We start from the raw sequence: 55,722 nt of genomic DNA on the forward strand, positions 1-55,722 counted from the left end.
AGGACGGCAACGACCGGATCACGGGCGGTGACGGTATCGACTACATAGCCGGCGGCCTCGGCAACGACGTGATCAGAGGAAATGCCGGTAGCGACCAGATCATAGGAGAAGACGGCAACGATATCCTCTATGGCATCTTCGGCGACGATTACATCGCCGGCAATGCGGGTGACGACTACATAAGCGGCGGCTCCGGCAATGATTTCCTCGTGGGAGAACTGGGGCGAGACACCGTTCTCGGAGGCAGCGGCAACGATTTCGTCACCGGCGGCGCTGACGTCGACCGTCTCGACGGGGGCGAGGGCGATGATCTGGTCGACGGTGACGCTGGCAACGACATTCTGTACGGTCGCGACGGCTCCGACGTCCTGTTCGGCGATGCCGGCAACGACAAGCTGTTCGGCGGCACCGGCAGGGACGAGCTCCTCGGCGGCGCCGGCCTCGATCAGCTCGAAGGCGGTGCGGGCCGTGACGTGCTCGCGGGCGGTCAGGTCAGGGATATCCTGACGGGTGGCGGCGGCGACGACACATTCGTCTTCGATACGGGACTGGGCTCGACGAATGTCGATCGGATCACCGATTTCACCCACGACCTCGATACGATCAGCCTGTCGCAGGAGATCTTCGAGGCGCTGGCCCCCGGCGAACTCACCGAGTCTGCGTTCAAGGACATCGGTACGGCGGGTTCGACCGTCGATGGGGACGACCGGGTGCTCTACGACAGCAACACCGGCGCCCTTTACTACGATTCCGATGGCAGCGGCAGCCAGGCCCAACAGCAATTCGCCACGCTGGAGAACCTCGCCACGCTCACCCACACGGATGTGCATGTCGTGTGATCGGCATACGAGCGTCCGTCCACGGCCGGCCGCTTTCGTGATGTGAGACGTGTGACGTGAGACTTGTGACATGACGCTTGGCCTCGGTGAGCCCGCCTCATCGAGGCCTGTCTGCGCGAGACGGGAGGATTTTCGAGAGGCGCGTGCCCGAATCCCGACCTTCGCATCCGGTGCGGCGACGCAAAAGCATCGGACTGGAGGAAGCTATGTCTTCTTTCATACAGCAACTTGGGCTAGAGCCTGCCGTTGACTGGTATGCCTCGTTTTTACCTCAACATTCGCGACGGCGACGATCTCATCGAAGATCAGGAGGGGAGCGTTCTCGTCGATGTCGATGCGGCTCGCCTGGAAGCGCTGGCATCCGCGCGGGACATCCTCGCCGAACTCGTCCGGGCCGGGCGGCTCGTGGACGGGCAGTGCTTCGAGATCATGGACGATTCGGGTGAACTGCGCGCCGTCGTGCCGTTCAAGGAGGCCCTGAAGCTGGATTAGCGGCTCTCCCCCGGTGTCCGGTCATCGAGATTGCTTCGGTCGCCCTAGGGGATCGGGGACATCTCCCTCCCGGCGACGGAAATGCGGTCACTCGGTCGGCAGGAACTGCTCGATGAAGCGCAGACCATCCCAGAGCTCGAGGGCGTGCCCGTCCACCAGCCTTTGCGTGTGCTGGATGGCGTCGTCGTCGCTATCGACGGAGATCCGCCTCACGTCGAGGATCGTTCCCTCCTTGGACAGGACGAGCACCCGGTAGGCCGGTCGTGGCTGTGTTCCCACGATCGTGGCTGGAGGCTGGGGCGGATCGGACATCAGGGGTCATCACGGCACAGGGGACCTGATGCCTTTCGAAAGCACACGAGGCCTGTCCGGCAATAACTTAAGTTTTTTTCCGACCTTTCGTCCGGTCTCGTACCATCCGGCGGAACGAGGCTGCGCGACGGGCGCCGCGTCGAGAAACGATGAGGTCGTGGTCCGACGACGCAGGGCGTCTCGCACGCGAACCCGTGCCGACAGTGGATTATGTTAACCATCCATCGGCAAGAAAAGGCAGCGCGGATCGGAAGTGCTCTTTCCCGTTCGGCCCATCAGAGACGGAAGCGAAACCGATGCGGATGCGTGTTGCGGTGGGTGTGCTCGCGGCGTTGAGCGTTGGGACGGCCGCCCACGCGCAGGGCCTCACCCGAGGGGCGCAGGATGGCGCGGAGCGCGGCGGAAACATCGCAGGACCCTTGGGCGCGGCCGTCGGCAGCGTCATCGGAGGGGCTGTCGGCACGGCGAACGACATTCTGGGGATCGACCGCCGGGAGCGGTTCCGCATCTATACGCGCGGCGAAAGGCGCCCCTCCTTCGCGTATCGCGGCAAGGTCCATGTCGGCACCGTGCTGCCCGAGAACGGCGTCGTCTATTACGACGTGCCCCCGGAATTCGCCCTCAAAGGGTACAATTACACGATCGTCAACGATCTCCCCGTCCTGGTCGAGCCGGGCACCCGCCGCATCGTCGAAGTGATCGACTGAGCGCCGATCCTCCCCTGCCGGGGCCGATGTGACGGCCGTCATGCCATGAGCTGCGTCCGTAATGCGACGCAGCCGACATCGCGTTCGGTATCCCGTATGGTGGGTCCATGCCCGATGATTCAATCCATCACTTTGCAATGCCCGAGCAAGTGCTGAAGGCCTCGCAAGCAAGCAATGCATCGATTGTAGGTGACGACCGGTATCGTCTACTGGTTGAGAGCATCGTCGACTACGCCATCTACATGCTCGACATCGAGGGGCGGGTCTCGAGCTGGAATCGCGGCGCCCAGCGCTTCAAGGGCTATACCGACGCGGAGATCATCGGCGAGCATTTCTCGCGGTTCTACACCGATGACGACCGGGCCACCGATCTTCCCGGCCGCGCGCTGAAGATCGCCGCGACCGAGGGGCGATTCGAGCAGGAGGGATGGCGCGTCCGCAAGGACGGAAGCCTGATGTGGGCCCATGTGCTGATCGACCCGATCCGCGATGAGGACGGCGCCCTCCTCGGCTATGCCAAGGTCACCCGCGACCTTACCGAGCGGCATGCCGCCCAGGCCGCGCTCAGGCAGAGCGAGCAGCATTTCCGCCTGCTCGTCCAGGGCGTGCACGATTACGCCATCTACATGCTCGATCCGCAGGGAAAGGTGACGAGCTGGAACCGTGGCGCGCAGCGGTTCAAGGGCTATGCGGATGACGAGATCATCGGCGAGCATTTCTCGCGGTTCTATACCGACGAGGATCGCGCCTCGGACCTGCCCGGCCACGCCCTGCGGACGGCGGCGAAGGAAGGCCGTTTCGAAGCGGAAGGCTGGCGCGTCCGGAAGGACGGCACGCGCTTCTGGGCGCATGTCGTCATCGATCCGATCCGGGGCGAGCACGACCAGTTGATCGGTTTCGCCAAGATCACCCGGGACGTCACGGAGCGGCGAAACGCCGAACAGACCCTCGAAGAGACCCGCGCGCGCTTCGTCCAGTCACAGAAGATGGAGGCGATCGGCCAGCTCACCGGCGGCGTCGCCCATGATTTCAACAACCTGCTGGCGGTCGTCCTGGGCAATCTGCACCTCGCCCGCAAGCGTCTGCCGCCGGATGGCAAGCTCCTGCGACTGGTGGACAATTCCATTCAGGCGGCCGAGCGCGGGGCGACGCTGACCCGGCGCATGCTCGCCTTCGCGCGCCAGCAGACCCTGGAGACCGGCCCCGTCGACGTTCCGGCTCTCGTGCGCGGCATGGCCGAGCTGCTGCAGAGCTCCATCGGCTCCGTCGTCCGGGTCGACACGCAGTTTCCCCTGCAGCTGCCCCTCGCCTGCGCCGATGCCAACCAGCTGGAACTGGCCCTGCTCAATCTGAGCGTCAACGCCCGCGATGCCATGCCGGAGGGGGGCCGGATCACCATTTCGGCCCGCGAGGCACAGCTCGGCCCCCACGAGATTCCGGGACTCGCGCCCGGCCGCTATGTCTGTCTTTCGGTCGCCGATACCGGCGAAGGCATGGATGAACGGACCCTGGCGCGCGCCGCCGAGCCGTTCTTCACCACCAAGGGCGTCGGCAAGGGCACCGGGCTCGGCCTCTCCATGATCCATGGGTTCGCCGAGCAATCCGGCGGACGGCTGATCCTCACGAGCGTTCCGGGCCAGGGCACCGTCGCGGAGCTGTGGCTGCCCGTGGCCCAGGCCGGCGGCCCGGACAAGAGAGCGCCCGAACACGGGCTTCCCCTGCCGAAGACGAGGCCGTTGCGGGTGCTGGTCGTCGACGACGACCCGCTCGTCCTCATGAACACGGCGGCCATGCTGGAAGATCTCGGTCATGGGGTGCAGGAGGCGATGTCGGGCGCACAGGCCCTGCACGTCCTCGGCAGCGCCGAACCGTTCGATCTCGTGGTGACCGACCAGTTGATGCCCGGCATGAACGGCCTGCAGCTCATCGCGGCGATCGAGGCGGCGTATCCGGGATTGCCGGTCATCCTCGCCAGCGGCTACGCCGAACCGACGGAGCACGCGCAGACCGATCTCGTGCGCCTGACCAAACCGTTCGACCAGGCGGATCTCGCCCGCGCCATCCTGACGCGATTGCAGGCCGATCCTCAGGTGCCGGCGTTCCAGCCGGTCAGTGCCAGGACGGGCGACGATTCCGGCTCACCCGCCCATTGAGCGGGGACTCTATCGTCGCCCCCTCGGACGCCGATCAGCAGCGGTTTCCGCCGGAGGTCTGGCCGTATTGCTGGACCGGGAAGTTCTGCTGGTTGGCATTGCCTTCGGCGGCGGAGCTCATCGGGCAGGTGGCCGGGTTGCGCGAAAAAATATCGTCGCGAGACTGGATCGAACCTGTCGTCTCGACATCGTAAGGCGAGACCGTCGTGTAGCGGGAAGGACTATCGTAGGCCATCACCGACGAGATCGGGGCCACACCAAGAACAAGGGCGGTGGCGATGGCGGCAATACGGGACTTCATGAGGATTGCTTGGCTCCTATAAGCTGCAGACCTGAAAGGGTGTCTGCTTGTTGCTGTTGGAAACCAATATGGGGCGTCATCGCGATCTATGACGTGCCGACCCGCACGCGCGATCGCGGATTAGAATATGCGCCGCCGGATCTCGCATTCCCGCGCGTCTCCCGGACCGAGGCGCGACTGGAGCGCTCTCCGCCGAAGTGAATGCCGGTTCGGCGAAAAAGAGCGCGGCAAAACAAAGGCCTGGACGATGTGACCCGACCCAATGGGGTTGGGCGCAGCTCTAGGCGACGAGCCGCGCCTCGATCAGGTCGATCTCCCGGACGAGCCGCCGCAGCAGAACGTCGTCGATGGCTTGCGAACGGCGCAGGCGGTAGAGCGCCTGGCGCTCGGCGTCGATGCCCGCGAGGCGCAGGCGCTTCTCGGTGAGCGCCAGTTGCTTCACACGGCTGACATCCTTGCGGGGCGTCTCCGTCGGCGATTCCAGACCTTCATAGCGATCCATGGCGCGGGCGCCGGCTTCCACCGCGATGGAGGCATCCTCCTGCTCCTCCACGAGGCGATGCTGCAGGGCCTCGATCGCCTTCACGGCGTCGTCGCGCGCGGCGGCGCGGGCCGCATCCTCCTCGGAATCGTGGCTGGGCTCGGGTGGGAGGCGAAGCCCGCGCAGGAGGGGCGGCAGGATCGTGCTCGCGATGAGGAGGGAGGTGAGGATCACCCCCATCGCCAGCAGGATGGAGAGGTCGCGCGCGGGGAACGGCGTGCCGTCCGCCAGGGTGAGCGGCAGGGTCAGGATACCCGCCAGCGTGATCGCGCCCTTCACGCCCGCCAGGGTGGTCGCGGCCACGAGGCGCAGGGTTGGCGCCTCTCGTCGGTCGCCGTTCCGGCGCGCCTTCATCAGCACGAACTGGAGCGAGACCCAGACCCAGACGAAGCGGATGGCCATCAGGCCGCCGGTGATGGCCAGGATCCAGGCAACGAGCCAGCCCGCGCCCTCGACGTCGGACTGTTTGGCGGCCTCCCGCAGGACCGCCGGCAGCTGCTCGCCGAGGAGGACGAAGATCGAGCCGTTGGCCGCGAGGGCGACCGTGTCCCAGACGGCGGTGCGCCGGACGCGCGTGGCCCCCAGGCTGCGGCCCTGGATCTCCACATAGGTCATGGCGATGCCGGCCGCGACGGCGGCGAGGATGCCGGAGGCGTGGACATGCTCGGCGGCCAGATAGGCGCCGAAGGGCGTGAGCAGGCTGAACAGGATCTGCAGGCCGGGGTCCTCCCCCGTGCGCCGGCGCAGGAGGTCCTGCGCGCCCATGAGGAGGAAGGTGGTCGCGGCGCCGATGCCGATGCCGCCCAGCGCGAGCCAGACGAAGGTCGTCGCGGCCTGGGGCAGCGAGAAGGTTCCGGTCAAGGCGGCGGCGATGGCGAAGCGCAGGCAGACGAGGCCGGTGGCGTCGTTGAGAAGGGCCTCGCCTTCGAGGATGTGCATGAGACGGCGCGGCACCGGGGCCTGCGCCGCCACGGACGAGACCGCGATGGGATCGGTCGGTGACAGGACGGCCGCGAGGGCGAAGGCCACCGCGAGGGGGATGCCCGGGATCATGACGTGGATCAGCGTTCCGATGCCGAGCACGGTCAGGACCACGAGGCCGAGCGCGAGGGCCAGAACGGTCTTGCCGTCCCGGAACAGGTCGCGCTTGGGAATGCGCCAGCCATCCAGGAACAGGAGCGGCGGCAGGAAGACCAGGAAGAAGATCTCGGGGTCGAGGGACGTGCTCGGCAGCGGACCCAGGGCCAGGGCCACGCCGATGGCGATCTGGATCAGCGGCAACGGCAGCGGAAGCAGGCGGCCGAGGGCGCCGCTGACGAGGACGGACAGCAGCAGGGCCAGGACGACGGTAACGCTTTCCATGCGCCTCTTTCATGGTGGAGCCGGTGGCGGTGTCGATGCCCCGGCGGTGTGGCGTCATAGGGGCGCGATGGCGCGTCGTGGCCATCGTCACCTGCGGGGCACCGTAGGGCGCAGCGGCGCCAACCTCCTCGGATTACCTGCATCGGCGATGGCATGACAGTGATCGATGTGACGGTCTTCGGCGTCCGTAGGGAGGAGAAAGGCCAAAATCTCGAGCGATTATGTAAATTGCAAACCTGGCACGGTTGAGGTATAATCTTGGCAGGAGTTCAGCGATGTCCGTTCTCAGCCAGCCCCAGTTCCATTGCGAAGAAGCCGCCTTCTCTTGGCTTGAAGCGACGCTGTGGCCGCAGGGTCCGGTTTGCGCTCATTGCGGCGGCATGGGTCGGATCGGAAAGATCAAGGCGAACCCCGAGAAGCGCATCCGCATCGGCCTTCACAAGTGCGGCGACTGCAAGAAGCAGTTCACGGTGAAGGTCGGCACGGTGTTCGAGCATGCTCGGCTCCCGCTCCACAAAATGCTGCAGGCCGTGCATCTGATATGCTCTTCCAAGAAGGGCATCAGCTCCCACCAGCTCCACCGCATCCTTGAGGTTCAGTACAAGACGGCGTGGTTCCTCTCCCACCGCATCCGTGAGGCCACGCGTGATGGCTCCCTGGCTCCCATGGGCGGCATCGATGGAATGCCCGGCGCTGGTGGCGTCGTTGAGGCTGACGAGACCTTCATCGGACACGAGCCCGGCGTGCCGGAGGCACGCGCCTATCACCACAAGATGAAGGTGCTGTCCCTGCTCGACCGCGATGCCGGCAAGGTCCGCTCCGTGGTCGTGGACGACATCAAGCCTGAGACCCTTCGCCCGATCATCGAGGCGAACATCCTCAAGGAAGCAAGTTACATCACCGACGAGGCCAGCATCTACATGAAGGTCGGCGCCACCTTCGCTGGCCACCAGATGACGACGCATTCCGCCAAGGAGTATGTTCGCGGCATCGTCCACACGAACACCGTCGAGGGCTACTTCTCCGTCTTCAAGCGCGGCATGAAGGGCGTCTACCAGCACTGCGGTAAGCAGCACCTGCACCGCTACCTCGCCGAATTCGATTTCCGGTACAACAACCGGGTGAAGCTGGGTTGTGGCGCTGCGGAGCGGACAAGCCGTGCGGTCTCTGGTATCGTCGGCAAGCGGTTGACATACCGGTCAGCTCACGAAACGCGGGCGCTACGATATGCCCTCTGAAGACGAAACGACCCTCACCATCCACGGCCTCGAAGCGCATAACGAGGCCGTGGATGGAGAAGTCTTTGCTGAGAAGCTGAAAGCTTTTCTGGCTGCGCTAGCTGCTGCCGACATAGCAGCTAATGGTATACGTCGACATCGCTATTTTGTGAGCGCGCTAGAAAAGAACACAGCAACCGCACGCTTTGAGGAGCATCTGTTTAACAACGGGCCACCTCCTGCATCTAGCGTCGCATATTACAAGCGTGGATTGTATCAAATCCAGAGCGGTGATCCGAACGCGAAGAACTTGCCTATCAGCTTTGTACGGCAAGTGGCCCAGCTAAATAAAAATGTTGGAAAGACTTTCGCCTTTGGTGAGGCAAAATTTGGTACGTCTGAGATATTTCGGCTTGATGACTTGATGCGGTCTCAGGCAACTCAGCTACTTGCGGAGATGACGCGTATCGAGAAGGGTACGCAAAAATTCTTCAAGGGGTACGCTGCAACATCCTTTGATGGAGTGCTCAAATCCGTCGACTTGCGAGGCGAAATTAAGAGGGCATACTTAGTTTTAAGCGTTGGAGGCCATGAGATTGACTGTGATATTACACAGGTTGGTCTTGATATGGTGCGAGGCGCGCTCGATAATCGCGCAACCGTGACGGGATTAGCATTCTATCGCGGAGATAGTGGGTTGCCAACCAATATCGAAATTCGCGCAATCAAACTAATCAGCAAGGTCAAGCCAGACATTGCTCGCTGGCGAGGCGCTTTCATGCCGATGGGAAGCGAAGCCGAGATCGAGTGGAGCCGCGATTAATCATGAAGGCGGACTCTATGTATTGGGATACTTGTGTTTTTACGGCATACCTCAATAACGAGGTGGATGCTTATGGAAATTACATCTCTCACATTGGCCAATATCTTGACGAGGCAGTAGATGGAAAATGTAAGATATATTGCTCTTCCATAACATTGGCCGAGATAACACGCGGCAACCTGAATACAAGCAAGTACCAGAAATTCGAAGATTTTCTGGATGAATACAGCGCAGCCGTTGTGCAGGTAACTCCGGACCCTGTGATAATGAGCCTAGCGGGCGATTTGAGAAGCTTGCAATACGAGAAGACTGGCGGAAAGAGAAAGCTTCTGACGCCAGATGCAATACATATAGCATCCGCGCTCGTAATACAGGACGTCTATAAAGTTCCGATCAAAGCCTTACATACGTTTGATGCCGGCAATTCGAAAGGACCAGAAGGTAGATCCCTTCCAATCCTCCTTGCAGAAACATGGTGTGATGCAATAGCAGATGACCCGATTGCCCAGAGGCTCATAAACTTACCTAGATGCAAGCCAGAGCATCCAATGCCGAAGTTTCCATTATGAGTAAATCATCTGATAACCCGAGGAAGGCGGTAGCAAAGAAGCCGACGCCGGACGACGGCCTCACCCAGTCCGAGCGCTTCATCAAAGCCGCTCAAGAACTCGGGACGGATGATGATCCCGAGCGATTTAAGGAAACCATTCGAAAAGTGGCTAGAACGATTGCTGCTCCTGTAAAAAATCGATAATTTGAAGCTTAATTCCTAGAACTGAACGCTTGATCTGGATAAAATCGACGCATTGCAGTTCGACGCGGACCATTCGGTAAGTATTTTAACATATGAAACTCGGTCAGAAGTTCGCTCAATCTGCCTGAAACTTTAGATAGCCCGTTTGCTCCCGTTAGTGCGATTTCAAAACTCGTCATCTGGGAGCGAACTAACCTAGAATAGTTATCCTTTTCATCCTTAGAAAGGATAGAATCATCGCGTAAATTTCTTAGCATTGTATATAGCACTCTAAAAAATGGAGAAAATGCATATTCATATCTATTATGGACTACAGTTTCGTAGATTTTTGCCGCCGCAGGTGCGTCGGCTGATGGTTTGTGCTTGTTCAAAGTGTGTACAAATTCTCGCCATGCCGCTTCGAAGGCGCCGCTTCCAATAAACTCCTCGTCCTCCAGCTCCATTAATGCGTCATATTCATCTGTGTGGTGAAAAACAGCTTCCCGTCTTATTTCTCTGAGTAAATCTAACAATTGAAAAAAAGAACTTTCGAACCTTTGTTTGTGTCGCTCCTCGCGATCTTCCTTTGTGAGCCTCTCTTGTTCCTGCCGGGCATCTTGAATCTGACGCTGCTGAAAGCGCAGGGTTATTAACACAGCTATAAAGCCCACTGCCGCGAACAACGCGTTAAGCGCGCCGAAGGTATCGCCCCATTGGCCTCGCTCTACGACGGCCGGAAGTCCTAACTTGTCTACGAAAATGGATTGAAACACCCAACTGAGCCACAGTGCGAGCACAACGCCACTGATACCCCAGACTTGCCATCCCCTCACGTGATTCACCTCCATTAGCAGATCATGCAATACGACTGGTCGGGTCGAGTTTGCAAGCTACATAATCTCTAAATCATTCGGCCATCGCAAGAGATTGCAGTCGCCATCACCTTGGTGCGTTTGCTTCATAAAGCCGAGAAGGCGGCCGCCTCCTGGATAACCCACATCGGCGATCACATGACAGTGATCGATGCGTTGGTCCTCGGCGTCTGCACGGAGGAGAGAGGCCGAAATCGTGAGCCCCTTAGGGCGAAAGCGGGCCGCGCTCCGCATCGGGCCCCCGATCTGCCTCACTAGAAGGCAGAATGCCTATCGAGATTGCAAATCTCGATGCCTCCTGTAAAACTCCGCCTGGTATACCAGAGCCGTGAGCCTGCGATGGCGGCGGTGATCGGCGGGGCGGGTGGTCGAACAGGGGGAGAACGAGAGGATGTCCAACATCGCCGGTCCTGGACGTCGTCTCGGCGAGCTGCTCGGATCTCGCCTGTTTCGGCCGATCCTGGCGGGTGCGACGCTGCGCGAGCGTCTCATCGCCTGCCTCGGTGCTCTCCTGGGCATCGCGCTGACCGGCCTCGTCAGCGGCTGGATCGTCGGAGAGGGGCCGCACATTCCCCTGATCGTCGCCCCGATGGGAGCGACCGCGGTGCTCCTCTTCGCCGTGCCGGCGAGCCCGCTCGCCCAGCCCTGGCCGATCATCGGCGGCAACACGATCTCGGCCCTGATCGGGGTCACGGCGGCCTATTTCATTCCCAACCCCGTCCTGGCCATCGGCGTCGGCGTCTCGCTCGCCATCGCGGCGATGTCGTTCACGCGCTGCCTGCATCCGCCGGGCGGTGCCGCCGCCCTGACGGCGCTCATCGGCGGGCCGGCCATCGCGTCCTCCGGCTTCCTGTTTCCCTTCGTCCCCGTCTGCCTGAACTCCCTCATCCTGGTCGGCCTCGGCATCGCCTTCCATCGGCTGTCGGGGCGGCAATATCCGCATGTTCCGCAGGCGGCGCCCGTCAACGTCCATGGAACGGCCGATCTGCCCGCTCCGCTCCGCGTCGGCTTCAATGCCTGCGACGTCGACGCGGCGCTCGAGTCCTTGAACGAAACCCTCGACATCGACCGGACCGACCTGGATCGGTTGCTCCGCGAGGTCGAGAGCCAGGCCATGTCCCGCGCCCATGGGGAGCTCGACTGCGGCACGGTCATGTCGCGGGACGTGGTCACGATCGGCGTGAACGATACCGTCGCGAAGGCGCGCGAGTTGCTGCTCAAGCACAACATCCGGACCCTGCCCGTGGTCGACGGCGCGGGCCGGCTCGCAGGCACGCTGGGCCTGCGCGAACTGGCCTTGCGGGGCGACGGGGCCATCGCGCAGGTCATGTCCGAGGCCAGGACCGCCATGGCGGACGAGCCGGTGCTCTCGCTGGTGGAGCCGCTGAGCAACGGACGCACGCATGCGGTGGTGGTCACGGCCGAGGACCGCAGCATCCTCGGCATCGTCACCCAGACCGACCTCGTCGCGGTCCTCACGCGCCTGGTCTCGAACAAGGCCTTCGCAGTGCCCACGCCGCACGCGGCGTGATCCGTGGGTCGGCGAGCATGGCCCGGTTGTTGCGTGGAGAGGGTGTTTCCCTCCCACCGTACCAGCACGGGTTCGGGCCGATGCACGACACGCCGCTTCTTCTCCACCTCCTCTACGTGATCCTGATGGCGTCGAGCATGATGATCACGTGGCAGGTCCACCGGCTTCTCGGCCGCGCCTGAGCGCGTTACCCTCCGGCCCGAAGCGCCGCCGCTTCGTCGGCCAGGTTGGCACGGGCCGCACTCTCCAGGCGGTCGTGGAAATGCCCGGTCTGGTAGAGACGGGGCCGGTCGAGAAACCGATCGAGCACGCCCGCGCGCCCGATCCTCCAGGCCGCGTCGGGGACCATCGCGTATTCCCGCCGGACCGCCGCCGCATAGGCCTCGTAGATCGCCCGTGGAGCGCCGAGCACCGCGAGGTCGAGATCGAGCATCAACCGCGTTTCCGGGTCCTCGCTGGGTCCATGCGCGGCGGTCGCCCGGATCATCGCGACGGCCGAGCGAATGCACTCCCGCCCGAGGCCGGACCCTGAGCAGGTGACGAGCAGGTCGGCGCTCCGCGCCTCGTTGTCGGAGCGGGCCGGATCGTAGACGGCGTCGTGGAAATAGATGGCGAGATCGATGGCGTCGCCGTCGAGCCCCGAAACGTCGGGCAGCCCCCGCACGGCATCGTGCCCCGCGAGCAGAGCCCTGACATGGGGCCAGCCGTGGTAATGCCGCGCCGCCTCGCCGTAGCCGGCATCGAGCGCCCGCCATGCGGCCTCCGCGCCGGACCCTCCCACCGCCCGTGTCCAGACTCCGTCGAAACGTTGGCGCAGGCTTTGGTCCATGCGGAACCTCGGTTCGGATAGCGGGGGTGATGGGGGCGTAAAGTCCGCGGTTCACCTGTGTGACCGGAACGCGGCGCGGTTTGCCATGATCGGCGCAACGCCGCGCCGATCCGCCATGGTCGCGCCACGCTCAGGGTGGCTCAAGAGCTTGCCGGATCACGCGTTTTCCCGCACTCGGGTGGCTGCCGCCCCCTCGCGCGTGGCGCCATCCGTCGCGACGACGAAACACGCCGAAGGCCCGCCGCGTGGCGGTGGGAAACGGGGTCGCGTCCGACCGAAATCCCGGCTCGCGCGACCGGTCCCCGCCGTCAAAGGCCCCCCGAGGCCGCCCGCCGGTTGCGGACCATTCCGGCGATCGCCAGCACGATGATCGCCGCGATGGCACCGGTGATCGCCAGGAAAGTCAGGGTGCGATTCCACAACCGGTCGAGGCCGAGATCGGTGGTGACGAGGTCGGGCCGGGCCGGATCGGCCATCACCCGGATGCTGTAATCGCCCACATGAAAGCCACTGAACACGTAGTTCACCCGTCGCGCGACGGCTCCGGTGGAGGTGCGCAGGTTCAGCGTCGCGTCGCAGATATGGAGCACGATCTTGGCGCTGCACTTGCCGTCCGTCACCCGCGCGTCGGCGACGGGATGGGCCGTCTCGCGGACCTGCCAATCCGAGAGCAGCGGCGGCGCCGTGTAGACGAGGCAGGCGGCCAAAAGACCCGCCAACGCCACGAGGCCGAACAGCGTCCAGAGGATATTGCCCCAGCCCTGACTCGGAGGGGGAAGGCGCAAGGAGGCCGGGCTTTTCGCAGGGGCAGTCATCAAAGCGAGCCTCGTCTGGTGTCGTGTATGGGAGGGGCCGGGGGCGAGCCGGCCTCCGCGAGGATGCGGCGCGCCTCGGCCGCGTGCCGGTAGCGGCCGATCAGGTCGGCGAAGTCCTGCAGCGTCATCTTTCGCGGAAGGCTGGCCCTGATCGTGACGATGCGGCGTTTGGGGTCGAGGCGGATCTTCCGGCCCCCCGGCACCCTCTGCGGAAAGAGCGCCTCCGGCGGCAGGAGCAGGCGCGTGACGATTCCCGTCTGCTGTAGCGTCATGTCGAGGTCGGCCATGTCGTCCCAGGGGATGGGCCGGTCCAGGCCGGGGATCACCAGCGCTTCGGGCCGCAGGATCATCGTGGTCCGCTCGCCCCGCCACAGCCTGAACAGGCCAAAGCCCCCAAGCATAGCCCCGCAGGCAAGGGAGACCGCCGCTACGAGGCGCGCCTCCCAGGCCGACAATCCCGGGAAGCCGAGGGTCACCAGGGCGAGAGCGAAAGTGGCGAAGAGCAGGCCGGTGACCGCGAGGACGATGGCGCCGGGCCGGCTGTTCTCCCGCAGGATCCGCTCTTCGGTGTCGATCGCCGCCGCCGCCGCTTCGAGATGCGCCCGCACGGCCGCGTCATGCTCTTCCACCGCCCCGCGAAAATCCGCCGTGGCCGCCAGGCACAGACCGGCGGGGTCGGCGAAATAGGCGGCGAGCTGGCCCAGCGCGTGCGGCGGCGGCACGATGGCAGACGCGGCCAAGAGTTCGGCATCCAGCGTCCTGCCGAGGGCGGCGATGCGCTCGCGGGTCGGCGGATGGGTGTCGGTGGGGTGGGGCTGCTCGGCCTCCAGATGCGCGGCCGGGTCGTCGAGCCCGCGCGCGATCACGTGATCGAGGATGGCGGCCACGAGATCGGCGGGGGCCGATCCGGGCGTCTCGGCGGCGGCATCGAGCATTTCCGCGATGCGCGGCTGAACCGCGCCGGTGCGGAGCAGCGCCCGCGCGGCGGCATCCGCCGAGGTCGGCCCGGCGCCGGCGGCGTCGGCGGCGAATTCCCGCGCCCGGCTCCAGTGCCGCACGGCGAGATGGAAGCGCTCCATCACGAAGGCGCCGAGGCGTAAGGACGGGGTCAGCAGCCCGAAGGATCCGGCATGCCCCTCAGCCACCGCGTCGAGGGAGCGCCCGACCCCGGCATAGATTGGCAGGAAGCGCTGGCTGTAGGCGGTGTCGCCCCCGGCGTAATGGGCGAGTTCGTGGCCGATGATCGCCGCCACCTCGTCGCCGCGCATCAGGGCGAGATAGGGCAGCGGGAGATAGAGGATGCGGCCCGTCAGCCGCTCACCGCCCGGCTCCACCACGGCCGGCCCGGCGCTGACGAAGAAGCCCCCGGTGAGGCCCACCACCACGGCCTCGGGCTTGAGCGCTCCGAGCCGTTCGGCGAGCCCCTCGGTGAGACGCCACAGGCCTGGCGCCTCCGCTGGCGAGACGGTCCGGCCGAGGATCGGCAGCGGGTCGGGCTCGAACGCGGCGAGGGCCCGGCGCAGACCGAGAACGGTCGCACCGGCCGTGATGAGCACGGCGCCGATAGCTACGGCGGCGACCAGCAGCAGCTTGATCTCTCCGCTGCCGAGGCCGGGTCGGGCGAGCATACCGGCCTCGACGATCACGGCGACAACGACCCCTCCGGCGGTGAGGAGGACCTGGACCGCGAGGATGGGAGGCAAGAGTCGTCGCACCAGGGAGAAGCCGACGACCAGCACGTCCCGCGAGCCCCGGCCCATCCATCCCAGGACGGCGCCGGCGAGCAGGACGAGGATCGACAGAGCGGCCGCGATGGCACCGGCCGCGACGACGAACGGCGGCAGGCTTCTGCGCCAATCCATCAGCATGGTCAGGGTGGTGGCCTCGTCCCGCGCCACGCGAGCCTGAACGAGGGCAAGGGGGCCGCCATAGACTTGGCCGTTGCGGCGGAACTGCATGCGGAAATCGATGCGGCCGTCCCGAGGCTGGCGCGCCTCAAGGTCTTCGACGACCCGTATCAGCTGCAGGCGTTCGGCATCGAGTTCGGCCCAATCGGCGGCGGCGCGCTCCTGTTCCCAGAGGCCGAGGAGCATGATGGCCAGGGGCAGCAGGACGGTGGCGGCCACGAGGCCAGCGAGAGAGCGTAGCCGCGACGGGGGGCGCGTGATCGTTGCGTCGGCGATGCCTGCCTCCCAGGATGCGTTCTAGCGCAAACGGGCATGCAGATAGGCCACTTCCTAGGAAAAATCACCCGTCAGGCTGCGGACACGATCCGGGCGACCCTGGCAGGTCGATGTGGAGGGCGGCGTGGATCGTGTCCGGGGCGGGTTGCTCCATCAGCATTCGCCAGGGATTCCAGCGCAGGAACGCTGCGGAAGCGCCAGGGTGGCCCCTGGGATGAAGTATGAAACTTCATTATGTGCCGCTCCGTATGGGGGCGGATGAATCTCGACGTCTTCCCAGGTTTCTCTACCCCGGCCCTCGCCTCCACCGAGGCCGATCTCATCGCCGCGGATGCTGAGTGGATCGCCGAATTGGCAAGCGTGTTCGGCTCCGACAGGATCGACGAGATGGCGGCTCAGCGCGCGGGCCGGGGCGAGGAGGGAAGTCGCCTCCGGCATCTCTACGACGCCCGTGAGAGCGCCTTGGCGGCATGGCGCGCCGCGCGTGGTATGGATTAGCCGCGCCGGCTCAGCCGGGTCAGAAACGGGGACTGGCCGTCATTCCCAATGCTGCACCCGACCCCGCAAGGCTGACGCCCTTCTTCGACACACGGTGTCCATCGCCGTAGGTGGGAGGCGTGTAGCCCTGTCGGGATTGCCGGTGGATTGCGTCGCCGAGGTCGCCGGCGACCTGTCGCAGGGTGGTTGCTTGGCAGGATGCGGCGACCTGCGTCGCGAGTTCACGGGTATGGCTCCGGCCATAGAGGAAGGCGGCGAGGCGCGCCCGGGTCCTCTCGGGAATGCCCGCCACCAAATCGGGGATGGCGTCCGCGTGAGCGCGGTATATCTTCCCAAGCTGATCGCCTGAAACAGGGCAATCGTCGTTGAAATCTTCGATGCCGATCGAACGGGCCTGGAACACTCGGGTACCTGCAAGTTGGGTTGCCCCGACACTGCGATGCCGTGGTTAATGAATGGTGCTCACGCCCTCCGATCGGTGAGAAGTCATTAACAGACAGTGGGGCGGCAAATCTTCACAGGCCGCGTCTCAATCGATCCCGTCGTCTCGGGCTCGCCCCTGAGCGTGGCGTGATTGCCCGGCTGAGGCGCGGTCTTAGGGATCTTCATGAGTTGGAAGGCGCAGACGCAACAGAGGGCCAGCGAAGCCAGCCAGAGTGCGCATCGTGCGGTTTTGACGGTTTGTTTCGACATGGCAGCCAGGGTGGGCCCGATTGGTTAGCCAATGTTGAACACCGGTCGGCGGTCGATCGAGGCGTCATCCCTGCCGTAATTCGGTGGCCAGACGCTCCGCGTCACTGCGCATCAGAGCCAAGAAATTCCGGGCCATCGGTCCCGACCGCAGATGATAGAGGGCGTGGACATCCGCCGACAGGATCGGCGAGACGACGGGCCGGTAGGTGACGTTCGCATGGGCGAGCTTCGCCACGAATTCCGGGATCAGGGCGACGCCGAATCCCGCCGCCACGAGGCTGGTGAGCGAGGCGGCTTCCACCGCCTGCTGCGAGATCGTCGGATAGAATCCGCTGCCGATGCAGCATTGCAGAATGTGCCTGGCAAAGAGCGAATCCCGCAGACGCAGGAAGACGAACTTCTCGTCCTTCAGACAGCTCAACGTCACCGATTCGGTGGTGATGCTGTGGCCTTTAGGCAGGACGACGTTGATTCCCTCGCTCCAGGCCAATTCGCTCGTCAGGTCCGGGTCCTGCGGCGGAGTTCGCAGGAAGTTGATGTCCGTCTGCCCCGATTTCAGCGCAGCGATCTGCTTGTCAGGCGACATCTCATGGATCTGGATGTCGACTCCGACGAAGGTCTCCTGAAACTTATAGATCAGTCCGCCGAGCGGTCCGGCGAGCATGGAGCCCGTCAGGCCGACATTGAGCACGCCGACGCTGCCGCAGCCGATGGCATGCGCCCGCTCGGTGGCGTCCTGCGCGCTGTGGAGAATGGCCTTGGCCCGGACCAGGAAATCCTGGCCCGCCTGCGTGAGCGACACGCGGCGCGTCGTCCGCTCGAGCAGTCGGGTTCCGATCTCGGTTTCGAGATCGCGGATCTGCTGGCTCAGCGGCGGCTGCGCCACGCCGAGAGCATCCGCCGCCGCTGTAAAGCTGAGCTTTTCTGCGACGGCCACGAAGTAGCGGAGGTGGCGAAGTTCCATGACCGCCATTCATACGCTGAGCTTCTTAATGGCGATGAAAGATATATTTGACGGCTGCCTCGGGTCGAACAATGCTGCGCTCGGCGATTGTCGAGGACATGTAATTCCTGCATGACCCCGCGGGACGTCCCACCTCCTGTCAGTGAATCTTCCGATGCACCGGGGCCGGGCACGCGGAGCGACGAACGGCCTGAAGCAACGGTTGGAGGTTCGCATGCGGCGCTTCTTTGCGTCCCTGTTCGGTCAGGTGGTCGCGGCCCTCGTCCTCGGCATCGTCCTCGGCATCGCATGGCCGGATTTCGCCGTCGCCCTGAAGCCCCTCGGCGACGGGTTCATCAAGCTGATCAAGATGGCGATCGCGCCCCTGGTCTTCGGTGTCGTCGTGCACGGCATCGTCGGGGCGGGGGACCTGCGCAAGGTCGGCCGGGTCGGTCTCAAGGCGCTGATCTATTTCGAGGCGGTCACGACCCTGGCCCTCGTGCTCGGCATCGTCCTCGCCTACGTGTTCGCGCCGGGGGCCGGCATGAACATCGATCCCTCCACTCTCGATGCCAAGGCCATCGCCAGCTACACCGACCGGGTCGGGCAGGTGACAGGCACCGTCGACTTCCTGATGAAGATCATCCCGACCACGATCGTCGATGCCTTCGCCAAGGGCGACATCCTCCAGGTCCTCATCATCGCGATCCTGTTCGGTTCGGGATTGGCGCTGCTGGGCGAGCACGGGCAGCCCCTGGCGCAGAGCATCGAGCGGATCACCGCCGTCCTGTTCAAGATCATCGGCTTCATCGTGCGGCTGGCCCCCCTCGGTGTCCTCGGCGCCGTCGCCTTCACCGTCGGCAAGTACGGCATCGGCTCCCTGCGGCAGCTCGGGATGCTGGTGGCCCTGTTCTATGTGGGTGTCGCGTTCTTTGTCTTCGTCGTGCTCGGCGCGATCCTGCGCGCGGCCGGCTTCAGCATCCTGAAGCTCATGGCCTATCTGCGCGAGGAACTCATGGTGGTGGCGGGCACGGCCTCCTCCGACAGCGTGCTGCCGCAGATCATGCGCAAGCTCGAACGGCTCGGCATCCGCGATTCCACCGTCGGCTTGGTGATCCCCACGGGCTACTCGTTCAACCTCGACGCCTTTTCCCTCTACCTCACCCTCGCCACCGTCTTCATCGCGCAGGCCACCAACACGCCCCTGTCCTTCGGACACCTGATGCTGATCCTCGGCATCGCCCTCCTGACCTCCAAGGGCGCACACGGCGTCCCCGGATCGGCCATCGTCGTCCTGGCGGCGACCCTGTCGGCGGTGCCGGAAATCCCGGTGATCGGGCTGGTGCTGGTTCTGTCCATCGACTGGTTCGTCGGCATCGCCCGGGCGCTCGGCAACCTCATCGGCAATTGCGTGGCGACGGTGGTCATCGCCGCCTGGGAGGGCGATATCGATTGGGCTCAGGCCCATCGCGTCCTGAACGGAGAGGTCGCCACCGACACGGCGGCGGTGCTCGATAGCCCCCTTGCCAAGGCGTAAGCTCCGGGACGACATCCGGCGCGCCCAGGTCGGAACAGGCCAATCCGGGTCCGCCCTGGCACGATCCGCGCTGGGCCCGCGACGTTAACGGCTCGAACGAGTCGCATGAATTGTTGGAGACGAGCCCGTGACCGCCTCTTCCTATAACCCGCCCTGCGGTGGACTGCCGCCCCAGACCGCGCTGATGACCGGCCGGGCCGTATTCACCGAAGCCTATGCGGTCATCCCGAAAGGCGTGATGAGCGACATCGTCACCAGCGTGCTGCCGTTCTGGGACGACACCCGCGCCTGGATCCTGTCCCGCCCGCTCTCCGGCTTTTCCGAAACTTTCGCCCAGTACCTGATGGAAGTCGCGCCCGGCGGCGGCAGCGAGCGCCCGGAACTCGACGCCCGCGCCGAGGGCGTGCTGTTCGTGGTCGGTGGTCATGCCAGCCTCGTCCTGGAGGGGGCCACGCATGCCCTACGCTCCGGCAGCTATGCCTATCTTCCTCCGGGCGCCCCCTGGACGTTGCGCAATGACGGCGGCGAGCCGGCCCGCTTCCACTGGATCCGCAAGGCCTACGAGCCCGTGCCGGGCATCGACGTGCCCCCCGCCTTCATCCGCCACGATTCCGAGATCGAGCCGCGGGGCATGACCGGCACGAACGGTGTCTGGGCCACGACCCGCTTCGTCTCCCCCGACGACGTGCGCCACGACATGCACGTGAACATCGTGACGCTTCAGCCCGGTGCTTCGATTCCCTTCGAGGAAACCCATGTGATGGAGCACGGGCTCTTCGTGCTCGAAGGCAAGGCGGTCTACCGGCTCAACCGCGACTGGGTCGAGGTGGAGGCCGGCGATTTCATGTGGCTGCGCGCCTTCTGCCCCCAGGCCTGTTACGCTGGCGGCCCCGGTCCCTTCCGCTACCTGCTCTACAAGGACGTCAACCGCCACCCGGCCCTGACGCCGCGCAGGATCGGGTGATGAGCGCCCGCCACATCGTCGCCCGCCCGCTCACGCCCGAGGCCTTCGCCCCGTTCGGGACGGTCATCGACAGGGCGGCCGTCGATCCGCGCCCGATGAATGCCGGCATGGCGCGCCGCTTCCACGATCTGGCGGAAATCCGCGCCATCGGCGAGGGCGCGCGGGTGGTGATCGGCCTCGTCGAAGCCGAGCCCTATCCCCTGCCGCTGAGGGTCGGTCTCATCGAGCGCCATCCCCTCGGCGCGCAGGCCTTCGTGCCGCTGGACGACGCGCCGTTCCTCGTCGTCGTGTGCCCCGACGAGGACGGGCGGCCCGGACCACCACAGGCCTTCGTCACGGCGCCGGGCCAGGGGGTTTGCTACGCTATCGGCACGTGGCACGGCGTGCTGACCCCCTTCGGTGCGCCCCAGGAGTTCCTGGTGATCGATCGCGGCGGGACGGGCACCAACTTGGAAGAGGTTCGGCTCGACGAGCCTTGGACGGTCGCTCTGCCGACAATGTCGGAGGGATAAGCCGCCGCGATGCCCCGGAGGGCATCGCGAGCCGGATGTCCCGATGGCTCAGGAGCCGAACTTGTAGTTCAGCCCGACCCGGACGACGCTTCCCTCCGACCGGAAGCGCGAGGTCGCCTCCACGAGGGACTGGGCGAGTCCGCTGGAGCCCGTCAGCGGGACGCTGCGCTTGCCGAGATCGTAATGCAGGTATTCCACCTTCAGCGTCACCGCGGAGGAGCGGAAGACGTTGAGGAAATTCTCGGTCGGCAGGGCGTATTCGATGCCCCCGCCATAGGCGAAGCCGGTCTCGAGACGGTCGATCCCGCCGGCGAAGAGGTCGAGGGTCGAAGTTCCCCCCAACTGCAAGCTCGACGCGTTCTGGTAGTTCACGTTGCCGTAGGCGAGACCGCCGGTGCCGTAGACCAAGACGCGATCGAACGCGTAACCGAGCCGGCCGCGCACGGTGCCGAGGAAATCGAGGCTCTGACGCGTGGTGGTCACCACGGCCGAATCGCTGCCCGACCCGAAGATGCCGCGCGACCTGCGCTTGGTCTCGTCCAGGTCGGTATAGGCAATGTCGGTCTCGATGCCGAGGACAAGGCCCGCGCCGGGGGTGAACTGGTAATTGTACCCGGCCTGACCGCCGGCCACGAAGCCTTCCTGCCGGGAGGACAGGGAGGCGATGCCGGCGCGCTCGATGAAGAGATCGGCGTTGCTGCCATTCACCGAGGTCGCCGCCGTGCGGACGGTCTGCCGCTCGGTGAAGCCGTATCCGGCCTGCACACCCGCATAGAAGCCGGTCCAGCTGAAAGCTGGGACAGGCACGAAGACGGGCGGCGGTGCGGAACGGCGGGGCAGGTCCGCTGCAGCCACGGTTCCGGTCATCAGCCCGATCATCGCGCCGACACCCAACACAATCTTCGCCATCGTCCCCTCGCCGCCTCCATTGACGGCAGCGACGTGAATCAACGGAGCAATCCTGGGATAGTGCCGGGAAGACACAATTTCGGACCGATCGTCCGAAATTTTTAACCATGACGCGACGTGGCTAACTCCTCCTCAGGGAGGTACAAAAATGCCACTGCCGTGAGTCTGTCGACCGGTTTCCACAGCCCATTAAAGCCGCTCCTCGACGAAGGCACGCATGAGCAGATGAGCGATCGCCATAGGCGGCGGCACGGTCAGTCCCTCGCCATGGGTGCCGGCGATCATCGCCGCCACCTCGTTGCGGGTGAACCAGCGGGCGTCCGCGAGCTCTGCCGGATCGATGGTGATCGCTTCGTCCAGGGCCTGCGCCGCGCAGCCGATCATCAGCGACGACGGGAACGGCCAAGGCTGCGAGGCGTGGTAGGTCACCGCGCCGATCCTCAGCCCCGCCTCTTCGAGGGTCTCGCGGCGGACCGCGTCCTCGATGGTCTCGCCGGGCTCCAGGAAGCCGGCGAGGCAGGAATACATGCCCTCCTTGAAGCGCGGCGAGCGCCCGAGCAGGCAGGATTCTCCCCGGCGGATCAGCATGATCACCACCGGATCGACGCGGGGGAAGTGATGGGTCTCGCAGATCGGGCATTCGCGGCGGAAACCGCCGGCGGCGAAACGGGTGGCCGTTCCGCAATTGGCGCAGAAGCCGTGGCGGGCATGCCAGGCCAGGATGGATTTCGCCGTGGCGAGGAGGCCGAGTTCATGCGGCGCCACCGCATTCTCGGCAGCGAGGCTGCGCAGGTCGGTGGTGCGGAAGCCGGAGTCGGACTCGTACCCGTCGGCGGACTCCGGCGAGACCGCGCAGGCGAAGACCGGAGCCCCGTCGAGGCGGCCGAGGAACAGAGTGAGTTCGGCGTGGCAGGCGCTCGCCGCCTGCCCTGAGGGGAGGAGCGCCGTATCGCCGGCAAGGACGATGCGGTCCCCCGCCACCAGCACGATCCGCGCATCCGGCGCGTCCGGCTTCGGCACGAGGTCGCTGCTCTCGGCCGAATGGCGGACGAGCCGGCTCTCCGCATAGCCGAGTTGGTCGAGGCGCGCGCTCATCAGGCGGCCGCGAACAGGGCGCCGATGCGCTCGATCATCTGGGCGCGGGCGTGGTGCGGATAGGACTGGCGCGTGCCTACGCCCCAGACCGGCGAGGGCCAGGCCGGATCGGACAGGAAACGCCCGATCACATGGACATGGAGCTGCGGTACGACGTTGCCCAAGGCCGCGACGTTGACCTTGTCGGGCTTGGCGAGGGCCAGCATCACGCCGGTGGCGATCCGGATCTCGTCCATGAGGTCGCGCGCATCCTCCGCCGACAGGTCGGTGAGTTCGCTGGCACCCGCCCGGCGCGGCACCAGGATCAGCCAGGGAAACCGGGCGTCGTCCATCAGCAGGACACTGCACAAGGCGAGGTCGCCCACCGGCACGGTGTCGGCGACGAGGCGCGGGTCGAGGGTGAAATCGTTTGTCATCGCCGCTCAAGCTGGGATGCGTTGGGAATGCGGAGTTCTCGCCGGTTCGGCCTCGTAAGTCACGCCGGCGCGGGCCGCTCGGTGTCGAGGAAGCGGAACAGGGCCGGCGCGTTGGCATGCGCCACGTTGAAGCGCAGCCACGGGGTCGGCTCCTGATCGGCGCGGAACAGGTGTCCGGGGGCGAGCATGATGCCCTTCGCGGCGGCCCTTTGCGCGAGGCCGGCCGTGTCCGGATCTCCGCCGAAGCCGGCCCAGAGGAAGAGCCCGTTGGCGGGGCGGTGAAACAGCGACAGGCCCACCGAGAGCAGGGCCTCGGCCACAATCTTCTGCTCGGCGGCGAGCTTTTCGCGGAGCCTCGCGATGTGGAGGCGGTACTGGCCTTCCGTCAGGATCGAGTGGACGATGCTCTCGGAGATTTCCGAGCTCGTCAGGCTCGCCGCCATCTTCATGCGCAGGAGCCGCTGCGCATTCTCGGGGTTGCAGGCGAGATAGCCGACCCGCAGGGCGGGCGAGATGGTCTTCGAGAAGCTGCTGATGTGGATGACGCGCGCGAGCTGGTCGAGGCTGGCGATGCTGGGCGCCGTCTCCTCGACGAAGCTCGCATAGATGTCGTCCTCGACGATCTGGAAGTCGTGTTTCTCGGCGATGCGGAGGATCTGGTAGGCGGTGGCCGGCGAGCAGGACGTCCCGGTGGGGTTGTGGAAGCTCGTATTGGTGAAGAACAGCTTCGGCTTGTGCCGCTCCGCCAGTGCCTGGAGCGCGGGAATCGACGGCCCCTGGAGGGTCCGCTCGACGCCGACGATGGTCACCCCCATGGCGTGGAGCGAGGGGTAGAGGTTGCAATAGCCTGGATCGTCCACGAAGGCGACGTCGCCCGGCTGTAGGAAGGTCCGCATGGTCAGGTCGAGGGCCTGGCTCGCCCCATGCGTCAGCAGGATCTGGTCCGGCTCGCACTCGATGTTGCGCTGGGCGAGGAGCAACTGGATCGCCCGGCGCAAGGGCGCGTGGCCGAGGGGATGCCCATAGCGCGAGACCAGCCGGTCGGGGCGCCGCGCCAGGGCCGCCAGGGCCTGCTTGATCCCGTCGGCGAACAGGTGGCTGTCGGGAAGCCAGCCGCAGCCGGCTTTGACGGTGAAAGCGTCCTCCTCGTAGACCCGCTGGAGCAGCCAGCCGGAATCCACCGAGATCTGCACGGGTTTCCGCCGGGGGACGACGGATTTGCGATCGAGCAGCCGGGCCGAGACGAAGTATCCGCTCGCGCGTCGAGCTTCGAGCAGGCCGTCCGCCACCAGCCGGTTATAGGCGTTCGAGACGGTGAGCGTGCTCACGCCGCATTGAACGGCCAGCTTGCGCACCGATGGCAGGCGGGCGCCCGGCGCCACGCTCCCGCTGCGGATGCGCTCGGACACGGCCTCCACCAGCTGGGCGACGAGGGGGGCGGTGCTGGCGGGGTCGAGGCTGATCATGGGCCGTCATCCACGGGCGAGGCCGGTCTCGGCGATCCGACTGTATGGGTGGGTGAACAGATACAGCTGCGCGTGCCAACCCGCCAACTGTTGATAGTCGGTGAGCCAGGGCCGGGCGATAACGCAGTGCGGCGGGGGTCGGGATCTTGCATCGGGGATCGGCGGAGAGACACATGGATCATGCGATCATCGACCAGGCGGCGGACCGGCAGCTCAATGTCGAGCCGTACTGGATGCCGTTCACGCCCAATCGCCACGTGAAGGCCGACCCGACGCCGCGCATCATCACCTCGGCGAAGGGCGCCTATTACCGGACGGCCGAGGGACGCGAGCTGTTCGACAGCCTGTCGGGCCTGTGGTGCTGCCCCCTCGGCCACGCCCAGCCGCGGATCGTCGAGGCCCTGCGCCGGCAGGCCGAGACCCTCGATTACTGCACCGCCTTCCAGATGACCAACCCGGTGACGCTACGGCTGGCCGAGCGTATCGCCGACATGGCCCCGGACGGGCTCGACCGGGTGTTCTTCACAAATTCCGGCTCGGAGGCCGTCGATACCGCCCTCAAGATCGCTCTCGGTTATCACCGCCTGCGCGGCGAGGCCGGTCGCTTCCGCATGATCGGCCGCGAGAAGGGCTATCACGGCGTCGGCTTCGGCGGCATGTCGGTGGGCGGCATGGTGGCCAACCGCAAGATGTTCGCCACCGCGATGATCCAGGGCGTCGACCACCTGCGCCATACCCACGATTATGCCGAGATGGCGTTCTCGAAGGGCCAGCCGACCTGGGGTGCGCATTTCGCCGACGACCTCGAACGGATGGTGGCGCTGCACGATGCGGGCACGATCGCCTGCGTCATCGTCGAGCCGCTGCAGGGCTCGGCGGGGGTCATCGTGCCGCCGCTGGGCTATCTCCAGCGCCTGCGCGAAATCTGCACGCGGCACGGCATCCTGCTGATCTTCGACGAGGTGATCACCGGTTTCGGCCGCCTCGGGGCGCCCTTCGGCGCTGACCGCCTCGGTGTGATCCCCGACATGATCACCTTCGCCAAGGGCATCACCAACGGCATCGTGCCGATGGGCGGCGTCATCGTCCGCAAGGAGATCTACGACACGTTCATGACCGGGCCGGCGGCGGCGGTGGAGCTGTTCCACGGCTACACCTATTCGGGCCATCCCCTGGCGGCGGCCGTCGCCCATGCCTCCCTCGACCTGATGGAGGAGGGTGACCTCTTTGCCCGCGTGCGCGAGTTGGAGCCGATCCTCGAGGGGGCCGTCCACACGCTGCGCGACGAACCGGGCATCAAGGACATCCGCAATTTCGGCCTGACGGCGGCCGTCGATCTCGAACCGACACCGGGCCAGCCCGGCGCGCGCGCCCTGCGGATCTTCGAGCGCGGCCTGCGCGAAGGCATCCTCCTGCGCTTCACCGGCGACACCATCGCCATGGGCCCGCCCTTCATCTCGACCCAAGCTGAGATCACCGGCATGATCGAGATGCTGCGCGGTCTCATCCGCGCCGAAGCCTGACCGGCGGCCGGCGCACTCCCGATAGACGGCCCGTGACCCGTTCCATTCTCTTCAAAGGTTGAACCGACATGCCCCTGATGCGCTTCGATATCCTGGAAGGCCGCACCGATTCCGAACTGAAGACGCTCCTCGACGCCGCGCACGAGGCGATGCTGGAGGCGTTCAACGTTCCGCCGGGCGACCGCTACCAGATCGTCACCGAGCACAAGCCCTCGCGGATGATCGTCGAGGATACCGGGCTCGACATCCCGCGCACCAAGGACGTTGTGGTGGTCCAGATGATCACCCGGCCGCGCGGCAAAGAGAAGAAGCAGCTGTTCTACCGGCTGCTGACCGAGAAGCTCGAAGCCGCCTGCGGCATCGCCCCGGCCGACGTCATGGTCTCCACGGTGGAGAACACCGACGAGGATTGGTCCTTCGGCCACGGCCGGGCGCAGTTCCTCACCGGCGAACTCTGACAATCGTTTGAGTTCTTATTCTAGAGCTTAACCTCATCCTGAGGTGCCGCGTAGCGGCCTCGAAGGAGGCTTCCAGGGATCGGGAGACGACTGGAGAGCTCCTTCGAGGCCCTTTGCTCAAGCAAAGGGCGCCTCAGGATGAGGTGGTCTGCTGGGATGATCTGCTCTGGCACAAGCATCCGCTGGAAAACCCGATCAAACAGGCCCTGGGCGGGTTTCGCAACGAGGGTCGCCGCTTCTGCGGCCTGAAACCTGCGACACGTCATAAGGACTGAGCGAGGTGACGTGTTGGCCCGCCAATGCGAACCCGCCCGGGGCGCCAAGCCCATTCCGGACCCTAACCCCGACCCTCTACGGAACGCCGGCCATGCATGTCCTGATCCTCGGTGGCGGCGTCGTCGGCGTCACCTCGGCCTATTACCTGGCCAAAGCCGGCCACCGGGTCACCGTGCTGGAGCGCCAGCCGGCGGCGGGGCTCGAGACGAGTTTCGCCAATGCCGGCCAGGTCTCACCGGGATATTCGGCGCCCTGGGCGGCGCCCGGCATTCCCCTCAAGGCGATGAAGTGGCTGATGATGCGCCACCGGCCCCTCGTGGTCTGGCCGAGCTTCGAGCCGCGTTTCTACGGCTGGCTCGCCCGGATGCTGGCGAATTGCACGGAGGAAGCCTACCAGCGCAACAAGGGCCGGATGGTGCGTCTGGCCGAATACAGCCGCGACGTGCTGCGCGACCTGCGCGCCGAGACCGGCATCGCCTACGATCACCGCGAGCAGGGCACGCTCCAGCTGTTCCGGACGCAGAAGCAGCTCGATCATGTCGGGGACGACACCCGCGTCCTCGACGCCTATGGCGTTCCCTACGCGGTGCTGGACCCCGCCGGTTGCATCATGGCCGAGCCGGCCCTGGCGCGGGTGGCCGGGACCTTCGTCGGTGGCCTGCGGCTCCCCGGCGACGAGACCGGCGACGCGCATCTGTTCACCCAGCGCCTCGCCGCGCTCTGCGAGGGCCTCGGCGTAGTCTTCCGCTATGGCACGGCCATCACCGGCCTGCGCAGCGAGGGTGACCGGATCAGCGGCGTGGCGACGGCAGCGGGCGAGGTCCTGACCGCCGACGCCTACGTGGTGGCCATGGGCAGCTACACCCCGGCTCTGCTCCGGCCCTTCGGCATCGATCTGCCGATCTATCCGGTGAAGGGGTATTCCCTCACCCTGCCGGTCACCAATGCAGAGGCGGCACCGGTCTCGACGGTGATGGACGAGACCTACAAGGTGGCGATCACCCGGCTCGGCGACCGCATCCGGGTCGGCGGCACCGCCGAGCTCGCGGGCTTCAGCGCGGTCCTACGCGGACCGCGTCGGGAGACCCTGGTTCGCTCCGTCGGTGATCTGTTCCCGGCGGGCGGCGATCTCTCGCAGGCGAAGTTCTGGACCGGCCTGCGGCCGATGACGCCGGACGGCACGCCCATCGTCGGCGGAACGCGCCTGTCGAACCTTTACACCAACACCGGCCACGGCACCCTGGGCTGGACCATGGCCTGCGGCTCGGGCCGGGTGCTGGCCGACCTCATCTCCGGCCGCACGCCGGACAGCGCCACCCCGGAACTCGCCGTCAGCCGCTACGCCGCCGGCGCTTGACGATGAGCCACTCGCGCCGAGGCGCGAGGGGCCGAATGAGGCGGCCTATTCGGCCGCGTCGACGTAGAGCTTGCCGCCCTCGGCCTGGAACTCGGCGGATTTGGCCGCCATTCCCGCCTCGCGCTCGGCCTGGCTCATGGGCGTCGCCTCGCCCAGCACCTGACCGGCCGCCTCCATGGCGAGCACCTCGGCGCGCAGATCCTGCGTGATCTTCATCGAGCAGAATTTGGGGCCGCACATGGAGCAGAAATGCGCGACCTTGTGGGCGTCCTTCGGCAGGGTCTCGTCGTGATAGGCCCGCGCCGTGTCGGGATCCAGCGACAGGTTGAACTGGTCCTCCCAGCGGAAGTCGAACCGGGCCCGTGACAGGGCGTCGTCGCGCAGCTGCGCCGCCGGGTGGCCCTTGGCGAGATCGGCGGCATGGGCCGCGATCTTGTAGGTGATCACGCCTTCCTTGACGTCGTCGCGGTTGGGCAGGCCGAGATGCTCCTTCGGGGTGACGTAGCAGAGCATGGCGCAGCCAAACCAGCCGATCATGGCAGCGCCGATGCCCGACGTGATGTGGTCGTAGCCCGGTGCGATATCGGTGGTCAGCGGGCCGAGGGTGTAGAACGGCGCCTCGCCGCACTCCTCCAGCTGCTTTTCCATGTTCACCTTGATCTTGTGCATCGGCACGTGGCCGGGGCCCTCGATCATGGTCTGGCAGCCCTTGTCCCAGGCGATCTTCGTCAGCTCGCCGAGGGTCTCGAGTTCCGCAAACTGCGCCGCGTCGTTGGCATCCGCGATGGAGCCAGGGCGCAGGCCGTCGCCCAGCGAGAACGAGACGTCGTAGGCCCTCATGATGTCGCAGATCTCGTCGAACCGCTCGTAGAGGAACGATTCCCGGTGACCGGCGAGGCACCAGCGCGCCATGATCGAGCCGCCTCGGCTGACAATGCCGGTGACCCGGCGCGCGGTGAGCGGCACATGGGCGAGGCGGACGCCCGCATGGATGGTGAAGTAATCGATGCCCTGCTCGGCCTGCTCGATGAGGGTATCCTTGAAGACCTCCCAGTCGAGCTTCAGCGGATCGCCGCCGACCTTCTCCAGGGCCTGGTAGATCGGCACGGTGCCGATGGGGACGGGCGAGTTGCGCACGATCCACGAGCGGATGTTGTGGATGTTTCGACCAGTGGAGAGGTCCATCACCGTGTCGGCGCCCCAGCGGGTCGCCCAGACCAGTTTCTCCACCTCTTCCGCTGCCGACGAGGTCACGGCCGAATTGCCGATATTGGCGTTGATCTTGACGAGGAAGTTGCGGCCGATCGCCATCGGCTCCACCTCGGGGTGGTTGATGTTGGCCGGGATGATGGCGCGGCCGCGCGCCACCTCGTCGCGCACGAATTCGGGGGTGATGAAAGCGGGGAGCGAGGCACCGAAGCTGTTGCCGTCGGCCAGCGCGGTCTGCGCGCCTTCCAGCATCGTCTCGCGGGCGAGGTTTTCGCGGTGGGCGACGTAGATCATCTCCTCGGTGATGATCCCGGCTTTGGCGAACTCGTACTGCGTCACCATCTGGCCGGGGCCGGCCTTGCGGATCTGGCGCGTCGCCGGACAGGGGGCGACGAGCTTGTCCTCCGGCACGAAGCCGTTGTCCTCGGGCTTGACCGCGCGCGGCGTGATCGTGGCATAGCCGCGCTTGGCGATCCACGGGTCGCGCAATAGGGGCAGGCCGGCATTCAGGTCGATCCGGGCATCGGTCTCGGTATAGGGGCCAGACGGATCGTAGACCCGCACCGGCGCCTCCTTCGGATCACTCAACGTGACCTCGCGGAACGGCACCCGGATGTCGTCACGGCCAGCCACGCTCGCATAGACCTTGCGCGAGCCCATGATTGGGCCGGTGGTCACCGCTTGCGGCTGCCCCTTGGCGGGTTCTTGTCCGGAAAGGTCTTTGGGGAGGACGGGTGCGTTCATATCGGATTCGCTCCTGGCGTGGGAGGCGATCCGGTTCGCAACGGTACGTCAGGACGACGGGCACCCGCTCGTTTGGAGCAGACAACCCAAGCGTAGTTCCCGTCCCTCCGCCGGTATGAGCCGGATCAGGTTCAAGGGTCAGGGCTGCGGCCCTATCTCAGCCCCCTGAACGGGGCCCCCCTCGGAACGATTCGAAAGTCTGCGTTCGCCGCGCCTTTGTCAATCGCCGGAGCCGACATCCCCAGTCGAATGCAAGGACTCACACCACGGCAACGATGACGTCGCGCCGATCGCGGATCGTTCGGGTCGGGCCGTTAAGCTCTCGACGACCGTAGTGTTCGATTTCATCCGCAAGCACAGTCCATTTTCGGTGCGGCATATTTCAGTCCGTCAAAAGCCCTCCCATAATGGAGCCTTCCCTGCTGACGGCGCGTTGTCAGTCATCAATTCTAAAAAACAATCAGGCTGGCGTTCCATGAACAAACTCATTCTCGCATCGGCCGCATTGCTCGGCGCGGTCGCGTTCGTTCCGACAACCGCCGACGCTCGCGGAGGCGGCTGGGGTGGTGGCGGCGGTGGCGGCGGTGGCACGAGCCGTGGCGGCGGTGGGCTCGCCGCGGGTGGTGGAGGCGGCGGCTGGGGCGGCGGTGGAATGAGCCGTGGAGGTGCTGGCGGCGCGGGACTCGCGGCTGCGGGCGGTGGTGGGCGAGGCTGGGGCGGTGGCGGTGGCGGCTTGAGCCGTGGCGGTGCTGGCGGCGGTCCCGCTGCCGTGGGAGGCGCTGGCCAGGGAGGCTGGGGCGGTGGACGCGGACAGGGCGGGATCGCTGCCGGTCCGAACTCCGGCGGTGGCTTCAACCGTGGCGGCTACGGTCATCACCGCGGGTATGGCTACAATCGTGGCTACGGCCGGGGATACGGCTACGGCGGACTCGGTCTTGGTTTGGGGCTAGGCTTGGCTGGAGCCGGAATCGGTTACGGCTATGGCAGCGGTTACTACGATAACGGTGGCTATTACGGCGGCGGCTATGCCCCAGCCTATTATGGTGGCGCCGTCGAGGTTCAGCAGGATGTCGGCGGGTCCGATCAGGACGTCGCCTACTGCATCCAGCGCTTCCGCTCCTACGATCAGCAATCGGGCACCTATCTGGGCAATGACGGTCAGCGTCACCGCTGCCCGCAATAACAACTGCACGGAAGACCTGCACCAAGAGCGAAGACATTTCAGCCTCATCCGACAAGAGAAGCCCCGCATCACTCGTTGCGGGGCTTCGTCGCATCTGGGCCCAGTGGCGCCTGCCTTACTTATCCGCGCCGTCTTTGCCATCGGTCCATCGGCGGAGATGATGATCTATACCTGACGACCCCGCCTCCACCCCGTTCGAGGGTCTGGGTCTAGGAACGGCGGTCGCAGCGAGGAGGGATCTTCCGGGGCTGCTCGGCATGGCGTAACGCCACGTCATGGTGGCTTCCGGTTCTCTCCTCGCTCCCGACGACATCGCCCACGTCATTCAGGTCGCGCTCGCTCCCGCTTTCCTGCTGACGGCGCTGGCGACGCTGCTCAATGTCTTCTCAACGCGCCTTGGGCGGGTGGCCGACCGTGTCGATGATGCCGCCGCCAGCTTGCAGAAGGCGGATGCGACCGAGGCGGCGCACCTGTCGCGCCAACTGACCTATCTGCGTCAGCGCTCCTTCATGCTCGATGTGGCTGTGGTGCTGGCCTGTTTCGGCAGCATCATGACCGGCATCGCGGTGCTCACGCTTTTCGTCGGGGCCTTGCGCGATGCCGCCACGGCCTCCGTCTTGTTCGGATGCTTCGGCGTCGCCCTGGTCTGCACGGTGGCGGCCATCGTCGCCTTCCTTCTCGAGATCCTGATGGCGGGCCGCCGTATCAGGGACGAGGTCGACCGCCAGACGGTGCAGGCCTCGGATCGGGAAGCGTCTGGACCCGATCTCCCATAGCGATCGCCGCGAACAGCACGGGCTTGATCCAATGTTGCGGACCGCCACCTGCGGCTTCAATCCTCGACGATCCCCTCGCCATGCGCGTCGAGCCAGCGAATTGCGCCGCTGAGGTCGAAGCCCCGTTCCCGGCCATAGGCCGCGACGTCATCGCGCCTCAAGCGTCCCGCCAACACCTCGCTCAAAGCCCAGAGGGTGAGCGAGCGGGTACCACTACGACAATGCGCGAGGACTGGGCCGGGCGCCCCTTCCACGGCGTCGCGGAACTGCGCGATGTCGTCGAGTGTGATGTCTGGGCCGGTAACCGGAAGATGGAGATAGGCCAGCCCCGCCGCCCTAGCAGCTGCGGCTTCGGCTTCGGCCTCCGTGCCCAATTGGCCGGGTTCTTCCCCCTCGGGCCTGTTGTTGATCAGCAGAGCGAACCCTTTTCCCGCCAAGTCGGCGATCTCGGCTTCGTTCGGCTGGCCGGAGACCGAAAGTCGGGATTCGATGGAGGTGATGGTCATGGAAGATCGTCCTTGGGGCTGCCTTGCGGCTCCGTTGGCGCTGCACGGACCCGCCACAGATCGTGTCCGTTCCGTGCGGCACAAGCGGGGCAGGCTGATTCCACCGCACGGCCCGCCTTGAACCCGGGATGGGTCTCGTCCGTTTCCGGTCTGATCCTCAACCCGCCTTCAGGATGACCACCATGGCCGATGCAAGACAGATCGTCGACGCGCTCGTGCGCTCACGCAAGGGCGGGATCGCCGCCACGGCCGCCCTCGGTGGGCTCGCCCTCGTCGCGGGCCTGGCTCTTCGAGCACTCCGTCCTTCCCATGAGCCCGAAACCCCCGATCTCAGCCAAGTCGGCGAGGACGAGGCCCGCATCATGCTGCGCGCCATGGTGGCGGCGACCTTGGCCGACGGCATCGTGGACACGCAGGAGCGCCAGCGCCTCGACGAGGCGGTAGAGGCGGCCGGTATCGACAAGGATGGCCGCGCCTGGCTCGAAAAGGAGCTGGCCGACCCGGCCGAGATCGACGAACTCGCCGAACGCGTGGATTCGCCGGAGAAGGGTGCCCGCCTCTATGCGGCAGCGCGTCTGGCCATCGATGCCGATACGCTGCAGGAGCGGGAGTTCCTGAAGCGATTGGCCGAGGCCCTGGACGTCTCGCAGGACGTGGCGGCGAGGGTCGATGCCGGGCTCGAAAATGCCTGATGGAGAGCGATGTCGCGGGAGTTGACGCGCTCCGTACCGGCCCGATGGGGAAGTGCTACTTCCCCATCCATTCGTGCCCTGCCACCAGCGCCTCAACCGATCGTGTCCAGGTGCCGGGCTGGTCGGTGGCGCCGGTGCCGAGTGCCCGCTGGACCATGACGCTGTCGCTCCAGCGGCCGTACTTGTAGCCCACCGCCGGCAACAGGCCGACACGGACGAAGCCGCAGGTCTCGTGGAGCCGCAGGGACGCTTCGTTCTGCGCGTCGATATAGCCGATCATCTGGCGGTAGCCACCGGCGGCGCAGGCCTCGATCAAAGCCGGCAGCAGGCGTCGCCCGATGCCGGCGTTCAGGTGCTCGTGATGAACGTAGATCGAGTGCTTGAGCGTGTAGCGATAGGCCGGGCGCTTCCGGAACGGGACAGCGTAAGCGTAGCCCGCCACCACCCCATCGCGGTCGGCCACAAGATGCGGCAGACGCCTCTTGCGCATGGCCTTGCGGCGGCGCTTGAGGTCGTCGGGATGGAGCGGATCCGCTTCGAAATCCCCCACATCACCTACGCCCCGCCGAATATGGTGAGCGTAGATCGCCACCATGGCCGGCACGTCCGCATCCGAGGAGGGCCGGATGATGATCCCGGTATCGGAGGCGGCGGGCGGCCCTTCCGGATTCACAGGCGATTCTCGCGCATGACATAGGTGTAGAAGCGGATGGTCCCATCGGGATCGACGTTGCGGAACACGCCCTGAATCTCGGCCTCGAAGCCCGGGAACAGGTTCGCGGAGCGCTCGAACATCTTGAAGTAGTCCAGCATGGGTTTCGCCCGTTCGTCCAGTCGTTCGCCCGGCAGCACCGTGCCGATGCCCGGCGGGTAGACTAGAAGCAAGGTCGTCGCCACGCGACCTTCCGCTTCCGCGATCGGCACGTAATCGACGTTGTTGCGGGTGAGCTGCTGCACCGCCTCCTTCGGAGTCATGACCATCTCGGGCAGGTGGCCGGGTTCGAACTGCTTGCGTTGAAGGGTGCTGGTGCCGTGCTCGCGGTGGAAGGCGTGGAAATCCGCGCAGAGGTCGCGCAGGCGTACGCCCTTGTAGCGGTTCGGCCGGCGCCGGACGAATTCCGGCATGGCATCCTCGAGCGGCACATTCTCGTCATGCAGGCGCTTGAAGGCCACGAGGCCGGAGATGAGCGTGCCGGCCTTGGAGGATTCGACGCCCGGCGTCAGCAGGAATAGGAGCGAGTTGAGGTCGTTCTTCTCCGGCACGATGCGGTTTTCGCGCAGGTACTGGGCCACGATGGGCGCGGGCACGCCGTGCTCGGCATATTCCCCCGTGCGCCGGTCGAAGCCGGGGGTGAGCACGGTGAGCTTGTTCGGGTCGGTCATGGCGTAGTTCGGCGCCACATGGTTGAAGCCGTGCCAGGCGGCACCGGGGGTCAGCTCCCAGTATTTCGCGTCGCTGGCGAGCTCGTCCGTCGAGACGCTCTCCCACGGCACCTTGCCCTCCGGGCCCTTCACCGTGTCCGGCACGAAGGGGTCGAAGAACCAGCGGCGCAGAGGATCGCCCTCCTTCTCCTCGAATTCGCGGCGGATGGCACGGACCTTCTTGCGCCATTCGATGCCAAGCCGGATCGTGTCGTCCCACAGGACGACGCCCGAGCGGCCCTTCATCATCTGCGCGCCGACATCGAGCGAGGCGAAGAGCGGGTAGAACGGCGAGGTCGAGGCGTGGACGAGGAAGGTCTCGTTGAAGCGCCGGTGCTCGATGCGCCGGGTCTGGCCGCGAATATGGCTGTCCTTGGTATGGATCTGCGAGGCTTGTGAGAAGCTCGCCAGCTGCTTGTGGGTCGATTGCGTGGCGATGATGCCGGGCGAGGTCTCGTCGAGGCCCTTCAGTCCCATGGCGAAGCGGCCGGCGAAGAGGGGGTGGAACTTCATGAAGCCCGCCCAGGCCTCGTCGAACAGGATGTAGTCGCAGAGATGCCCGATCTTCTCGAGGATCATCTGCGCGTTGTAGATGGTGCCGTCATAGGTGCACTGCTCCACCACCGCCACGCGGAACGGGCGCTCGCGCTTCCAGGCTTCCTTGTCGGTGATGAGGGGGTTGGTGCGGATCTTCTCACGAATGGCCGCCTCGTCGAGGGCCTCGTGATACATCGGGCCGATCAGGCCGAAGCAGTTGCGGTCGGTCTCCAGGAAGACCGGAACCGCGCCGCCGAGGAACAGGGCGCCGTGATGGGCCGCCTTGTGGTTGTTGCGGTCGAACAGGACGAGGTCGCCCTCCGCCACCAGGGCCGAGAGCACGATCTTGTTGGAGGCCGAGGTGCCGTTGAGGACGAAATAGGTTTTTTCGGCCCCGAAGATGACGGCGGCTTCTTTCTGCGCCTTCAAGGCCGGGCCTTCGTGGACCAGAAGGTCGCCGAGATCGAGCACGGAATTGTCGAGGTCGTCGCGGAACACGGCCTCGCCGAGATGCTCCACAAAGATACGCCCGATCGGCGAGCGGTTGTAGAAGATGCCGCCGTTATGGCCGGGGCAGGTCCAGAGCTGGTTGCCCTGCTCGGCATAGTCCACCAGCGCGCCGAAGAACGGCGTCTTCAGGGTCTCGGCATATTGCTTCACGCGGCTCACCAGGCCGCGGGCGATGTAGTCCGGGGTCTCTTCGGCCAGGAAGATGTAGCCGTCGATGAAGTCGAGCACTTCGACGGGGATGTCCTCCAGGCGCTTGCGGCGGACCATGATGACGATGGGCATTTCGAGCCCGCGCTTCCGCATCAGGTTGATGAGGGCCGCCGCCTTGCCGTCGAGGCCGCGCTTGCCCCAATCCACCACCATGCAGCCGATGGCGGCATCGGTCTGGACCGCGATGGCTGCGTCCTCCACGCGGCGGGCGCGGACCACTTCGAAGCCGAGCTTCTCCACAGAGCCGATGATCTGCTGGACGCGCACGCCCTCGAGGTCGTCCGGATCGAAGTTAGGCGCGCACATGAGCACGGTGAAGCGGCGAAAGAAGTCCATGCGGGGGAAGGCTCCGGTGGTCGGATGAATCGAGGGTGTGTGGGCGCGTTCGCGTTCGGGATCAACCAGGCCGGCCGGCGAGATTGAGCCGGCGGATGACGACATAGACGGCCAGCGCCGCGAGCGCGCCGATGATCAGGGCGATCATGGAGCCGCTGTCGGTTTCGGAAAAGAACAGGCCCTTGGTGTTCATGCCGAAGACGCCCGTGACCAGGGTGGGCGGCAGAAACAGGGCCGTGAGGATGGAGAGGGTGAAGAGCTGCCGGTTGGTCAGCGCGGTCGTGCGGGCGGCGATCTCATCCTGGAGAAGCCGGCTGCGCTCGGACAGGACATGCATGTCCCGGTGGAGCGAATCGAGGCGCTGGACCACGCGCGCCGCCATGGCGCCGACGGCTCCCGGCAATTGGTCGCCCTCCATGGCGGCCTCATCCTCGAGCCGGTGGAACACCGCGCGTAAGCCGGCGAGTTGACGGTGGGAGCGCACGGATTGGCGGCGGATCGGTCCCAACGGCCTGGCATCGTCGGCCTTGGCCTCGTCGAGCATGTCGTCCTCGATGGAATCGAGGGAGGAGGACAGGCGATCGGACGTGGCATTGAGCGATGCGATGGTGCTGCCGACGAAGCGCTCCAGCAGCTTTGCCGGGCCGGGAACGAGGGTGCCGGACAGGACCGCGTCGCGGGCGGCGACCGCGCAGGCCGTGGCATGGCGACGGCCACTGACCAGATAGCCTGGACCGAGAACGCAATGGAGGCGGCCGTTCGGTTCTTCGCTCGACGACCCGTCGAAAGCGCGTTCCCGGTCGGCGATGACGAAGCCGGCATGAGGGCCATCGACGACGACACGCTGATGCTCGTCGCGGGCGAAGGTTGCGGCGGCGAGACGGGGCGGGCCAAGGCGTCCCTCAAGGATCAGCGCCTCGGTCCGCGCATCGACGAGATCGACGTGAAGCCAAACGAAGCCGTGTTCCGGGTCACCGAGGGAAGGAAGCTCGTCCCCCAGCGCAACCTGGCGTCCCCGTCCATCCGTGTCGAAGGCGAGGGCGAAGATCAGCCCCGGGAGGGACGATTCCTCGATGAGAAGATGCTGCATAATGCGTTCGCGGCGAACATGGCCGGCAAAATACCGGCTCACTATCGCGCTGGATCGCAAGGCTGGGCGACACTGTGATGACGACGAGGCGCGTCTGCTGCCATCGTATTCTCCCGATGGATCAGACGACTCACAGGGACGGGGCGGAGCGACGACGTCGATGGTCGAGCGGTGATTGGCCATCATGACGTGCATTCGCGAGGGATCGCGCTGAGCGTCACCAGTCGCCTTCGCATCACGGCCGCCTGCGCGACATTCTTCGGTGAGCCTTGCTGGGCCAAGCGCTCGTGGAAGGGCATGCAGTGATGATGAACATCGCCTGTGCTTGCCGGCAGCATCTGCACTTCGCCGAGGTTCGTCGGACTGGGCGGAAAATAACGCCGCGTCGTCCGAGGTCTTCATCGTCGCTATTCGCCTCCAGCGTGCGGCAGGCCGTCGCTGGACATCTCTTCCACTAGCTTCGTTCCGCCCCGTCCTACATCCTCATTTCGTAAGACGATTCAGACTACCCTCTAGAAGTAAATTACCGACATATTACTAGATCAGGAGTCCAAAGTCCGCCCCACTCAAGGATTACTTAGCAACATCTCTCAGGATTATACTGTTGACAAGAGCAACATCATCGAACGTGACAAGAGTGTCCGCCCCCCCTGTTCAACATAGTAAGGTTGATATCCTCGAAGCTGCTCACGAAGGCTGACACGTCGAAATGATCGAAGCCCTTCGCAAAACCATAGACGTTATCCTTCCCGAAATTCATTTCGAAAATGAAGGTATCAGCTCCCCTAGCTGCATACAGCTTGTCGTTACCCGTGCCGCCATCGATCACCGTGTCACCCACGCCGGCCCTGATGACATCGTTCCCCTTTGTCCCCGACACCGTGGCGAAGGTATCCTTGGCGTTCTGCAGGTTGACCGTCGTGCCTGCGGTCACGCCCGACAGATCGAGGGACAGAGCTCCGCGCACATAGATCGTCTCGATGCTCTTGAAGCTTGTGTCGGTGAACGTGAAAGTATCGGCTCCAAGAAGCAGGAGCCTGTCCTGCCCATCTACCCCGTCGACCAGCGCTGGTGCATTGGTAACTGCCAGCTTATCATTGCCGTCGCCGCCGATCAGTGTATCGGATGCTCCTACTCCCCGGAGGAAATCGTTACCGGCCAAGCGCGTCAGGATATTAATGCCGCTATCGCCGATCAGGACGTCTTCGTATCGACTACATGGCCGGCGAGGCACTTTGAGCCCTCGCTCCACCGGCGAATGACGCAGGATGGTGCCCCGCCGACATCGAATGCCATTCAGAATCGGTCATGGCTGCGGAACACTCGTCCGCTCCGACCCTGGACGATGTCGTTCCGCCGGGCCTCCGACGGTTCAAACCCGGATCGCCACGAGATCGGAGCCTCTCCCGCGTTGAGGGACCGAACAGCGTTGAACCGAGGGCAGAGGCAAGGTGCGGGTTAGGGCGGAGCTCGAATGGGGAGAAAGCAAATCGGCCACCGGGAAATCACCGGGCGGCACCGACAGGATCACCCCCGATCCCTGGACCGGATTTAGCCAGACAGGATCTAGCGGTCCCTGTCCGCCTCCAGCTGTTTCATGAGCTCGGCAAGGCGAGGGTCGAGCGGCTCGTCGATGACGGGCTCGTAGAGGGCCTGCAGCTCCTCGCCGAGACGCCGCCGGGTGGTCTCGGTCAGCGCGCTGTTGAGATCCCTAGTGCGCGGCCGGGGCCGGGCTGGCTCGCGATAGTCTTCAATGAGCATCGCCACTCCTTCGATAACACAAGAAATGTGAACGCCGGGATCGAAGATAGGTTCATATGTCGCGGTGAACGGGGTTTACCGCCCGAGGGAACGAGCCCGACGGAGATAGGCCCCTGAGTGCGAAAATACCTCCCGGCAGAAGTCAGCGCCTGCGTCGATCAGAAAGTCGCAGCGTTGAAACTGCCCACAGAGCTTCCGGTCATGGACGGGCTGCGCTCAGACCAGAATGGCCCGCCGGGAGATTTTTTTGGGAATACCGAACCATCGCTTTTACTTCGCAAACGACCATCGAACGAAACTGTAGCTGAGATATCGAGAGCACCTTTCGAGGTCGAGTGACGGCGGCGGGCTTGCTGATCGTTGACGAACGGACACCAGAGCACTGCCATCAGGGAGGACAAATACACCTCTGTGCCGCTTTCCTCATATATCGGCATTTCTGCTGCCTCTTTCTTACAGAGGAATATTTGTTTTATTCTTATTATAAACTTTAAATACAGATTTATGCTTGCGTTGCGGCTCGGGGCGGCTAGGCTCCCTCGAGTCATCCAGCTTCGGAATCGCCGTCCCATCGCCATATGAGCCTCACTTCCGCGCAAATCCTCGACCTCGCTCCCGATGCGTCGAGCCGCAAGGCCGGGCAGGATCAGGCGAAGGCGGCCAAGTGGAGCGGGCTCGGGCGGGCAGGCGCCGTCGTCTGGGGCGAGATCAAGGGAAGCGGAGCGAACCCTTATCGCACGGTGGCCGATCTCTCCGGTCCAGCCTCGAAATGCACCTGCCCGAGCCGGAAATTCCCCTGCAAACACGCAATCGGCCTGATGCTGGTGGATGCCGCCGCGCCGATCTCCGAGGCCGAACCGCCGGATTGGGTCGCCGCCTGGATCCGGGGGCGCGAGAGCCGCGCCGTCTCCGCCGAAACGCGGTCTCAGCAAGCCTCCGCCCCTGTCGACGAGAAGGCGCAGGCCAAACGCCGTCAGGCCCGCGAGGACAAGGTCTCGGCGGCGCTCGATGAACTCGATCTCTGGCTCGGCGACCTGATGCGCCGTGGTCTCGCGACGGTGCGGCGCGAGCCCTATGCCTTCTGGGACCGCATGGCAGGACGCCTCGTCGATGGACAGGCCCCGGGCCTCGCCCGCAGGGTGCGGGCCATGCCGGGCCTCATCGCGGCCGCGCCCGGCTCTGCCGCACGTCCGGAGGCGGCCCTTGCCCTCGCTCTCGGCCGCCTGTCCCTGCTGGCCCGGGCCGCCCGGCGTCTGGACCGGCTCACGCCCGAACAGGCAGCGGGCGTCCGCGCGGCCATCGGCTATCCTGTGACCGCCGAGGAGATGGCGGCACGTCCGGGTCTCGTCGACGAGTGGGCCGTCCTCGCCCATACGGTGGAGGACGAGGACAAGCTCACCGCCCGCACCGTCTGGCTCGCCGGACGCACGAGTGGCGCCATGGCCCAGGTGGTCGATTACGGCACCTCCGGCTCGCCACTGCCGCCGGTCCCGGCGGCGGGGCAGGATTTCTCGGGCGCGCTCGCCTTCCATCCCGGCGATCCGCCGCTCAGGGCGGTCTTTCGCGATGGACGCGCCGGGCCGGCGCAGGCCTTCGCCCTGCCCGGCGCGACGGGCGTCGCCGAGGCCCTCGACGGTTTCGCCGGGGCCCTGGCCCGGGCGCCGTGGATCGACCGCTGGCCGGTCCGGCTGTCCGGCCTGCGCCTCGGACATCTCGCGGATGGCGCCATGGGCGCGGGTGACGCCAGCGGCTGTTTCACCCTCGCCGATTCCGCACATTTTCCCCCTCTGATGGCGGTGGCGGCGGGCGGCCCTGTCGATCTGTTCGGGCTCTATGACGGGTTCGCGCTCACGCCCCTGGCCATGGTGGCCGGTGGGCACCTCTACGCGGTTCCGGCCCAGGATTCCCGGCCGATCCTGGTGAGGGCGGCCTGATGAGCCTCGACGCATCCGCCCCCGACGATTGGGAGTCGGCCCTCGTCTCCGCTCTGCTGGGGGCCGACCGCTCCCCCTCCCCTGTCGATCTCGAGACGGTCGCCGGTGCGCTGCCGCGCGCAGAGCCGGGCATGACCCTGCTGGCGCGGGTCGCGGTCGCGGGCATCCACCATCTCGCCGGCAGCGGCTTTCCGCCAGAAGCCTTCACGCCGACGCGCCCTCACGAGGCGAAGGGCCGTCCCTGCCCACCCGAAGCGGCGGCGCGGCTCGGGCTGCTCCTCGCCGCGGGCACGGAGGCGCGGGGCCGCGTGAAGGAGTGGTGCGAGATCGCGGCGGAGCGGGGCATGCGCGCTCCGCCCTGGCTGCTCCCCGCCCTCGCGCCCTACCGGCGCGAGTGGGGCGAGACCATCGACGCGGTCGCGGGCGAGGAGCTCGCCTGGCTGGAGGCGGCCTGTTCCGCCCGAGGCGCCGAGGCGGCGATTTCGGCCCCGGATGGCGCTGAAGCGAGCCCGGCCGAGCGCCACGCCGCCTTCGCCGACTTCCGCTTGCGCGATCCCGAAGGAGCCCGCGCCGATCTGGAGGCTGGGTTCCGCGCCGAGAAGGCGGAGATGCGCGAGCGCCTCGTCTACATCCTGGAGATCGGCCTGTCGGAGGCGGATGCGCCCTTCCTCGAAACCTGCCTGGACGATCGCGCGGGCGGCGTGCGCGCGGCAGCGAGAGTCCTGCTACCGCGCCTCACCCACTCGCTCTTCGCCTCCCGCATGGCGGCGAGGGCCCGAACCGCGCTCGTGGTCGAAAGCAGCCGAAAGCTCCTCGGCGGGACGAAACACACTCTGGTGGTGACGCTGCCGGAGGAATCGCCGACGCTCGCGCGGGACGGGATCGAGCCGAACGCCTACGAGCGGAGGCGCGGCGGCGCGAGGGCCGGTCTGCTCGAGAGCGTCATCGCCGCCGCTCCCCTCCACGCCTTCACCGATCATCCGCCGAGGCTCTGGATCGAACTGGCCCTGCGCAGCGAATGGGCGATCCAGATCGTCGATGGTTTTCTCACCGCCGCGCGCCGCGAGCGCGACCTCGACTGGGTACGGACGATGGTGTCGGTGCTGGCCGAGGCGTCGGCCGGGCGCCTCTCCGGCATCGAGCCGGGCGATGCGCTCCGTGAGACCTGGGCCCGCGCCGTGCGGTCGCTCCCCGATGCGGAATGGGAGGCGACGGTGGCGCAGCTCCTCGGCAAGGGGGAGATCGATACGATTCTGACCCTGCTGCGACAGGCGCCCTCATCCCTGTCGGAGGCCTTCACGGCGGCCCTCCTCGATTGGCTCGCCTCGGTGACGCGGACCTCGCAATCCGACCGCCAGGACCTCGCCTCCGCTTACCTGCTCACCCGCCTCGCCGAACGGGCCTGGCCCGACGAGGACCACGCGGCATCGGCTGCCGCCATCCTCGCCCGGCTGCCGGACGAGGCCGAGGACAACCTGCGCCGGCAGATCGAGGACTTCGCCGAAACCCTCGCTTTGCGCGCCACCATCAGACGGGAGTTCGCCTGAGGCATGAGCCAGATCAACGGAACCAAGACGACGCAGCTGCGCCGGGCCGCCGAGGATGCCTTCGCCGAGGAGTTGGAGTCGCTGCGCGGCGTCGATGACAGGCCGCGCCCGCCGAACTGGCTGCTCTCGCCGCAGGCGGTCGTCACCTACCTCATGGGCGGGCGGCTCGGCTCCGGTTTCGAGGTCACGCCGAAATACATCGGCGACCGGCGCCTGATGGAGGTGGCGGTGGCGACGCTGGCCACCGACCGGGCGCTCCTTCTTCTCGGTACGCCGGGCACCGCCAAGAGCTGGGTCAGCGAGCATCTGGCCGCCGCGATCTGCGGCACCTCCCGCCTCATCGTGCAGGGCACCGCCGGCACCAGCGAGGAATCCATCCGCTACGGCTGGAACTACGCTCTACTGCTGGCCAAGGGGCCGAGCCGCGAGGCGGTGGTGGCGAGCCCGATCGTGCGCGCCATGGAGGAAGGCAAAATCGCCCGCGTGGAGGAATTGACCCGCATCCCCTCCGAGACGCAGGACAGCTTCATCACGATCCTCTCCGAGAAGACCCTGCCGATCCCGGAACTCAACGAGGAGATCGCCGCCGCGCGGGGCTTCAACCTCATCGCCACCGCCAACAACCGGGATCGCGGCGTCAACGAGTTGTCGAGCGCGTTGAAGCGGCGCTTCAACACCGTGGTGCTGCCCTCGCCGGCCACGATCGAGGCCGAGATCGCCATTGTCGAGACCCGCGTGGCCGCCCTCGGGCGCGCCTTCGAAATCCCCGCCGAACCGCCCGGCGCCGACCAGATTCGCCGCGTCGTCACCATCTTCCGCGAGTTGCGGGAAGGCGTGACCGCGGACGGCAAGAGCAAGGTCAAGCAGCCGTCCAGCACGCTCTCCACGGCCGAGGCGATCAGCGTCGTCGGCAGCGGGCTGGCGCTGGCCGCGCATTTCGGCAACGGCCACCTCTCGGCCCACGACCTCGTCTCCGGCATCAGTGGCGCGGTGATCAAGGATCCGGTGCAGGACGCCATCGTCTGGCGCGAATATCTCGAGACCGTCGTGAAGGAACGGTCGGAGTGGAAGGACTTCTACCGCGCCGCCCGCGAGAGCGCGTGAGGGCGTTCTCACCCTCCCCCCTCTGCGGGGGAGGGTGCCTGCGGAGCAGGCGGGAGAGGGGGCGACCTCTCCGGATACGGCGCTCCCCTCTCCCGACCCTCGCTCACGCGAGGGCCACCCTCCCCCGCAGAGGGGGGAGGGAAAGCCCCGCGCGCCATCCACCGCGACACCCCACCCAAGAGTAACGAGCGTGCCATGAGCCTTCGTCCCACCACCCCCGGCCGCGATGCCTGAGGTTCGGATCTTCGGCATCCGCCACCACGGGCCGGGCTCGGCCCGCTCGCTGCGCGCGGCCCTCGATGCGTTCCGGCCCGATTGCCTGCTCATCGAAGGGCCGCCGGATGCAGACGCCCTGATCCCGCTCGTCGCCGATCCGGCGATGACACCGCCGGTGGCGCTGCTCGTCTACCGGGCGGACCGGCCGCAGACCTGCGCCTTCTTCCCCTTCGCGGCCTTCTCGCCCGAATGGGTGGCCATGCGGCATGGCCTCGACCATGGGGCGACCCTGCGTTTCATCGACCTGCCGCACGCGATCCAGCTCGCCGACGGGTTCGAAACGAGGGGGGAGGCGCCCGAAAGCGAGACGGCCCCGGCCGAGCTCGATACGCCTGAGCCCGCCGAGGCGAGCGAGGCGCCCTCCGTCGCCGTTCGGCGCGATCCCCTCGGCGAACTGGCCGAGGTCGCGGGTTTCCCCGATGGCGAGCGCTGGTGGGATGCCTTCGTCGAGAGCCGCACGGGCGAGGATGGCGACGTGTTCGCGGCGATCCAAGAGGCCATGACGGCCCTGCGCGAGGGCGCGGAGACCGCTCCCGGCCAGGACGCCGACGGGGACGCGTTTCGCGAGGAGGCGCGCGAAGCGCATATGCGCACCTGCCTCCGCAAGGCGGCACGGGAGGATTTTGCCCGCATCGCCGTGATCTGCGGCGCCTGGCACGCCCCGGCGCTGGCGCGCCACGATGCCAAGGGACAGGTCGGCCTCGACGCGGCGACCCTGAAGGGACTGCCTCGGACCAAGGTCGCCGCGGCCTGGGCGCCCTGGTCATACGAGCGCCTCGCCACAGCCAGCGGCTACCGGGCCGGGGTACTCTCGCCCGAATGGTACGACACCCTGTGGAACCACGAGGGCCGTGTCGCAGCGCGGTGGCTCGCTCGCGCGGCGGCCCTGCTCCGCGCGGAAGACCTCGACGCCTCGCCGGCCTCCGTGATCGAGGCAGCCCGTCTCGCCGAGGCGCTGGCCGGGTTCCGGGGCCGGGCACGCCCCTCCCTCGACGACCTGCACGAGGCAGCGCAGGCGACCCTGTGCTTCGCCGATCCGGCGCCGATGGCCCTGATCCGGCGCAAGCTCGTCATCGGCGAGCGCCTGGGCGCGACCCCACCGGATAGTCCCGGCACGCCGGTGGAGGCAGATTTCGCCGCGACCTGCAAAAGCCTGCGCCTAAAGCCGGAGGCGGTCGCGGGCGAACTCATCCTCGACCTGCGCAAGGAGAACGACCTCGCCCGCAGTCATTTCCTCAACCGGCTCCATCTCATCGGCATCCCCTGGGGCCGGCGTCAGCAGGCGCGCGGGCGCGGCACCTTCAAGGAGGCGTGGTTCCTGTCCTGGCAGCCCGAATGGGTGGTGGATCTAGTCGCCGCCTCCGCCGATGGCGGCACGGTGGCCGAGGCCGCCGGCAGCCGGGTGCGCAGGCGGGCCCGCGAGGCGACCCGCGTCGCGGAGCTGTCGGGCCTCATCGGCACGCTCCTCGACGCCGATCTCGCCGGAGCCACGGACGACGTGATCCGCGCCCTCAACGACCGCGCCGCAGTCTCGGCGGACGTGTTCGACCTCATGGAGGCGCTGCCGCCCCTGGCCGAACTGGCGCGCTACGGCTCGGTACGCTCTTCGGACACGGAGCCGGTGCTGGGCGTGGTGCGCGGGCTCGTGCCCCGCGCCGCCGCAGGACTGACGGCGGCCTGCCAGAGCCTCGACGACGATGCAGCGAGCGCCGCCAAGGCGCGGATCGTCGGCGTCCATGCCGCGATCTCGCTGTTGGAGGAGCCCGACCTGAAGGCGGTCTGGCAGGAGGCCCTTCACGGCCTGGCCGACCAGAGCCATGTGCATGGCCGCGTCGTCGGACGCGCCGTGCGACTGCTGTTCGACGACCGGGCCCTCGATGCGGAGCAGGCCGGCGACCGGCTTCGCCTCGCTTTGTCCCGCGCATCCGGCACGGTGGCGGCCGCCGCCTGGATCGAGGGGTTCCTGGAGGAGAGCGGCACGGTCCTGATCCACGGCGGCACCCTGCTCGCGGTCCTCGACGAATGGCTCGCCGGCCTCGACGGGACGCTCTTTGCCGAATTGCTGCCCCTCCTGCGACGCACCTTCGCGACGATCTCGCAGGGCGAGCGACGCGCCATCGGCGAGGCTTTGAACCGCCATGGGACGGGTGTTTCCGACGAAGAAGGATCGGGCCGCATCCTCGATGCCGAACGCGCCGCCAGGGTGCTGCCGATCCTGCGCCTTCTCCTGGCGCCGAGTGGGGACGAGACGACGGAGGACACGCCATGAGCGACACCGAGCGCCTGCGCCGCTGGCGCCTCGTCCTCGGCGGGGGCGCGGCGGACGGCACCGGCTGCGGCCTGTCGGGCCGCGATGTCGGCATCGACCGGGCGCTCGGCGCCCTTTACGATTCCGACCGGAAGGGCAGCCTCGGTGCCTCCTCCCCCTCCGTGCCGCGCTGGCTCGGCGACATCCGCGACTATTTCCCGGCCTCCGTAGTGCAGGTGATGCAGCGCGACGCCTTCGAGCGCCTCGACCTCAAACGCATGCTCACCGAGCCCGAGATGCTGGAGGCGGTGGTCCCCGACGTCGCCCTCGTCTCGACCCTGATCTCCATGCGCGGGCTGCTCGGCGGCAAGACCAAGGACACCGCCCGCCTCGTGGTGCGCAAGGTGGTGGAGGCCCTGATGCGCAAGCTCGAAGAACCCCTGCGCCAGGCGGTGACCGGAGCCATCGATCGCGCCAGCGTGAACCGGCGCCCGCGCCATGCGGAGATCGACTGGAACCGGACCATTCGGGCCAACCTGCGCCATTACCAAGCCGAGTATCGCACCATCATCCCCGAGACCCGGTTCGGCCATGGCCGGCGCCAGCGCGCCAGCCTCAAGGACGTGATCCTGTGCATCGACCAATCCGGCTCGATGGCGAGTTCGGTCGTCTATTCGAGCATCTTCGGCGCGGTGATGGCCTCACTCCCGGCGGTGACCACCCGGCTGGTGGTGTTCGACACAGAGGTGGTGGATCTCTCCGACGAGTTGGAAGACCCGGTGGAGGTGCTGTTCTCGGTCCAGCTCGGCGGCGGCACCGACATCAACCGGGCGATGGGCTATTGCGAATCCCGCATCACCCGCCCCGAGGACACGATCCTTGTCCTGATCTCGGACCTCTACGAGGGCGGCGTCGAGGCCGGGCTCCTGGCGCGCGCGCAGCGGATGGTGGCGTCGGGCGTGCAGGTGGTGGCGCTGCTGGCCCTGTCCGACGAGGGCGCGCCGTCTTACGACCGGGCGCTGGCGGGCCGGCTCGCCGCGTTGGGCGTGCCCGCCTTCGCCTGCACGCCAGACCTGTTCCCCGACCTGATGGCGGCGGCGATCCGCAAATCGGAACTCACGGCCTGGGCCGCCTCAGCCGGCATCGCGGCGATCCCGGCGGCGGGCGCGCCCGGCTGAGAGCTTGTTTGAGTTGTTGTCCAGGGCGTTACCTCAAGATGAGGAGGTCTGCTTGGATGATCGACTTTGGCAGACGATCGACTTTGGCATGAGCATCCGCTGAGACATCCGATCAAAAGGGCTTTGAGCGGGACGCATCTAATCCGAAGCTGTTTCGTCGGCCGACACCTCGGCCGGGAGCCTGGTTCGCTCGCGAAGCAGGGCCGGGTGGAACGCCCTCGCCCTCCGCAGCCTGCGTTTCAGCATCCGGCGGGAGCGGGAGCGGATCGGCCACAAGGCACGTCTCATGGAGTTCCCCCTACCCGAGATGGAGCGGCGGCGTGGGCCGGCCGGCTTGGCTGGCTGCGGCGATCTCGTTCAGGCGCCCCGTGGCGACATCGTAGACGAAACCGAAGATCGGGATGCGGCTCGGCACGAGGGGATGCGCGCGGATGCGCCGGACGTCCGAGGTGACGGCATGGCTCTGCTCGGGGATGGTCAGCCAGTCGATGGCGTAGCCGGCCGGCGAGCCGCCGCCATGATGCGGGTTCGACCAGACCGTGCCGTCGAAGTTCGCCGTGTCGAGACTGTCGGCGAGGAGGTCGCCGATGACGGCATCGGTGAACAGCTCCATCCCGCAATCGGTGTGGTGGATCACGAAGAACGCCTCGGTGCCAAGGAGCTTGTGGGAGATCACCAGGGAGCGGATGGCGTCGTCGCTGGCCCGCCCGCCGGCATTGCGGATGACGTGGGCGTCGCCTTCCCCGAGGCCGGCATATTTCGCCGGATCGAGGCGCGCGTCCATGCAGGTCAGGATGGCGAAGCGGCGGGCCGGCGGAAGGGCGAGGTCGCCCTTGTCGAAGCTCTCCGCGTAGCGGTCGTTGGCCGCGCGGATGTCTCGATAGGCCTGTGGCTCCGGGTCGGAGACGGCGATGTCGGCTGCCATGGAGGGGAAACCTCGGTGAGGAAGGTGGCGTGGCTGAACATGGCGGCGACACCGCCGAGATGAGCGGCGTCAGGGGTGCCGCGCGGACTGTCGCCGTGCCAGGGCGGACCGCGGAGGAGCGCGTTCAGCAGGCCGGAGATCACGCGCCGGGGGCCGCCGATCATGCGCCCCCCGTCACGGCGAGGTCGCCGTAGAACCGCGCCGCCACGTCGGGATGGGAGCGCAGGCGGCCCTTGAGGTAGTTGCGGCCGACCTCGTGGAAGAGCGGGTTGTCGGGGTCGCTCGCCGGGCCGCGCGCCTCTGCGGCGAGGTCGGGCGGCAAATCGAGCAAGGGAACGGTGGCGTCGTGGCGGGCGCCGAGGAAGAACGCGACCGAGAGGCGGTCGCGCCCCGCCGGCGGGGTGACGACCCGGTGGATCGTGGCCCGCAGGTAGCCGTTGGAGGCGAGTTCGAGGAGTTCGCCGATATTGACGACGAAGCTCCCCTCCACCGGCTCGGCGGCGATCCAGCCGTCCCGCCCCTCGACTTCGAGGCCGCTCTGCCCGTCCTGGACCAGCAGCGTGAGGAAGCCGCTATCCTTGTGGGCGCCGACGCCCTGCTCTCCCTGCGTGGCCTCACGGCCGGGATAGCGGATGATCTTGATGTGCTGGTTCGGCGCGCCCTGGTAGATCGGGGCGAACACGTCCTCCGGCTGACCCAAGGCGAGGGCGAAGGCGCGCAGCAGGCGGATGCCGAGCTGCGTCACCGCCGCCTGCCAGCGCAGCAGGCCGACGCGGAGTTCGGGCAGGCCGACCGGCCATTGGTTGGGGCCCTGCAGACGGCTCCAGGGGGGCGAGGCTGCGGTTTGCGGCAGGGCCTCGCGCTCGGCGCCGACATCGAACTGCTCGCGCCAATCCGGCGCGCCCCGCGTGATCTCGCGTCCGGCCGCCGTGTAGCCGCGAAAATGCGGCGAGCGCACCATCGCAACGGCCTGTTTCTCCGGGAGGGGCAGGGCGAAGAAGCGCCGGGCTAGGGCCCGGACCTCGGCGATCTCCGCCGCCGGAATGCCGTGGCCGACGAGGTGAAAGAAGCCGACATCGCGGGCGGCATCACGCAGCTCGGCCAGGAAGGCCTCCCGCTCGGCCGGTCCGGCATCCAGCCGGCGCAGGTCGAGACGGGGGATCGAGGCGGCGGAAGCAGAGGATTCCGGTGCCGCCCACGAAGCCAGCGGGGAAGCCGCCATGGTCAGGCGGCTTTCGCGAAGGACCCGACCGAGGCCAGGGCCTGGTCGAGATCGGCCAGGATGTCGTCGATATGTTCGAGGCCGATGGAAAGGCGGACATAGCCGTCGGACACGCCGGTGGCGCGCTGGTCGGCGGGGGACAATTGCGAATGCGTGGTGCTGGCCGGATGGATCGCGAGGCTGCGGGCATCGCCGATATTGGCCACGTGATAGAACAGCGACAGGGCCTCGATGAAGTGCCGGCCGGCCTCTCGCCCGGCCGCGAGTTCGAACCCGACGAGGCCGCCATAGCCGCCCTTGAGGTATCGTTCCGCCCGCTCGCGCGCTTTGCCGGTGGCGTGCGAGGGGTGGATGACCCGCTCGATCTCGGGCCGTGCGGCGAGGTAATCGACCACGGCCTGCGCGTTGCGGCTGTGGCGCTCGATCCGCAGGGCCACGGTCTCCAGCCCCTGCAGGGTGAGGAAGGCATTGAGCGGCGAGACGGACGGGCCGAGGTCGCGTAGCAGCCGGACCCGGGCGCGCAGGATATAGGCGATGGGCCCGAGGGGCTTGGCCGCCTCGGTCCAGACTGCGCCGTGATAGCTCGGATCGGGGGTGTTGAGGGCCGGCTGGCGCTGGGGGTTGGCCGTCCAGTCGAACCGACCGCCATCGATGATGGCGCCGCCGATGGCGATGCCGTGGCCGCCGAGATACTTGGTGGTGGAATAGACCACGATCGCCGCGCCATGGTCGAACGGGCGCGCCAGGAGCGGCGCGGCGGTGTTGTCGACGATGAGCGGGATGCCGAAGCTCCGGCCGATCTCGGCCACCTCCGCGATGGGGAAGACCGCGAGTTTCGGGTTGGCCAGCGTCTCGCCGTAATAGGCGCGGGTGCGGTCGTCGGTGGCGCGGCGGAAATTCTCCGGGTCGGCCGGATCGACGAAGCGAACCTCGATTCCCTGCTCGGCCAGCGTGTTGGCGAAGAGGTTCCAGGTGCCGCCATAGAGGTCGGTGGAGGCGACGATGTTGTCGCCCACCCGCGCGAGGTTCTGCACCGACAGGGCGGAGGCCGCCTGGCCCGACGCCAGCGCCAGCGCCGCCGCCCCGCCTTCGAGGGCGGCGAGGCGCTGCTCCAGCACGTCGACGGTGGGATTCGTCACACGGGTGTAGAGGTGGCCGAGTTCCTTCAAGGCGAACAGGTTCTCGGCATGGGCCGTGTCGCGGAACTGGAACGAGGTGGTCTGGTGGATCGGCACCGCCACCGAGCCCGTGGTCGGATCGGCGCGCCAGCCCGCATGCAGAGCGATCGTCTCGGGGTGAAGCGAGGCGGGCCGGGGCGATTTGGGCCGGGGCGACTTGGGCGTCGTGTTCTGGTTGGACATGGGGTGGCTCCGGGAAAGGGAAAGAGGCGGGGGCATTGGCCAAGGGATATCGGTCACCGCTTCGCAGAAGCGGCGTGATCCCGGCATCGACCGGAATGATCGGAACTACAGTTCCGTCGAAGATGAAGTCTATTCCGGGTTTCGACTATGCCGCTCGGCGACTGCTCAAGATGACGTCCGTATCATGAGGCACGGACCGTCCCTGTCAACGAAATGGAATTTCGATTTTCGAGGTGGATCGACACAAAGTCTTCGGCCGCGAGGGTGAGAGGAAGAAGAGACCGTTCAAACCCGGCATGAGCCCGCCTACCACCGCCGATGCGCGGGTAAGGCCAAGACGGCGTGGACCGTCGATGGACTCCCTACTGCCAATCCGGCCCGCCCCTCACCCCTGGCGTCGCTCGAACCGGAAAGGGCGGTGCTCGTCCTCGAAGGCCCGCATCTCGACCGCCCACAACCCGCCATCGTCACCGTTCAGGGTGAAATGGAGTGCGTAGGCGGCACCGCCCTCCCCGGCGGGGTCGCGGAACTCGATCTCGTCCAGCCACTATGGCTCGTCTGGGCGGCCGGAGGCTTTCGTCCTGTCCACGAACAGGTCGAGATAGGCCGAGGCCGAGGCCGCGTCCCGCACGGCCGGGAGCGAGGCTCCGACCTTGGTCGCCAGACCAGCCTGGGCGTAGCTGACCTCGCCGCCGAGGTAGAGGGTGATATGGTCGATCCGCGCGACCCAGGTGGCAGGTCCCATCCGGGTGAAGTTCAGGGCCACGGCGTCACCTCCCCCTCCCCGCCCCTGCGGGGGACCGCCTCTCCCTGCGGAACGAAGGTGCCGGCCAGGATGAGGCGGATGGGATCGCTCAGTCGACGGCGATCATCACGTCGGAGGATTTGACGACGGCATAGGCTTCGCCGCCCACGGCGAGGCCGAGCGCATCCACCGATTCATTGGTGATCGAGGCGGTGACGACCGTGCCGTCGGCAATCTCGATCTTCACATGGGCGGTGGTCGCGCCCTTCTCGACGGCGACGATCTTGCCCTTGAGGGTGTTGCGCGCGCTGATCTTCATGACGTTTCCTATGGTTTTGCTGCGTTGGAGCCGAGGAGCGTGAAGCCCTGCGCCTCGAAGAACGGCCTCGCCTCGGCGCTCTTCAGGAAGGCGAGGAATTTCGCCGCCCCCTCCCCCTTGGCTTCGGCCGTGACGGCGAAGGGGTACACGACCGGTGGATGGCTGTCCGGCGGAAACACGCCCACGATCTTCACGCCCGGATCGGATCTGGCGTCGCTCTCGTAGACCACGCCCAGCGGCGCTTCACCGCGCGAGACCAGGAGCAATGCGGCTCGCACGTTGTCGGCCTGGGCGAGGCGCGGCTGCAGTCGTCCCCACAGGCCGAGCTTCTCGAAAGCGGCTTTCGCGTATTTGCCGATGGGCACCGAATTGACCTCGCCGGTGGCGAGACGCCCCTCGGGTCCGAGTGCGGCGGAAAAGCCCTCGGCGGTGAACGGCAGGTCGGCGGTCGCGGCGTCCTTCGGCGCGATGACGACGATGCGGTTGCCGAGCAGGTTCACGCGGGTCTCGGGACGGATGAGGTTCTTCTGTGCGAGGTAGTCCATCCATTCGAGATCCGCCGAGGCGAACAGATCGGCCGGCGCACCGGATTCGATCTGCCGCGCCAGGGCCGAGGACGCGGCGTAGCTCGCCTTCACCGCGATGCCGCTCCTGGCGGTGAAGGCCTTGCCGGCATTGTCGAGGGCGTTCTTCAGGCTCGCGGCGGCGAAGACCGTGGCCGTCTCGGCCGCCCGGGCGGCCGAGACGAGGATAACGGGGGCTAGGATGACGGAGCCGGCGAGGACCAGGGCACGGAGGGCGGTGAGCATGACGGATCGTCTCTCGAAGGCGCACAGTAAAGGGACGGCCGTCAGGCGGCCGCATCTACGATAACCCGGCGCAGCGCTATATACATCCCGACATATCGATCGCTCAAGGTCCGACCGCCCGGCGCGTGCGGTCGAAACGGCCCGCCATTGGGCCTATCGTCGACCCTCGTTGGAACGGGTCCGGGGCGGCGGGCGGGGAAGAGGCGGGCAGATGGCGAGGTTGAGCATCCGGGTCGATCTCAAGCCCGGGAACCGCATCGGTCCGGGCAAGATCCAGCTCCTCGAAATGATCGCCGAACATGGCTCGATCTCGGCGGCAGGACGGGCCATCGGCATGTCCTACAGGCGGGCTTGGACGCTCACCGAGGCGCTGAACGCCGGCTTCGGCCGGCCGATGGTGGAGGTCCAGATCGGCGGCAGGAGCGGCGGCGGCGCGCGGCTGACAGCCTTCGGTACCGATCTGGTCCGCGCTTACCGCGCCATCGAGGCGGCGGCGGCCGAGGCTGCCGCGCCGTTCCTGAACGGGCTGGACGCAGGAACGGTCACGCCCGGCGACGGCGAGGGAGCGCCCGTCGAACGCACCGGATGAGGGGGCCACAGCCGGCCTCAGGCGACGTTCGTCGGCCGCCGGTCGATCTCGAGTGCCGCATCCACGACGGCATCGCCAGCGAAATGGTGCAGCATGTGGCCGAGCCCATGCAGCCAGCGAAAGGTCGCGCCCGGAATCAGGCGCGCGGCCTGACGCCCATGGACAAGCGGGTTCGTGACGATGTCGGCACTGCCGCACAGGATGGCCACGGGCACACGGCAGGTCGCGTAACTGATCGCGCTGCGGGACAGATCCCCCCATAGCAGATTGGCGTTCTCGCCATCGGCGACGAGGCGGCGGTGCTGGCCGGCGAGCCGGAAGGGAAATTCGGCGGCGAAACGCTCCGGCATCCGCTGCGGCAGGAACATGGCCCGCCACAGCAACGGCATCAGCATTGCGTCGCTGCCAGATAGCATCCGCGACAGTGCCTCCCCGCCCACCGGGCTGGCGCGCGGCCCGAACAGGATCTGTTCGAGGCGCAATTCGGGAAAGCAGATCGGCGAGATGGCGACCACGCCGCCCGTCTCGTCGGGATAGGCCATGCCGAAGGCGAGACAGACCGCACCGCCGAAGGAATGGCCGACAAGGATGGGTCGGGTCAGCTGCAGAGCGCGCGAGACCTCCCGCAGGATATCGGCCTGGCGCCAGAGCGACGCGTCGCTCAGGCGGACATGCTCGCTCTCGCCATGGCCGGGCCGATCGATGGCGACCACGCGGAAGTGCCGCGACAACGCTTCCATGGGCCCGAGCCACATGTCGTCCAGGGTCATCACCGCGCCGTGGACGAGGATAAGGTCCGGCCCCGACCCCGCTTCCACATAGGCGATCCTCGGCCCGTCCGGGATGTCGAGGAAGCGGCGTGGCGGCACAGCCCCCCATCGCGTCACCGGAGGGGGAGACGCTTCGAGGAGAGCTGCATCGCGGCTTGGTTCGGCATCGATCCTCAACGCCACCTCAGTATCGTCTTCCGGGCAAAGACTTGCGGCCGAGGATCACGGCGGCGGTGGCGGCGAGGCTCGCCACGGTGCCCATGGCCACGAGGGGATGCAGGGTCGCCCGGGTATAGGTGCTCGTCCGCATGACGGGATAGGGCGGCGCGCCCCTCACCTCGCCCGCGCCGCGCGGAGCGTGCAGAGCACCCTCGGATTGCTCCGCCGGCTCCGAGCGCTTCTGGAGCGCGATGATGGAGGAGGCCAGCCGGTCGTAGGCGCCGGGGGCGAATTCCTTGCCCATGACGAACAGCTTGCCGCCACCGCCGACGATGATGTCGCGCTGGCCATGCTCCGCCGCGTGAAGGATCGCGTTGGCGACCTCCTCCGGCGGATAGATGGGCGGAGGCAAAGCCGGCCGCCGGTCCATGTAGTTGCGGGCCCGGTCGGGGAGTGGCGTGTCGATCGAGGCCGGCTTGATCAGCGTGACGGAGACCGGCGCGTCCTCGGCGATCAACTCCATGCGCAGCGTGTCGGTGAAGCCCTTCACCGCGTGTTTCGAGGTCGCGTAGAGGCCCTGGAACGGGAAGGCGAGGTCGGAGGCGATGCTGCCGACATTGATGAGCGCGCCCCCGCGCCGGCGCAGGTGCTCGACCGCGATCAGGGATCCGTTCACCGTGCCCCAGAGGTTGGTCCGGATGAGCCGCTCGTGGTCCTCCTGGGCGATCTCAGAGAGCGGCCCATAGACGGTAAGGCCGGCGACGTTCACCCAGGTGTCGAAACCGCCGAAGGTCGCGATGGCGGCGTCGGCGATGGCCTGGACATCCTCGCGGCGTCCCACATCCGCCACGACGGAGGCGGCACGGCCGGCGCCGCCGAACTCCTCGCGAAGGCGTGCGAGGACGTCCGCGCTCCGTGCCGCGAGGACGACGCGGGCGCCCCGCGCCGAGGCCATGCGGGCCGTGGCGAGGCCGATACCGCTCGATGCCCCCGTGATCACGATAACCTGCTCGCGCAGGGGTTTATGTTTCATGGGCGCGTTCTCCCGGTCACTGCAGGGGTTGGAAAATCTCCAAACCTACGCATGAGTCGGGAATGCGTTGCCGGCAGCGTCGGCCTGCGCGGTTTTCACGCGCGCTCGCGTCAGCCGCCTGTGAGGCTCTCAGCCCCCAGTGAGACTTTCGGCGAAATCGTCGGGCACCT

55 protein-coding genes, 1 pseudogene and 1 riboswitch (2 of these 57 only partly in view) are annotated in these 55,722 nt (G+C 66.6%); of the genes and pseudogenes, 26 read left to right on the forward strand and 30 right to left on the reverse strand.

The window, feature by feature from the left end; translation table 11 throughout:
• Nucleotides 1-839: the 3' portion of a calcium-binding protein gene (locus tag ASF32_RS00535; protein WP_244483583.1), read on the forward strand. It extends 202 nt beyond the left edge of the window; the window shows 839 of its 1,041 coding nt (coding positions 203-1,041); the start codon falls outside the window, past its left edge; the stop codon is at nt 837-839.
• A 255-nt stretch (nt 840-1,094) separates the two neighbouring features.
• Nucleotides 1,095-1,331, forward strand: coding sequence for a hypothetical protein (locus ASF32_RS00540; protein ID WP_056422073.1), 237 nt, complete (start codon nt 1,095-1,097; stop codon nt 1,329-1,331).
• Nucleotides 1,332-1,418: 87 nt separating this feature from the next.
• Here ASF32_RS00540 and ASF32_RS00545 read toward each other — a convergent pair whose 3' ends face one another.
• A complete protein-coding gene (locus tag ASF32_RS00545) occupies nt 1,419-1,643 on the reverse strand; it encodes a hypothetical protein (protein WP_056422077.1) in 225 nt (74 codons plus the stop codon).
• A gap of 296 nt (nt 1,644-1,939) precedes the next feature.
• Here ASF32_RS00545 and ASF32_RS00550 point away from each other — a divergent pair, with 296 nt between their 5' ends.
• Entirely contained in the window at nt 1,940-2,350 is a 411-nt protein-coding gene (locus ASF32_RS00550; protein WP_056422080.1) for a DUF1236 domain-containing protein, read from the forward strand.
• Between the two features lie 137 nt (nt 2,351-2,487).
• Nucleotides 2,488-4,503: a PAS domain-containing sensor histidine kinase gene (locus ASF32_RS00555; protein ID WP_156467645.1), complete on the forward strand. Its 2,016-nt coding sequence runs from the start codon at nt 2,488-2,490 to the stop codon at nt 4,501-4,503.
• 34 nt (nt 4,504-4,537) lie between these two features.
• Here ASF32_RS00555 and ASF32_RS00560 read toward each other — a convergent pair whose 3' ends face one another.
• Both ASF32_RS00560 and ASF32_RS00565 read right to left on the reverse strand, forming a co-directional pair.
• Nucleotides 4,538-4,804: a hypothetical protein gene (locus ASF32_RS00560; RefSeq protein ID WP_056422092.1), complete on the reverse strand. Its 267-nt coding sequence runs from the start codon at nt 4,802-4,804 to the stop codon at nt 4,538-4,540.
• Between the two features lie 280 nt (nt 4,805-5,084).
• The gene (locus tag ASF32_RS00565) at nt 5,085-6,707 is read right to left on the reverse strand and encodes a Na+/H+ antiporter (protein ID WP_056422095.1); all 1,623 of its coding nucleotides are present in this window, start codon (nt 6,705-6,707) and stop codon (nt 5,085-5,087) included.
• 275 nt (nt 6,708-6,982) lie between these two features.
• Between ASF32_RS00565 and ASF32_RS00570 the strand changes: the two genes are divergently transcribed.
• The 4 genes from ASF32_RS00570 to ASF32_RS25010 are packed head-to-tail and all read left to right on the forward strand — an operon-like array spanning nt 6,983 to nt 9,501.
• The gene (locus ASF32_RS00570; protein WP_056422098.1) at nt 6,983-7,945 is read left to right on the forward strand and encodes an IS1595 family transposase; all 963 of its coding nucleotides are present in this window, start codon (nt 6,983-6,985) and stop codon (nt 7,943-7,945) included.
• On the forward strand, nt 7,935-8,747 hold the full coding sequence (locus tag ASF32_RS00575; protein WP_056422101.1) for a hypothetical protein: 813 nt from the start codon (nt 7,935-7,937) through the stop codon (nt 8,745-8,747). The genes ASF32_RS00570 and ASF32_RS00575 overlap by 11 nt, the downstream gene beginning before the upstream one ends.
• A 2-nt stretch (nt 8,748-8,749) precedes the next feature.
• A complete protein-coding gene (locus tag ASF32_RS25005; RefSeq protein ID WP_156467619.1) occupies nt 8,750-9,316 on the forward strand; it encodes a PIN domain-containing protein in 567 nt (188 codons plus the stop codon).
• Nucleotides 9,313-9,501 carry a hypothetical protein gene (locus ASF32_RS25010; protein WP_156467620.1) on the forward strand — a complete coding sequence of 63 codons (189 nt, stop codon included), beginning with the start codon at nt 9,313-9,315 and terminating at the stop codon, nt 9,499-9,501. The genes ASF32_RS25005 and ASF32_RS25010 overlap by 4 nt, the downstream gene beginning before the upstream one ends.
• An 8-nt stretch (nt 9,502-9,509) precedes the next feature.
• Here the strand turns inward: ASF32_RS25010 and ASF32_RS24235 are convergent, their stop codons facing one another.
• A complete protein-coding gene (locus tag ASF32_RS24235) occupies nt 9,510-10,328 on the reverse strand; it encodes a putative phage abortive infection protein (RefSeq protein ID WP_082470612.1) in 819 nt (272 codons plus the stop codon).
• 415 nt (nt 10,329-10,743) lie between these two features.
• On the opposite strand from ASF32_RS24235, the gene ASF32_RS00585 reads away from it, so the two are divergent.
• Both ASF32_RS00585 and ASF32_RS00590 read left to right on the forward strand, forming a co-directional pair.
• The gene (locus ASF32_RS00585; protein ID WP_056422107.1) at nt 10,744-11,883 is read left to right on the forward strand and encodes an HPP family protein; all 1,140 of its coding nucleotides are present in this window, start codon (nt 10,744-10,746) and stop codon (nt 11,881-11,883) included.
• Between the two features lie 17 nt (nt 11,884-11,900).
• Entirely contained in the window at nt 11,901-12,065 is a 165-nt protein-coding gene (locus ASF32_RS00590; protein WP_156467621.1) for a hypothetical protein, read from the forward strand.
• 5 nt (nt 12,066-12,070) lie between these two features.
• Here ASF32_RS00590 and ASF32_RS00595 read toward each other — a convergent pair whose 3' ends face one another.
• From ASF32_RS00595 to ASF32_RS00605, 3 genes are all read right to left on the reverse strand, one after another.
• Nucleotides 12,071-12,712, reverse strand: a complete 642-nt coding sequence (locus ASF32_RS00595) for a hypothetical protein (protein WP_056422112.1) — start codon at nt 12,710-12,712, stop codon at nt 12,071-12,073.
• Between the two features lie 308 nt (nt 12,713-13,020).
• The gene (locus ASF32_RS00600) at nt 13,021-13,527 is read right to left on the reverse strand and encodes a hypothetical protein (protein ID WP_056422114.1); all 507 of its coding nucleotides are present in this window, start codon (nt 13,525-13,527) and stop codon (nt 13,021-13,023) included.
• Nucleotides 13,527-15,620, reverse strand: coding sequence for a M48 family metalloprotease (locus ASF32_RS00605; RefSeq protein ID WP_056423221.1), 2,094 nt, complete (start codon nt 15,618-15,620; stop codon nt 13,527-13,529). The genes ASF32_RS00600 and ASF32_RS00605 overlap by 1 nt, the downstream gene beginning before the upstream one ends.
• Nucleotides 15,621-15,944: 324 nt before the next feature.
• On the opposite strand from ASF32_RS00605, the gene ASF32_RS00610 reads away from it, so the two are divergent.
• Entirely contained in the window at nt 15,945-16,208 is a 264-nt protein-coding gene (locus ASF32_RS00610; protein WP_156467622.1) for a hypothetical protein, read from the forward strand.
• A gap of 19 nt (nt 16,209-16,227) precedes the next feature.
• Here ASF32_RS00610 and ASF32_RS00615 read toward each other — a convergent pair whose 3' ends face one another.
• Nucleotides 16,228-16,500 carry a hypothetical protein gene (locus ASF32_RS00615; RefSeq protein WP_156467623.1) on the reverse strand — a complete coding sequence of 91 codons (273 nt, stop codon included), beginning with the start codon at nt 16,498-16,500 and terminating at the stop codon, nt 16,228-16,230.
• A 465-nt stretch (nt 16,501-16,965) separates the two neighbouring features.
• Nucleotides 16,966-17,865 (reverse strand): LysR family transcriptional regulator, encoded by a 900-nt coding sequence (locus ASF32_RS00620; RefSeq protein ID WP_056422125.1) that lies wholly within the window; start codon nt 17,863-17,865, stop codon nt 16,966-16,968.
• 214 nt (nt 17,866-18,079) lie between these two features.
• Here ASF32_RS00620 and ASF32_RS00625 point away from each other — a divergent pair, with 214 nt between their 5' ends.
• From ASF32_RS00625 to ASF32_RS00635, 3 genes are all read left to right on the forward strand, one after another.
• Complete coding sequence (locus ASF32_RS00625) at nt 18,080-19,381, forward strand: dicarboxylate/amino acid:cation symporter (RefSeq protein WP_056422129.1); 1,302 nt, start codon at nt 18,080-18,082, stop codon at nt 19,379-19,381.
• Between the two features lie 127 nt (nt 19,382-19,508).
• Nucleotides 19,509-20,345 carry a bifunctional allantoicase/(S)-ureidoglycine aminohydrolase gene (locus ASF32_RS00630; protein ID WP_056422132.1) on the forward strand — a complete coding sequence of 279 codons (837 nt, stop codon included), beginning with the start codon at nt 19,509-19,511 and terminating at the stop codon, nt 20,343-20,345.
• Nucleotides 20,345-20,857, forward strand: a complete 513-nt coding sequence (locus ASF32_RS00635) for an ureidoglycolate lyase (protein ID WP_056422135.1) — start codon at nt 20,345-20,347, stop codon at nt 20,855-20,857. Before ASF32_RS00630 ends, ASF32_RS00635 begins: the two co-directional genes overlap by 1 nt.
• A gap of 48 nt (nt 20,858-20,905) precedes the next feature.
• On the opposite strand, the gene ASF32_RS00640 is transcribed toward ASF32_RS00635, so the two are convergent.
• From ASF32_RS00640 to ASF32_RS00655, 4 genes are all read right to left on the reverse strand, one after another.
• The gene (locus tag ASF32_RS00640) at nt 20,906-21,766 is read right to left on the reverse strand and encodes an outer membrane beta-barrel protein (protein WP_056423225.1); all 861 of its coding nucleotides are present in this window, start codon (nt 21,764-21,766) and stop codon (nt 20,906-20,908) included.
• A 189-nt stretch (nt 21,767-21,955) separates the two neighbouring features.
• The gene (gene nudC, locus ASF32_RS00645; RefSeq protein WP_056422138.1) at nt 21,956-22,861 is read right to left on the reverse strand and encodes an NAD(+) diphosphatase; all 906 of its coding nucleotides are present in this window, start codon (nt 22,859-22,861) and stop codon (nt 21,956-21,958) included.
• A complete protein-coding gene (locus tag ASF32_RS00650; protein ID WP_056422142.1) occupies nt 22,861-23,277 on the reverse strand; it encodes an HIT domain-containing protein in 417 nt (138 codons plus the stop codon). The genes nudC and ASF32_RS00650 overlap by 1 nt, the downstream gene beginning before the upstream one ends.
• Before the next feature lie 59 nt (nt 23,278-23,336).
• Complete coding sequence (locus ASF32_RS00655) at nt 23,337-24,743, reverse strand: PLP-dependent aminotransferase family protein (RefSeq protein ID WP_056422145.1); 1,407 nt, start codon at nt 24,741-24,743, stop codon at nt 23,337-23,339.
• Nucleotides 24,744-24,916: 173 nt separating this feature from the next.
• Here ASF32_RS00655 and ASF32_RS00660 point away from each other — a divergent pair, with 173 nt between their 5' ends.
• The 3 genes from ASF32_RS00660 to ASF32_RS00675 all read left to right on the forward strand — a co-directional run bounded on the left by ASF32_RS00660 (nt 24,917) and on the right by ASF32_RS00675 (nt 28,357).
• A complete protein-coding gene (locus ASF32_RS00660; RefSeq protein WP_056422148.1) occupies nt 24,917-26,266 on the forward strand; it encodes an aspartate aminotransferase family protein in 1,350 nt (449 codons plus the stop codon).
• 68 nt (nt 26,267-26,334) lie between these two features.
• On the forward strand, nt 26,335-26,724 hold the full coding sequence (locus tag ASF32_RS00665; protein WP_056422151.1) for a tautomerase family protein: 390 nt from the start codon (nt 26,335-26,337) through the stop codon (nt 26,722-26,724).
• Between the two features lie 367 nt (nt 26,725-27,091).
• Entirely contained in the window at nt 27,092-28,357 is a 1,266-nt protein-coding gene (locus tag ASF32_RS00675; RefSeq protein ID WP_056422157.1) for a D-amino acid dehydrogenase, read from the forward strand.
• 45 nt (nt 28,358-28,402) lie between these two features.
• Here the strand turns inward: ASF32_RS00675 and thiC are convergent, their stop codons facing one another.
• Nucleotides 28,403-30,310 (reverse strand): phosphomethylpyrimidine synthase ThiC, encoded by a 1,908-nt coding sequence (gene thiC / locus ASF32_RS00680; RefSeq protein WP_056141096.1) that lies wholly within the window; start codon nt 30,308-30,310, stop codon nt 28,403-28,405.
• 85 nt (nt 30,311-30,395) lie between these two features.
• Nucleotides 30,396-30,502: riboswitch (TPP riboswitch) on the reverse strand.
• Between the two features lie 283 nt (nt 30,503-30,785).
• Between thiC and ASF32_RS24240 the strand changes: the two genes are divergently transcribed.
• Both ASF32_RS24240 and ASF32_RS00695 read left to right on the forward strand, forming a co-directional pair.
• On the forward strand, nt 30,786-31,493 hold the full coding sequence (locus tag ASF32_RS24240) for a BA14K family protein (protein WP_082470611.1): 708 nt from the start codon (nt 30,786-30,788) through the stop codon (nt 31,491-31,493).
• Between the two features lie 275 nt (nt 31,494-31,768).
• On the forward strand, nt 31,769-32,269 hold the full coding sequence (locus tag ASF32_RS00695) for a DUF2721 domain-containing protein (RefSeq protein WP_056422172.1): 501 nt from the start codon (nt 31,769-31,771) through the stop codon (nt 32,267-32,269).
• Nucleotides 32,270-32,325: 56 nt separating this feature from the next.
• Here ASF32_RS00695 and ASF32_RS00700 read toward each other — a convergent pair whose 3' ends face one another.
• Nucleotides 32,326-32,775 (reverse strand): TIGR01244 family sulfur transferase, encoded by a 450-nt coding sequence (locus ASF32_RS00700; RefSeq protein ID WP_056422174.1) that lies wholly within the window; start codon nt 32,773-32,775, stop codon nt 32,326-32,328.
• 182 nt (nt 32,776-32,957) lie between these two features.
• On the opposite strand from ASF32_RS00700, the gene ASF32_RS00705 reads away from it, so the two are divergent.
• A complete protein-coding gene (locus tag ASF32_RS00705; RefSeq protein ID WP_056423228.1) occupies nt 32,958-33,467 on the forward strand; it encodes a DUF533 domain-containing protein in 510 nt (169 codons plus the stop codon).
• Between the two features lie 55 nt (nt 33,468-33,522).
• Here the strand turns inward: ASF32_RS00705 and ASF32_RS00710 are convergent, their stop codons facing one another.
• From ASF32_RS00710 to ASF32_RS00730, 6 genes and pseudogenes are all read right to left on the reverse strand, one after another.
• Nucleotides 33,523-34,140, reverse strand: a complete 618-nt coding sequence (locus ASF32_RS00710) for a GNAT family N-acetyltransferase (RefSeq protein ID WP_056422177.1) — start codon at nt 34,138-34,140, stop codon at nt 33,523-33,525.
• Nucleotides 34,137-36,482: an Orn/Lys/Arg decarboxylase N-terminal domain-containing protein gene (locus ASF32_RS00715; protein WP_056423231.1), complete on the reverse strand. Its 2,346-nt coding sequence runs from the start codon at nt 36,480-36,482 to the stop codon at nt 34,137-34,139. The genes ASF32_RS00710 and ASF32_RS00715 overlap by 4 nt, the downstream gene beginning before the upstream one ends.
• Nucleotides 36,483-36,543: 61 nt before the next feature.
• Entirely contained in the window at nt 36,544-37,572 is a 1,029-nt protein-coding gene (locus tag ASF32_RS00720) for a CorA family divalent cation transporter (protein WP_056422180.1), read from the reverse strand.
• 182 nt (nt 37,573-37,754) lie between these two features.
• Nucleotides 37,755-37,868 (reverse strand): annotated as a pseudogene (locus tag ASF32_RS26215) (IS110 family transposase); the annotation flags it as partial.
• Nucleotides 37,869-38,191: 323 nt separating this feature from the next.
• The gene (locus tag ASF32_RS00725) at nt 38,192-38,806 is read right to left on the reverse strand and encodes a M10 family metallopeptidase C-terminal domain-containing protein (protein WP_162239881.1); all 615 of its coding nucleotides are present in this window, start codon (nt 38,804-38,806) and stop codon (nt 38,192-38,194) included.
• A 332-nt stretch (nt 38,807-39,138) separates the two neighbouring features.
• Nucleotides 39,139-39,333, reverse strand: coding sequence for a hypothetical protein (locus ASF32_RS00730; RefSeq protein WP_056422192.1), 195 nt, complete (start codon nt 39,331-39,333; stop codon nt 39,139-39,141).
• Nucleotides 39,334-39,911: 578 nt separating this feature from the next.
• Here ASF32_RS00730 and ASF32_RS00735 point away from each other — a divergent pair.
• The 5 genes from ASF32_RS00735 (at nt 39,912) to ASF32_RS00755 (ending at nt 47,620) form a co-directional block, all read left to right on the forward strand.
• Nucleotides 39,912-41,267 (forward strand): SWIM zinc finger family protein, encoded by a 1,356-nt coding sequence (locus ASF32_RS00735; protein WP_056422195.1) that lies wholly within the window; start codon nt 39,912-39,914, stop codon nt 41,265-41,267.
• Nucleotides 41,267-42,814, forward strand: a complete 1,548-nt coding sequence (locus ASF32_RS00740) for a DUF5691 domain-containing protein (protein WP_056422199.1) — start codon at nt 41,267-41,269, stop codon at nt 42,812-42,814. The genes ASF32_RS00735 and ASF32_RS00740 overlap by 1 nt, the downstream gene beginning before the upstream one ends.
• Nucleotides 42,815-42,817: 3 nt before the next feature.
• Complete coding sequence (locus ASF32_RS00745) at nt 42,818-43,918, forward strand: AAA family ATPase (protein WP_056422201.1); 1,101 nt, start codon at nt 42,818-42,820, stop codon at nt 43,916-43,918.
• Nucleotides 43,919-44,144: 226 nt separating this feature from the next.
• A complete protein-coding gene (locus tag ASF32_RS00750; protein WP_056422205.1) occupies nt 44,145-46,463 on the forward strand; it encodes a DUF5682 family protein in 2,319 nt (772 codons plus the stop codon).
• The gene (locus ASF32_RS00755; protein WP_056422208.1) at nt 46,460-47,620 is read left to right on the forward strand and encodes a VWA domain-containing protein; all 1,161 of its coding nucleotides are present in this window, start codon (nt 46,460-46,462) and stop codon (nt 47,618-47,620) included. Before ASF32_RS00750 ends, ASF32_RS00755 begins: the two co-directional genes overlap by 4 nt.
• A 298-nt stretch (nt 47,621-47,918) precedes the next feature.
• On the opposite strand, the gene ASF32_RS00760 is transcribed toward ASF32_RS00755, so the two are convergent.
• The 6 genes from ASF32_RS00760 to modA form a co-directional block, all read right to left on the reverse strand.
• Entirely contained in the window at nt 47,919-48,545 is a 627-nt protein-coding gene (locus tag ASF32_RS00760; protein ID WP_056422210.1) for a carbonic anhydrase, read from the reverse strand.
• Between the two features lie 160 nt (nt 48,546-48,705).
• Nucleotides 48,706-49,767 (reverse strand): isopenicillin N synthase family oxygenase, encoded by a 1,062-nt coding sequence (locus ASF32_RS00765; protein ID WP_056422213.1) that lies wholly within the window; start codon nt 49,765-49,767, stop codon nt 48,706-48,708.
• Nucleotides 49,768-49,769: 2 nt separating this feature from the next.
• A complete protein-coding gene (locus ASF32_RS00770; RefSeq protein ID WP_056422217.1) occupies nt 49,770-51,128 on the reverse strand; it encodes a PLP-dependent transferase in 1,359 nt (452 codons plus the stop codon).
• A gap of 547 nt (nt 51,129-51,675) precedes the next feature.
• Entirely contained in the window at nt 51,676-51,894 is a 219-nt protein-coding gene (locus ASF32_RS26220; protein ID WP_244478202.1) for a hypothetical protein, read from the reverse strand.
• 88 nt (nt 51,895-51,982) lie between these two features.
• On the reverse strand, nt 51,983-52,192 hold the full coding sequence (locus ASF32_RS00780) for a molybdopterin-binding protein (RefSeq protein ID WP_056422220.1): 210 nt from the start codon (nt 52,190-52,192) through the stop codon (nt 51,983-51,985).
• Nucleotides 52,193-52,200: 8 nt separating this feature from the next.
• A complete protein-coding gene (gene modA / locus ASF32_RS00785; RefSeq protein WP_056422223.1) occupies nt 52,201-53,001 on the reverse strand; it encodes a molybdate ABC transporter substrate-binding protein in 801 nt (266 codons plus the stop codon).
• Nucleotides 53,002-53,212: 211 nt separating this feature from the next.
• Here modA and ASF32_RS00790 point away from each other — a divergent pair, with 211 nt between their 5' ends.
• Entirely contained in the window at nt 53,213-53,590 is a 378-nt protein-coding gene (locus tag ASF32_RS00790; RefSeq protein ID WP_056422226.1) for a LysR family transcriptional regulator, read from the forward strand.
• A 17-nt stretch (nt 53,591-53,607) separates the two neighbouring features.
• Here ASF32_RS00790 and ASF32_RS00795 read toward each other — a convergent pair whose 3' ends face one another.
• From ASF32_RS00795 to ASF32_RS00805, 3 genes are all read right to left on the reverse strand, one after another.
• Nucleotides 53,608-54,543 (reverse strand): alpha/beta hydrolase, encoded by a 936-nt coding sequence (locus tag ASF32_RS00795; protein ID WP_244478201.1) that lies wholly within the window; start codon nt 54,541-54,543, stop codon nt 53,608-53,610.
• Between the two features lies 1 nt (nt 54,544).
• A complete protein-coding gene (locus ASF32_RS00800) occupies nt 54,545-55,552 on the reverse strand; it encodes an SDR family oxidoreductase (RefSeq protein ID WP_056422229.1) in 1,008 nt (335 codons plus the stop codon).
• Nucleotides 55,553-55,681: 129 nt separating this feature from the next.
• On the reverse strand, nt 55,682-55,722 hold the 3' end of the coding sequence (locus tag ASF32_RS00805; protein WP_018041714.1) for a hypothetical protein. It continues 214 nt past the right edge of the window; the window shows 41 of its 255 coding nt (coding positions 215-255); its start codon lies beyond the right edge, outside the window; it ends in the stop codon at nt 55,682-55,684.

The organism is Methylobacterium sp. Leaf91, assembly GCF_001422815.1.
In the GTDB taxonomy this organism is placed as follows: Bacteria; Pseudomonadota; Alphaproteobacteria; order Rhizobiales; family Beijerinckiaceae; genus Methylobacterium.

Coding starts and splice junctions, on each gene's coding strand:
- ASF32_RS00540 (WP_056422073.1), top strand. CDS start 1,095: ATGCCTCGTTTTTACCTCAACATTCGCGACGGCGACGATCTCATCGAA.
- ASF32_RS00545 (WP_056422077.1), bottom strand. CDS start 1,643: ATGTCCGATCCGCCCCAGCCTCCAGCCACGATCGTGGGAACACAGCCA.
- ASF32_RS00550 (WP_056422080.1), top strand. CDS start 1,940: ATGCGGATGCGTGTTGCGGTGGGTGTGCTCGCGGCGTTGAGCGTTGGG.
- ASF32_RS00555 (WP_156467645.1), top strand. CDS start 2,488: ATGCCCGAGCAAGTGCTGAAGGCCTCGCAAGCAAGCAATGCATCGATT.
- ASF32_RS00560 (WP_056422092.1), bottom strand. CDS start 4,804: ATGAAGTCCCGTATTGCCGCCATCGCCACCGCCCTTGTTCTTGGTGTG.
- ASF32_RS00565 (WP_056422095.1), bottom strand. CDS start 6,707: ATGGAAAGCGTTACCGTCGTCCTGGCCCTGCTGCTGTCCGTCCTCGTC.
- ASF32_RS00570 (WP_056422098.1), top strand. CDS start 6,983: ATGTCCGTTCTCAGCCAGCCCCAGTTCCATTGCGAAGAAGCCGCCTTC.
- ASF32_RS00575 (WP_056422101.1), top strand. CDS start 7,935: ATGCCCTCTGAAGACGAAACGACCCTCACCATCCACGGCCTCGAAGCG.
- ASF32_RS25005 (WP_156467619.1), top strand. CDS start 8,750: ATGAAGGCGGACTCTATGTATTGGGATACTTGTGTTTTTACGGCATAC.
- ASF32_RS25010 (WP_156467620.1), top strand. CDS start 9,313: ATGAGTAAATCATCTGATAACCCGAGGAAGGCGGTAGCAAAGAAGCCG.
- ASF32_RS24235 (WP_082470612.1), bottom strand. CDS start 10,328: ATGGAGGTGAATCACGTGAGGGGATGGCAAGTCTGGGGTATCAGTGGC.
- ASF32_RS00585 (WP_056422107.1), top strand. CDS start 10,744: ATGTCCAACATCGCCGGTCCTGGACGTCGTCTCGGCGAGCTGCTCGGA.
- ASF32_RS00590 (WP_156467621.1), top strand. CDS start 11,901: ATGGCCCGGTTGTTGCGTGGAGAGGGTGTTTCCCTCCCACCGTACCAG.
- ASF32_RS00595 (WP_056422112.1), bottom strand. CDS start 12,712: ATGGACCAAAGCCTGCGCCAACGTTTCGACGGAGTCTGGACACGGGCG.
- ASF32_RS00600 (WP_056422114.1), bottom strand. CDS start 13,527: ATGACTGCCCCTGCGAAAAGCCCGGCCTCCTTGCGCCTTCCCCCTCCG.
- ASF32_RS00605 (WP_056423221.1), bottom strand. CDS start 15,620: ATGCTCCTCGGCCTCTGGGAACAGGAGCGCGCCGCCGCCGATTGGGCC.
- ASF32_RS00610 (WP_156467622.1), top strand. CDS start 15,945: ATGTGCCGCTCCGTATGGGGGCGGATGAATCTCGACGTCTTCCCAGGT.
- ASF32_RS00620 (WP_056422125.1), bottom strand. CDS start 17,865: ATGGAACTTCGCCACCTCCGCTACTTCGTGGCCGTCGCAGAAAAGCTC.
- ASF32_RS00625 (WP_056422129.1), top strand. CDS start 18,080: ATGCGGCGCTTCTTTGCGTCCCTGTTCGGTCAGGTGGTCGCGGCCCTC.
- ASF32_RS00635 (WP_056422135.1), top strand. CDS start 20,345: ATGAGCGCCCGCCACATCGTCGCCCGCCCGCTCACGCCCGAGGCCTTC.
- ASF32_RS00640 (WP_056423225.1), bottom strand. CDS start 21,766: ATGGCGAAGATTGTGTTGGGTGTCGGCGCGATGATCGGGCTGATGACC.
- nudC (WP_056422138.1), bottom strand. CDS start 22,861: ATGAGCGCGCGCCTCGACCAACTCGGCTATGCGGAGAGCCGGCTCGTC.
- ASF32_RS00650 (WP_056422142.1), bottom strand. CDS start 23,277: ATGACAAACGATTTCACCCTCGACCCGCGCCTCGTCGCCGACACCGTG.
- ASF32_RS00655 (WP_056422145.1), bottom strand. CDS start 24,743: ATGATCAGCCTCGACCCCGCCAGCACCGCCCCCCTCGTCGCCCAGCTG.
- ASF32_RS00660 (WP_056422148.1), top strand. CDS start 24,917: ATGGATCATGCGATCATCGACCAGGCGGCGGACCGGCAGCTCAATGTC.
- ASF32_RS00665 (WP_056422151.1), top strand. CDS start 26,335: ATGCCCCTGATGCGCTTCGATATCCTGGAAGGCCGCACCGATTCCGAA.
- ASF32_RS00675 (WP_056422157.1), top strand. CDS start 27,092: ATGCATGTCCTGATCCTCGGTGGCGGCGTCGTCGGCGTCACCTCGGCC.
- thiC (WP_056141096.1), bottom strand. CDS start 30,310: ATGAACGCACCCGTCCTCCCCAAAGACCTTTCCGGACAAGAACCCGCC.
- ASF32_RS24240 (WP_082470611.1), top strand. CDS start 30,786: ATGAACAAACTCATTCTCGCATCGGCCGCATTGCTCGGCGCGGTCGCG.
- ASF32_RS00695 (WP_056422172.1), top strand. CDS start 31,769: ATGGTGGCTTCCGGTTCTCTCCTCGCTCCCGACGACATCGCCCACGTC.
- ASF32_RS00700 (WP_056422174.1), bottom strand. CDS start 32,775: ATGACCATCACCTCCATCGAATCCCGACTTTCGGTCTCCGGCCAGCCG.
- ASF32_RS00705 (WP_056423228.1), top strand. CDS start 32,958: ATGGCCGATGCAAGACAGATCGTCGACGCGCTCGTGCGCTCACGCAAG.
- ASF32_RS00715 (WP_056423231.1), bottom strand. CDS start 36,482: ATGGACTTCTTTCGCCGCTTCACCGTGCTCATGTGCGCGCCTAACTTC.
- ASF32_RS00720 (WP_056422180.1), bottom strand. CDS start 37,572: ATGCAGCATCTTCTCATCGAGGAATCGTCCCTCCCGGGGCTGATCTTC.
- ASF32_RS00730 (WP_056422192.1), bottom strand. CDS start 39,333: ATGCTCATTGAAGACTATCGCGAGCCAGCCCGGCCCCGGCCGCGCACT.
- ASF32_RS00735 (WP_056422195.1), top strand. CDS start 39,912: ATGAGCCTCACTTCCGCGCAAATCCTCGACCTCGCTCCCGATGCGTCG.
- ASF32_RS00740 (WP_056422199.1), top strand. CDS start 41,267: ATGAGCCTCGACGCATCCGCCCCCGACGATTGGGAGTCGGCCCTCGTC.
- ASF32_RS00745 (WP_056422201.1), top strand. CDS start 42,818: ATGAGCCAGATCAACGGAACCAAGACGACGCAGCTGCGCCGGGCCGCC.
- ASF32_RS00750 (WP_056422205.1), top strand. CDS start 44,145: ATGCCTGAGGTTCGGATCTTCGGCATCCGCCACCACGGGCCGGGCTCG.
- ASF32_RS00755 (WP_056422208.1), top strand. CDS start 46,460: ATGAGCGACACCGAGCGCCTGCGCCGCTGGCGCCTCGTCCTCGGCGGG.
- ASF32_RS00760 (WP_056422210.1), bottom strand. CDS start 48,545: ATGGCAGCCGACATCGCCGTCTCCGACCCGGAGCCACAGGCCTATCGA.
- ASF32_RS00765 (WP_056422213.1), bottom strand. CDS start 49,767: ATGGCGGCTTCCCCGCTGGCTTCGTGGGCGGCACCGGAATCCTCTGCT.
- ASF32_RS00770 (WP_056422217.1), bottom strand. CDS start 51,128: ATGTCCAACCAGAACACGACGCCCAAGTCGCCCCGGCCCAAATCGCCC.
- ASF32_RS00780 (WP_056422220.1), bottom strand. CDS start 52,192: ATGAAGATCAGCGCGCGCAACACCCTCAAGGGCAAGATCGTCGCCGTC.
- modA (WP_056422223.1), bottom strand. CDS start 53,001: ATGCTCACCGCCCTCCGTGCCCTGGTCCTCGCCGGCTCCGTCATCCTA.
- ASF32_RS00790 (WP_056422226.1), top strand. CDS start 53,213: ATGGCGAGGTTGAGCATCCGGGTCGATCTCAAGCCCGGGAACCGCATC.
- ASF32_RS00800 (WP_056422229.1), bottom strand. CDS start 55,552: ATGAAACATAAACCCCTGCGCGAGCAGGTTATCGTGATCACGGGGGCA.